The sequence below is a fragment of the Streptomyces sp. NPDC054975 genome (assembly GCF_053609105.1).
Genome location: NZ_JBSGWV010000004.1, coordinates 203,835 through 259,598, shown reverse-complemented (window position 1 = coordinate 259,598; position 55,764 = coordinate 203,835). Strand labels below are relative to the sequence as shown.

54 protein-coding genes (2 of these 54 running past the window's edge) are annotated in these 55,764 nt (G+C 71.7%); 31 read left to right on the top strand and 23 right to left on the bottom strand.

What is annotated here, in order from left to right:
• Both leuA and ACWF79_RS07685 read left to right on the top strand, forming a co-directional pair.
• Positions 1–289 carry the 3' portion of a 2-isopropylmalate synthase gene (leuA, locus tag ACWF79_RS07690; RefSeq protein WP_453727133.1) on the top strand. The gene continues 1,469 nt to the left of window position 1, outside the view, so the window shows 289 of its 1,758 coding nt (coding positions 1,470–1,758); its start codon lies beyond the left edge, outside the window; it ends in the stop codon at positions 287–289.
• 234 nt (positions 290–523) lie between these two features.
• A complete protein-coding gene (locus ACWF79_RS07685) occupies positions 524–1,216 on the top strand; it encodes a TerB family tellurite resistance protein (protein ID WP_453727132.1) in 693 nt (230 codons plus the stop codon).
• A gap of 1 nt (position 1,217) precedes the next feature.
• On the opposite strand, the gene ACWF79_RS07680 is transcribed toward ACWF79_RS07685, so the two are convergent.
• The 3 genes from ACWF79_RS07680 to ACWF79_RS07670 all read right to left on the bottom strand — a co-directional run bounded on the left by ACWF79_RS07680 (position 1,218) and on the right by ACWF79_RS07670 (position 6,079).
• A complete protein-coding gene (locus ACWF79_RS07680) occupies positions 1,218–2,597 on the bottom strand; it encodes an FAD-binding oxidoreductase (protein WP_453727131.1) in 1,380 nt (459 codons plus the stop codon).
• Between the two features lie 85 nt (positions 2,598–2,682).
• Positions 2,683–4,512 carry a LuxR C-terminal-related transcriptional regulator gene (locus tag ACWF79_RS07675; protein WP_453727130.1) on the bottom strand — a complete coding sequence of 610 codons (1,830 nt, stop codon included), beginning with the start codon at positions 4,510–4,512 and terminating at the stop codon, positions 2,683–2,685.
• 193 nt (positions 4,513–4,705) lie between these two features.
• Entirely contained in the window at positions 4,706–6,079 is a 1,374-nt protein-coding gene (locus ACWF79_RS07670; protein ID WP_453727129.1) for an FAD-dependent oxidoreductase, read from the bottom strand.
• A 433-nt stretch (positions 6,080–6,512) separates the two neighbouring features.
• On the opposite strand from ACWF79_RS07670, the gene ACWF79_RS07665 reads away from it, so the two are divergent.
• From ACWF79_RS07665 to ACWF79_RS07620, 10 genes are all read left to right on the top strand, one after another.
• Positions 6,513–7,343, top strand: a complete 831-nt coding sequence (locus ACWF79_RS07665; RefSeq protein ID WP_453727128.1) for a HalD/BesD family halogenase — start codon at positions 6,513–6,515, stop codon at positions 7,341–7,343.
• Positions 7,344–7,434: 91 nt separating this feature from the next.
• Positions 7,435–8,730, top strand: coding sequence for a cation:proton antiporter (locus ACWF79_RS07660; protein WP_453727127.1), 1,296 nt, complete (start codon positions 7,435–7,437; stop codon positions 8,728–8,730).
• Positions 8,731–8,735: 5 nt separating this feature from the next.
• On the top strand, positions 8,736–8,939 hold the full coding sequence (locus tag ACWF79_RS07655) for a hypothetical protein (protein WP_453727126.1): 204 nt from the start codon (positions 8,736–8,738) through the stop codon (positions 8,937–8,939).
• Positions 8,936–9,277 (top strand): hypothetical protein, encoded by a 342-nt coding sequence (locus tag ACWF79_RS07650; RefSeq protein ID WP_453727125.1) that lies wholly within the window; start codon positions 8,936–8,938, stop codon positions 9,275–9,277. The genes ACWF79_RS07655 and ACWF79_RS07650 overlap by 4 nt, the downstream gene beginning before the upstream one ends.
• A gap of 54 nt (positions 9,278–9,331) precedes the next feature.
• Positions 9,332–10,654, top strand: coding sequence for a hypothetical protein (locus ACWF79_RS07645; RefSeq protein WP_453727124.1), 1,323 nt, complete (start codon positions 9,332–9,334; stop codon positions 10,652–10,654).
• On the top strand, positions 10,654–11,868 hold the full coding sequence (locus ACWF79_RS07640) for an ATP-grasp domain-containing protein (RefSeq protein WP_453727123.1): 1,215 nt from the start codon (positions 10,654–10,656) through the stop codon (positions 11,866–11,868). Before ACWF79_RS07645 ends, ACWF79_RS07640 begins: the two co-directional genes overlap by 1 nt.
• Positions 11,865–13,211, top strand: a complete 1,347-nt coding sequence (locus ACWF79_RS07635) for an ATP-grasp domain-containing protein (RefSeq protein ID WP_453727122.1) — start codon at positions 11,865–11,867, stop codon at positions 13,209–13,211. Before ACWF79_RS07640 ends, ACWF79_RS07635 begins: the two co-directional genes overlap by 4 nt.
• 149 nt (positions 13,212–13,360) lie before the next feature.
• The gene (locus tag ACWF79_RS07630; protein ID WP_453727121.1) at positions 13,361–14,659 is read left to right on the top strand and encodes a hypothetical protein; all 1,299 of its coding nucleotides are present in this window, start codon (positions 13,361–13,363) and stop codon (positions 14,657–14,659) included.
• Positions 14,656–16,203, top strand: coding sequence for a peptide ABC transporter substrate-binding protein (locus ACWF79_RS07625; protein WP_453727120.1), 1,548 nt, complete (start codon positions 14,656–14,658; stop codon positions 16,201–16,203). Before ACWF79_RS07630 ends, ACWF79_RS07625 begins: the two co-directional genes overlap by 4 nt.
• An 8-nt stretch (positions 16,204–16,211) precedes the next feature.
• Positions 16,212–17,018: an aminoglycoside N(3)-acetyltransferase gene (locus tag ACWF79_RS07620; RefSeq protein ID WP_453727119.1), complete on the top strand. Its 807-nt coding sequence runs from the start codon at positions 16,212–16,214 to the stop codon at positions 17,016–17,018.
• 4 nt (positions 17,019–17,022) lie between these two features.
• On the opposite strand, the gene ACWF79_RS07615 is transcribed toward ACWF79_RS07620, so the two are convergent.
• The gene (locus ACWF79_RS07615) at positions 17,023–18,030 is read right to left on the bottom strand and encodes a LuxR C-terminal-related transcriptional regulator (protein WP_453727118.1); all 1,008 of its coding nucleotides are present in this window, start codon (positions 18,028–18,030) and stop codon (positions 17,023–17,025) included.
• Positions 18,031–18,176: 146 nt separating this feature from the next.
• Between ACWF79_RS07615 and ACWF79_RS07610 the strand changes: the two genes are divergently transcribed.
• The 7 genes from ACWF79_RS07610 to ACWF79_RS07580 all read left to right on the top strand — a co-directional run bounded on the left by ACWF79_RS07610 (position 18,177) and on the right by ACWF79_RS07580 (position 22,745).
• Entirely contained in the window at positions 18,177–18,476 is a 300-nt protein-coding gene (locus ACWF79_RS07610) for a hypothetical protein (protein WP_453727117.1), read from the top strand.
• 133 nt (positions 18,477–18,609) lie between these two features.
• A complete protein-coding gene (locus ACWF79_RS07605; protein ID WP_453727116.1) occupies positions 18,610–18,849 on the top strand; it encodes a hypothetical protein in 240 nt (79 codons plus the stop codon).
• A gap of 25 nt (positions 18,850–18,874) precedes the next feature.
• Positions 18,875–19,846, top strand: coding sequence for a winged helix-turn-helix transcriptional regulator (locus tag ACWF79_RS07600; RefSeq protein ID WP_453727115.1), 972 nt, complete (start codon positions 18,875–18,877; stop codon positions 19,844–19,846).
• A gap of 369 nt (positions 19,847–20,215) precedes the next feature.
• Positions 20,216–20,431 (top strand): hypothetical protein, encoded by a 216-nt coding sequence (locus ACWF79_RS07595; protein ID WP_453727114.1) that lies wholly within the window; start codon positions 20,216–20,218, stop codon positions 20,429–20,431.
• A gap of 76 nt (positions 20,432–20,507) precedes the next feature.
• A complete protein-coding gene (gene recO, locus ACWF79_RS07590; protein ID WP_361965624.1) occupies positions 20,508–21,257 on the top strand; it encodes a DNA repair protein RecO in 750 nt (249 codons plus the stop codon).
• A 19-nt stretch (positions 21,258–21,276) separates the two neighbouring features.
• Entirely contained in the window at positions 21,277–22,122 is an 846-nt protein-coding gene (locus ACWF79_RS07585) for an isoprenyl transferase (RefSeq protein ID WP_453727198.1), read from the top strand.
• 74 nt (positions 22,123–22,196) lie between these two features.
• Positions 22,197–22,745 (top strand): YcxB family protein, encoded by a 549-nt coding sequence (locus ACWF79_RS07580; RefSeq protein ID WP_453727113.1) that lies wholly within the window; start codon positions 22,197–22,199, stop codon positions 22,743–22,745.
• 145 nt (positions 22,746–22,890) lie between these two features.
• Here ACWF79_RS07580 and ACWF79_RS07575 read toward each other — a convergent pair whose 3' ends face one another.
• From ACWF79_RS07575 to ACWF79_RS07560, 4 genes are all read right to left on the bottom strand, one after another.
• Positions 22,891–23,301 carry a Fur family transcriptional regulator gene (locus ACWF79_RS07575; protein WP_453727112.1) on the bottom strand — a complete coding sequence of 137 codons (411 nt, stop codon included), beginning with the start codon at positions 23,299–23,301 and terminating at the stop codon, positions 22,891–22,893.
• 48 nt (positions 23,302–23,349) lie between these two features.
• Positions 23,350–24,240: a metal ABC transporter permease gene (locus ACWF79_RS07570; protein ID WP_453727111.1), complete on the bottom strand. Its 891-nt coding sequence runs from the start codon at positions 24,238–24,240 to the stop codon at positions 23,350–23,352.
• Between the two features lie 16 nt (positions 24,241–24,256).
• Positions 24,257–24,985, bottom strand: a complete 729-nt coding sequence (locus ACWF79_RS07565) for a metal ABC transporter ATP-binding protein (RefSeq protein WP_453727197.1) — start codon at positions 24,983–24,985, stop codon at positions 24,257–24,259.
• Positions 24,986–25,050: 65 nt separating this feature from the next.
• On the bottom strand, positions 25,051–26,037 hold the full coding sequence (locus tag ACWF79_RS07560) for a metal ABC transporter substrate-binding protein (RefSeq protein WP_453727110.1): 987 nt from the start codon (positions 26,035–26,037) through the stop codon (positions 25,051–25,053).
• Between the two features lie 165 nt (positions 26,038–26,202).
• On the opposite strand from ACWF79_RS07560, the gene ACWF79_RS07555 reads away from it, so the two are divergent.
• Complete coding sequence (locus ACWF79_RS07555; RefSeq protein WP_362366026.1) at positions 26,203–27,585, top strand: glycine--tRNA ligase; 1,383 nt, start codon at positions 26,203–26,205, stop codon at positions 27,583–27,585.
• Between the two features lie 72 nt (positions 27,586–27,657).
• Here the strand turns inward: ACWF79_RS07555 and ACWF79_RS07550 are convergent, their stop codons facing one another.
• Positions 27,658–28,242 carry a TetR family transcriptional regulator gene (locus ACWF79_RS07550; RefSeq protein WP_453727109.1) on the bottom strand — a complete coding sequence of 195 codons (585 nt, stop codon included), beginning with the start codon at positions 28,240–28,242 and terminating at the stop codon, positions 27,658–27,660.
• 31 nt (positions 28,243–28,273) lie between these two features.
• Positions 28,274–29,308: an aldo/keto reductase gene (locus ACWF79_RS07545; protein WP_453727108.1), complete on the bottom strand. Its 1,035-nt coding sequence runs from the start codon at positions 29,306–29,308 to the stop codon at positions 28,274–28,276.
• Between the two features lie 277 nt (positions 29,309–29,585).
• On the opposite strand from ACWF79_RS07545, the gene ACWF79_RS07540 reads away from it, so the two are divergent.
• Positions 29,586–29,807 (top strand): DUF6243 family protein, encoded by a 222-nt coding sequence (locus ACWF79_RS07540; protein WP_453727107.1) that lies wholly within the window; start codon positions 29,586–29,588, stop codon positions 29,805–29,807.
• A gap of 169 nt (positions 29,808–29,976) precedes the next feature.
• Here ACWF79_RS07540 and ACWF79_RS07535 read toward each other — a convergent pair whose 3' ends face one another.
• Complete coding sequence (locus ACWF79_RS07535; protein WP_453727196.1) at positions 29,977–31,407, bottom strand: MFS transporter; 1,431 nt, start codon at positions 31,405–31,407, stop codon at positions 29,977–29,979.
• A gap of 133 nt (positions 31,408–31,540) precedes the next feature.
• Here ACWF79_RS07535 and ACWF79_RS07530 point away from each other — a divergent pair, with 133 nt between their 5' ends.
• From ACWF79_RS07530 to ACWF79_RS07515, 4 genes are all read left to right on the top strand, one after another.
• Positions 31,541–32,434 (top strand): helix-turn-helix transcriptional regulator, encoded by an 894-nt coding sequence (locus ACWF79_RS07530; protein WP_453727106.1) that lies wholly within the window; start codon positions 31,541–31,543, stop codon positions 32,432–32,434.
• Between the two features lie 33 nt (positions 32,435–32,467).
• Positions 32,468–33,604 carry a tRNA dihydrouridine synthase DusB gene (gene dusB, locus ACWF79_RS07525; protein ID WP_453727105.1) on the top strand — a complete coding sequence of 379 codons (1,137 nt, stop codon included), beginning with the start codon at positions 32,468–32,470 and terminating at the stop codon, positions 33,602–33,604.
• Between the two features lie 376 nt (positions 33,605–33,980).
• The gene (gene ppdK, locus ACWF79_RS07520; RefSeq protein WP_453727104.1) at positions 33,981–36,692 is read left to right on the top strand and encodes a pyruvate, phosphate dikinase; all 2,712 of its coding nucleotides are present in this window, start codon (positions 33,981–33,983) and stop codon (positions 36,690–36,692) included.
• Positions 36,693–37,266: 574 nt separating this feature from the next.
• Complete coding sequence (locus ACWF79_RS07515) at positions 37,267–38,313, top strand: ArsR/SmtB family transcription factor (protein ID WP_453727103.1); 1,047 nt, start codon at positions 37,267–37,269, stop codon at positions 38,311–38,313.
• Here ACWF79_RS07515 and ACWF79_RS07510 read toward each other — a convergent pair.
• Both ACWF79_RS07510 and ACWF79_RS07505 read right to left on the bottom strand, forming a co-directional pair.
• Positions 38,283–39,443 (bottom strand): alkaline phosphatase PhoX, encoded by a 1,161-nt coding sequence (locus ACWF79_RS07510; RefSeq protein ID WP_453727102.1) that lies wholly within the window; start codon positions 39,441–39,443, stop codon positions 38,283–38,285. The genes ACWF79_RS07515 and ACWF79_RS07510 overlap by 31 nt on opposite strands.
• A gap of 256 nt (positions 39,444–39,699) precedes the next feature.
• A complete protein-coding gene (locus ACWF79_RS07505) occupies positions 39,700–40,269 on the bottom strand; it encodes a hypothetical protein (RefSeq protein ID WP_453727101.1) in 570 nt (189 codons plus the stop codon).
• Between the two features lie 132 nt (positions 40,270–40,401).
• Here ACWF79_RS07505 and ACWF79_RS07500 point away from each other — a divergent pair, with 132 nt between their 5' ends.
• A complete protein-coding gene (locus ACWF79_RS07500; RefSeq protein WP_453727100.1) occupies positions 40,402–40,812 on the top strand; it encodes a VOC family protein in 411 nt (136 codons plus the stop codon).
• A gap of 19 nt (positions 40,813–40,831) precedes the next feature.
• On the opposite strand, the gene ACWF79_RS07495 is transcribed toward ACWF79_RS07500, so the two are convergent.
• The 5 genes from ACWF79_RS07495 to ACWF79_RS07475 all read right to left on the bottom strand — a co-directional run bounded on the left by ACWF79_RS07495 (position 40,832) and on the right by ACWF79_RS07475 (position 46,470).
• On the bottom strand, positions 40,832–41,593 hold the full coding sequence (locus ACWF79_RS07495; protein WP_453727099.1) for an SDR family NAD(P)-dependent oxidoreductase: 762 nt from the start codon (positions 41,591–41,593) through the stop codon (positions 40,832–40,834).
• Between the two features lie 96 nt (positions 41,594–41,689).
• Positions 41,690–42,274 (bottom strand): TetR/AcrR family transcriptional regulator, encoded by a 585-nt coding sequence (locus tag ACWF79_RS07490; protein ID WP_453727098.1) that lies wholly within the window; start codon positions 42,272–42,274, stop codon positions 41,690–41,692.
• A gap of 46 nt (positions 42,275–42,320) precedes the next feature.
• Entirely contained in the window at positions 42,321–42,662 is a 342-nt protein-coding gene (gene nirD / locus ACWF79_RS07485) for a nitrite reductase small subunit NirD (RefSeq protein WP_453727097.1), read from the bottom strand.
• A 6-nt stretch (positions 42,663–42,668) separates the two neighbouring features.
• The gene (nirB, locus tag ACWF79_RS07480) at positions 42,669–45,215 is read right to left on the bottom strand and encodes a nitrite reductase large subunit NirB (protein ID WP_453727096.1); all 2,547 of its coding nucleotides are present in this window, start codon (positions 45,213–45,215) and stop codon (positions 42,669–42,671) included.
• 1 nt (position 45,216) lies between these two features.
• Entirely contained in the window at positions 45,217–46,470 is a 1,254-nt protein-coding gene (locus ACWF79_RS07475) for an NAD(P)/FAD-dependent oxidoreductase (RefSeq protein WP_453727095.1), read from the bottom strand.
• 197 nt (positions 46,471–46,667) lie between these two features.
• On the opposite strand from ACWF79_RS07475, the gene ACWF79_RS07470 reads away from it, so the two are divergent.
• Genes ACWF79_RS07470 through ACWF79_RS07460 form a run of 3 tightly spaced genes read left to right on the top strand, consistent with a single transcriptional unit; the run spans position 46,668 to position 49,039 of the window.
• Positions 46,668–48,035 (top strand): ferredoxin reductase family protein, encoded by a 1,368-nt coding sequence (locus ACWF79_RS07470; protein WP_453727094.1) that lies wholly within the window; start codon positions 46,668–46,670, stop codon positions 48,033–48,035.
• Positions 48,028–48,219, top strand: coding sequence for a hypothetical protein (locus ACWF79_RS07465; protein WP_453727093.1), 192 nt, complete (start codon positions 48,028–48,030; stop codon positions 48,217–48,219). The genes ACWF79_RS07470 and ACWF79_RS07465 overlap by 8 nt, the downstream gene beginning before the upstream one ends.
• 37 nt (positions 48,220–48,256) lie before the next feature.
• A complete protein-coding gene (locus ACWF79_RS07460) occupies positions 48,257–49,039 on the top strand; it encodes a sulfite exporter TauE/SafE family protein (protein ID WP_453727092.1) in 783 nt (260 codons plus the stop codon).
• A gap of 3 nt (positions 49,040–49,042) precedes the next feature.
• Here ACWF79_RS07460 and ACWF79_RS07455 read toward each other — a convergent pair whose 3' ends face one another.
• From ACWF79_RS07455 to ACWF79_RS07435, 5 genes are all read right to left on the bottom strand, one after another.
• On the bottom strand, positions 49,043–49,660 hold the full coding sequence (locus ACWF79_RS07455) for a class F sortase (RefSeq protein ID WP_453727091.1): 618 nt from the start codon (positions 49,658–49,660) through the stop codon (positions 49,043–49,045).
• Between the two features lie 122 nt (positions 49,661–49,782).
• On the bottom strand, positions 49,783–50,292 hold the full coding sequence (locus ACWF79_RS07450) for a hypothetical protein (protein WP_453727090.1): 510 nt from the start codon (positions 50,290–50,292) through the stop codon (positions 49,783–49,785).
• Between the two features lie 260 nt (positions 50,293–50,552).
• The gene (locus ACWF79_RS07445) at positions 50,553–50,954 is read right to left on the bottom strand and encodes a hypothetical protein (RefSeq protein WP_453727089.1); all 402 of its coding nucleotides are present in this window, start codon (positions 50,952–50,954) and stop codon (positions 50,553–50,555) included.
• Positions 50,951–52,687: a right-handed parallel beta-helix repeat-containing protein gene (locus ACWF79_RS07440; RefSeq protein ID WP_453727088.1), complete on the bottom strand. Its 1,737-nt coding sequence runs from the start codon at positions 52,685–52,687 to the stop codon at positions 50,951–50,953. The genes ACWF79_RS07445 and ACWF79_RS07440 overlap by 4 nt, the downstream gene beginning before the upstream one ends.
• 93 nt (positions 52,688–52,780) lie before the next feature.
• Positions 52,781–53,551: an aminotransferase class IV gene (locus ACWF79_RS07435; RefSeq protein WP_453727087.1), complete on the bottom strand. Its 771-nt coding sequence runs from the start codon at positions 53,549–53,551 to the stop codon at positions 52,781–52,783.
• A gap of 79 nt (positions 53,552–53,630) precedes the next feature.
• Here ACWF79_RS07435 and ACWF79_RS07430 point away from each other — a divergent pair, with 79 nt between their 5' ends.
• Positions 53,631–54,230, top strand: coding sequence for an NADPH-dependent FMN reductase (locus ACWF79_RS07430; RefSeq protein WP_453727086.1), 600 nt, complete (start codon positions 53,631–53,633; stop codon positions 54,228–54,230).
• Between the two features lie 15 nt (positions 54,231–54,245).
• Positions 54,246–55,764, top strand: the 5' portion of a protein-coding gene (locus ACWF79_RS07425) for an ABC transporter ATP-binding protein (RefSeq protein ID WP_453727085.1). It continues 215 nt past the right edge of the window; 1,519 of the gene's 1,734 nt are visible here — the first part of the coding sequence; the start codon lies at positions 54,246–54,248; its stop codon lies off the right edge, out of view.

Here is a 55,764-nt window from a genome sequence, read left to right as displayed (position 1 = left end):
CGACACCCTGACCGTCGAGGCGGTCGTGGACGGCGTCGAGACCGTCCTGAGCGGCTCCGGCAACGGTCCGATCTCCGCCTTCTTCGCCGCGCTGCAGGCGATCGGCGTGGACGCCCGGCTGCTGGACTACCAGGAGCACACGATGAGCGAGGGTGCCTCCGCGCAGGCCGCCTCGTACATCGAGTGCGCCATCGACGGGAAGGTCCTGTGGGGCATCGGCATCGACGCCAACACCACCCGCGCCTCGCTGAAGGCCGTCATCTCGGCGGTCAACCGCGCCTCGCGCTGACCGCGGCGACCGTGTGGCGGGCCGGCGGCCGCGGTCCCCGTCACCCTTTCAGGTCTAGTTGAGGAAGCCGCACCGGAAGGCGGGCCCGTCCACCAGGACAGGCCCGTTTTCCGGTGTCGCGTCTCGGCCAAGTCGATGGCGATCTGCTGACGGGGTGCTGACGCCACATCAAGGATGTGGCTAACATCACTCCCCACGTCGGCAAAGTCGCCGGTTCGTCAAGGGAGGTGCGGCGTGCTGTCTGCAGGGGAGTCACGCGGACGAAAAGTAACGCTCTGCGGCATTCGTACCTCCTGGAACACCGTCGGAGACGGCGAGTTCTTCTGCGAGGAGTGCGGCGGGGACCGCAACTACCGCCGCCGGACCGGACGTCGGCGGTTCGCCGTCCTCGGCGTGCCGCTGCTGCCCCGGGGCCACGCGGGCCCGGTCGTCGAATGCGCCGCCTGCCACACGCACTTCGGCACCGACGCGCTCGACCACCCCACGACGAGCCGCTTCGGCGCGATGCTGCGGGACGCCGTGCACACCGTCGCCCTCGCCGTCCTCGCGGCCGGCGGCACCTCGTCCCGTACGGCCGTGGACACCGCCGTCGCGGCGGTCCGCGCCGCCGGGTACGACGAGTGCACCGGCGTCCAGCTCACCGACCTGGTCGAGGCGCTCGCCGCCGACACCGGCCGGTTCCTGCCGGACGCGGACTGCGGGGGCGCGGCCCTCGCCATCGAGCTGCACGAGGCCCTTGAGCCGCTCGCCCCGCACCTGGCCGCCTCCGGGCGGGAGTCGATCCTGCTCCAGGGCGCCCGGATCGCACTCGCGGACGGGGCGTACAGCCCGGCCGAACGGGAGGTCCTGAACACCGTCGGCAACGCGCTCGCCCTCTGCGCCGACGACACGGCCCGCCTGCTCACCGAGGCACGGACCCTGCTCTGAGCTACGGCGCGATGTTGTGGTTGAGGCGGAAGAGGTTGTCGGGGTCGTAGCGGCGCTTGACCGCCCGCAGCCGGTCGTAGTTCTGCCGGTAGTTGGCCCGTACGCGGTCCTGGTCGTCGGTGTCCATGAAGTTGACGTAGCCGGCCTCCTGGGTGTGCGGCCGTAGCGCCTCGTCGTACGCCCGCGTCCAGGCGATGTTCGCCTCGTTGTCGGCGGGGTCGGTGTGCGTCGTGCCGAAGGCGGCCGAGAAGGAGGCGTCGCGGTAGGCGAACGCGGTGTCCTCGGGGCCGACCCGGTGGCAGGCACCGTCGATCGGGAAGAGGGCCGTGTCGCTCTCCATCGAGGGCATCGTCTCCCCGTAGCGGATGTGCACGTCGATGGCGCCGTCGCTGAGGTCGCGGCTGAAGTTCCCCTTCCAGTAGTGGTACAGCCCCGGCGGCAGGTCCTCGTCGAAGAGCGTGTTGACCACCGGGTACGGCATCCGCTCCACGAACCGGCCGACGACCGGGCCCAGGTCGTCGAGCACGCCCAGGACCTTCTCGTCCTCGGTGGCGGGACCGCTGAAGCACGTCAGCAGGGCGCACACCGGGCGGCCGTGCCAGCGCTCCGGCAGGAACGGCAGGTCGGGGCCGAGCACCATCACGAAGATCGCGTTGAGCTCCTCGGGAGCGGTGGTGATCATGTCGCGCCAGCGCCGGGCCACGTCGCCGTCGAGCGGATAGAAGGCGACGCCGCCCAGGATGTCCGACACGGGGTGCAGGCGGTAGACGAGTGAGGTGGCGACGCCGAAGTTGCCTCCTCCGCCGCGCAGCGCCCAGAAGAGGTCGGGGTGGCGTTCGGCGTCGCAGGTGAGGAGGGTGCCCTCGGCGGTCACGACGTCGGCCTCCACGAGGTTGTCGCAGCTCAGCCCGTAGCGGCGGGCCAGGTTGCCCATCCCGCCGCCGAGGGTGAGCCCGGCGATGCCGGTGCTGGAGACGACCCCGCCGGTGGTCGCCAGACCGAAGGCGTGCGTGGCGTGGTTGAAGTCGCCCCAGGTGCAGCCGCCTTCGGCCCGGGCCGTACGGGCCACGGGGTCGACGCGGACCGACCGCATCCGGGAGAGGTCGACGACGAGCCCGCCGTCGACGGTGCCGTACCCGGCGACGGCGTGGCCGCCGCCCCGGACCGCGAGCGTCAGCGCGTGGTCCCGGGCGAAGCAGACGCCGGCGATCACATCGCCCACGTCCACGGCCCGGACGACCACGGCGGGGCGGCGGTCGTGCATGGCGTTGTAGACCCGGCGGGCGTCGTCGTAGGCGGGGTCGCCGGGGACGATGACGTCACCTCGGACGGAGCCGCGCAGGATGTCGAGGGAGCCGGGGAGGGTCTGTGTGGTGTCCATGAGCCCGTTCTAGGCCTCGGGGAACGGCTCCGGCATCGCTCGAACCACCCACTTCCGGGCGTGGGCCGGGCATGGGTGAAACGGCCTATGTACGGGAGGGGGCCAGGCCGTGCGCGTAGGCGTAGGCCGTGGCGGCGGTGCGCGAGGTCACGTCCAGCTTGGCGAAGATGTTGTTCAGGTGGCGGGCGACCGTGTGCTCGCTGATCACCAGGGCCTGGGCGATGTCCCGGTTCGTGCCGCCCTCGGCGACCAGCCGCAGCACCTCCGCCTCCCGGGCGGTCAGACCACCGGGCAGCGCGTGGCGCCGCCGCTTCGCCAGCAGGGCCGCCGCGCGGCGGGCGTCGGGCAGCGCGCCGAGCCGCTCGAAGGCCGCCCGCGCCGCCGTCAGCTCCAGCCGGGCGGCCTCCTCGTCACCGGCGGCCCGGTCGGCGGCCGCGAGCAACATCCGTACCTGCGCGGCCTCGTACGGCACACGCAAGTCCAGCCAGCCCGCCAGCGCGCGGCTCAGCGGCAGCAGGGCCGGCTCGTGCCGCGCGAGCGCGAGGGCGCCGCGCGCGGTGTCGGCCATGGCGGCCAGGAGCGGGGCGCCCCCGCCATCGGCGAGCCCCTCCAGCTCCACGACCGCCGCCTCGGCCCCGTCCACGTCCCCGACGGCCAGGGCCACCTCCGTCTGCGCGGCGAGCAGTCGGGCCCGGCCCAGGAGGCCGTGGCGCGCGTCGCAGGCCAGGGCGAGGCGCAGACCGGTCACGGCCGCGTCGGCCTTGCCCTGCGCCAGCCGGAGCAGCGCGAGACCGGGCTGCGGGACCAGGCCCAGCTCATGGGCGTGCGCGTACGAGAGGGCGGCGGCGTCGAGGCGCCCCTGGCGACGGCGGATCTCCCCGGCCTCGTAGTACGCCTCGGCGGCGACGTCCAGGCTGTCCACCATCACCTCGGTGCACACCCGCCCGGCCTCGTCCTCGGCGAGCGTCCAGGCGCCGAGCAGATCGAGCACCTCGACGTGGTGGATCCGGCACAGCCCGCGGAAGGGGTTGTCGGTGAGGGCCGCGGCGGCGGTCGCCGCCGGTGGCCCGGGGTCCGCGACGGAGCCCCGGGACGGTGTCCCGGCGGCGTCGCCGTCGGAACCCGGGTGCCGCGTCCCGGCGTCCGCGGCGGTGGCCGGGCCGGTCGCCGGCGTTTCCGGTGGGCGGATGTGCTGGGACCACGGCGCCTCGCACCAGGCCATCGCCGCGTCCGTCCACTCCACGGCGCGGGCGAAGTCCGCCGCCTCCATGCACTGGGTGAGCGCCAGGCAGAAGACGAAGCCGGTGAACGTACCGCTCAACTCGCCTGCCAGGACCGCGACCATGGCGTCGTCCAGCAGGGCCATGCCCTCCGCCCTGCGGCCTTCCGCGAGGAGCACCGCCGCCCGGGCCTGGAGGCTCAGGGCCACGAGATCCGGGTCGCCCGACGCGGCGGCGATGCGGTACATGCGCTCCGTGGCGGCCAGCGCGGCGGCCGGGTCCCGGTGCTCCTGGGCCTCCTCCGCGTCCGTCCAGGCGAGGAAGCACTGCTCGGGGCAGTCAGGCACGTGCTCCAGGTGGTGCCGTGACCGGTGCAGCCAGCCCGCCGCGGCCGCCGGGCGGCCCAGGGAGCGGTACTCGAAGTGCAGCCACCACGCCACGTACCCCGCGCCCCGGTGGTCGCCCGCCGCCACGTACGCCGCGTGGGCCCGCAGCCGGGCGGCGACCGACTCGTCCACGTGGCCCGTCCACCACGCGGCGTCCGCGAGCAGGTCCAGGTCGCCCGGGGTCAGCGCGTCGAGGGGGTGAAGGTCGGCCTCGGACAGCAGGGCGTACGCCTCGGCCCACGATTCCCTGGCCGCCGCGGCCCGTGCCCGGCCGACGGCGGTGGCCTGTTCGACGGGGACGGCAGTCACGGCCGCTCACTTCCCTTCCCGGCCCTCCACGCCCCTCCGGTCCTTCCAGGGTAGGGCGGGTCGGGGCGACCCGCCCTGGCGCCGGGAACCGCCGTGAACGGCCGGCGACCGCCGTGAACGGCCAGGGACTGCCGGGGACCTCCGGCGACCGCCGTGAACGGCCGGAAACTGCCGGGACCTCCGGCGACCGCCGTCAGCCCAGTTCGACGCCGCTCGCGCGGAGCATGTCCTCGCGCTCGACGATCTTCACGCGCTCGCGGCCCTGGGGCTCGCCCAGCGCCTTCTCGGCGGCGTCGAGGGCGTACCAGCCCTCCCACGTCGTGTACGTGATGCCCTTGCCCTCCAGGAAGGCGACGACCGCGTCCGTCTCCGGGGTCTCGGGCGTGAGCAGCCGGCCGTTGGCGAAGTCGTCCAGCAGGTTCGCGACCGTCTCGTTGGCGTCGCCCTTGGTGTGGCCGATGAGGCCGACCGGGCCGCGCCGGATCCAGCCGGTGACGTACGTCGACGCCAGGTGCCGGCCGCCCTCCTCGATGACCCGGCCGCCCTCGTCGGGGACGGTGCCGCTGGCGATGTCCCAGGGCAGCTTGGGCAGTTCGTCGGAGAGGTAGCCGACGGCGCGGTACACGGCCTGCACGTCCCAGTCCGTGGTGGTGCCGGTGCCCTTGACGTTGCCGGTGCCGTCCAGCTCCGTGCGCTCGGTGCGCAGGCCGACGACCTGGCCGTCCTCGCCGAGGATCTCGACGGGCGACTCGAAGAAGTGCAGGAAGAGCTTGTGCGGGCGGTCGCCGACGTCGCGGATCGCCCAGTTCTCCAGGGTCTTGGCGACCATGTCGGTCTGCTTGTTCTTACGGCGCTCGGCGATCGAGCCGTCGTCGTAGTCGATGTCCTCGGGGTTGACGATGACCTCGATGTTCGGCGAGTGGTCCAGCTCGCGCAGCTCCATCGGGCTGAACTTCGCCTGCGCGGGGCCACGGCGGCCGAAGACGTGGATCTCGACGGCCTTGTTGGCCTTCAGCCCGTCGTAGACGTTCGGCGGGATCTCCGTCGGCAGCAGCTCGTCCGCCGTCTTGGCGAGGATGCGCGCGATGTCGAGGGCCACGTTGCCGACGCCGAGGACGGCGACCTTCTCGGCCGAGAGCTCCCAGGTGCGGGGGACGTCCGGGTGGCCGTCGTACCAGGAGGCGAAGTCGGCGGCGCCGAAGGAGCCGTCGAGCTCCACGCCGGGGATCTTCAGCTCGCGGTCGGCCATGGCGCCGGTCGAGAAGACCACGGCGTCGTAGAACGAACGCAGGTCGTCCAGGTGCACGTCGGTGCCGTAGTCGACGTTGCCGAAGAGGCGGACCTGCGGCTTGTCGAGCACCTGGTGCAGGGCCGTGATGATGCCCTTGATGCGGGGGTGGTCGGGCGCGACGCCGTACCGGATCAGACCGAAGGGGGCCGGCATCCGCTCGAAGATGTCGATCGACACGCCCGGCTCGGCGGCGGCCTCGGACTTCAGCAGCGCGTCAGCGGCGTAGATCCCGGCGGGGCCGGCGCCGACGATCGCGACCCGGAGGGGGCGGGGCATGTCAGGTTCCCTTCGCAAAACGACGTGACGACGAGGGGTGTCGTCACTTAGGTCACCCTAAATAACGCCTGAAGCGTGGTGGTACCCGCCCCCGGTCTATGACCTCATAAGGCTGGCTTATGGGTGGTCAAAGGCTGTCTAACCGGGTGGTGGTCCGCGGGGAGCCGCCCTTCCGGGGTGCTCAACTGCCGACCGGTCCGCAGTTGAGCATTCCGAGGCGCGCCCGTTCCCGCCTGTTCAGCAGTGCGGCACCTTTTCGTTGACCCCCCGCGAGTGTCGCCCGCACTATTCCATTCGTCGCCGCGAAGACATCGAATTCCGGTGAGGAGTCGAGGCTTGTGCACCCTTCTCCTGAACGGACTTGACAATTCTGTCGAATTTCGCAAGGCGCGGACTTCACCCTCATTTCTGAAAGGCCATTCCTGTGACGATCATGGACGCTCCCGTGGACAGCATCACCGCGACCCGCTCCGCCGCCCAGCAGCTTCTCGAGGCGGGCAACATCCCGGGCTCCTACGTGGACCGCGAGAGGATCGCGGAGATCGACGCGACCCTCGCGCGCAACAAGGGCCAGGTGGCCGAGGCGCTCGCGGCCGCGAAGAAGCAGTACTCCATGGAGCACTACGCCCGCACGACCGCCCTCCTTCCGGCCGACCTCGTCACCGCGCTGCGTGCCGAGGCCCGCAAACTGGCCGACACCAACACCCGTCGTATCGACATCAAGGTGCCGGTCACCGGAAACACCCCGCGCCGCCTCGGCAGCCTGCCCAATTCGCTCTTCCAGGAGCACAGCGAGCTCTTCGCCGCCCTCTACAATTCCTCGGAATTCCGCTCGCTTCTCTCCTCCGTCGTCCAGACCCCGATCCTGGACGCCACCTTCGAGGACGAGAAGATCACCGGCACGCACCAGAACCGCGTCGGCGACACCCACGGCTGGCACTGGGGCGACCACGAGTTCGCCTTCATCTTCATCGCCGAGGCCCCCTCCATCGAGCACGGCGGCATGCTCCAGTCCTGCCCGCACACCGCCTGGGACAAGGCCGACCCGGCCGTCCACGAGCGGCTCGCCGAGGGCACGATCCGCACGTACCACCACGGCGCCGGCGAGTCCTACATCTTCAAGACGGACACCAGCCTGCACCGCACGGTCCCGATCGAGACCGAGGGCGTCGAGCGCATCATCATCAACCTCACCTTCGCCAGCTTCCGCGACTGGCTGGAGGAGAAGTCCTACGAGACCACCAACGCCGTCTACACGGACTGAGCGCGCACCGCGCCTCCTCCCGGCGGGCCGTCCGGACGCATCCGGGTGGCCCGCCGGTCTCCCCCCAGCCCTTCATGAAGGAGAGATGGCAATGGCCGACGCCCTGCCGCTCGACGCGATCGTCCTGGCCGACATCGCGATCGTCCTGGTGGCCGGCGCCGCGATGGTGCGGCTGAGCCGGCGCCTGCACCAACCGCCCGTCGTCGCGGAGATCGCCGGGGGCATCATGCTCGGGCCGAGCCTGCTCGGGCTGCTCCCCGGCGATCTTCCCCGGCTTCTCTTCCCGCCGGAGGCGCGCCCGCTTCTGTCCGTCGTCGCCCAGGTCGGCCTGGTGCTGTTCATGTTCCTCGCCGGCTGGGAGCTGGACCTGAGCCGGCTGCGCGGCCGGGGCGCGGCCCTGACCTCGATGGCGGGGGCGGCCATGGTGGTCCCGTTCGCCCTGGGGGCCTGCGCGGCCGCCGTCCTGTACGGCTCCGCCGCCCCCGCGGGAGTGAGCGCCGGCACCTTCACGCTCTACCTCGCCACGGCCTTCTCCATCACCGCCTTCCCGGTCCTCGCGCGCGTCATCCGTGACCGTGGTCTGTCCCGGACCAGGGTGGGCGCCCTGGCCATGGCCTGCGCCGCCATCGGCGACGTGGTGGCCTGGTGCGTCCTGGTGCTCGTCGTGGCCCTCGCGGGCGCCGGCGGCACGGGGGAGTTCGGCACCGTGGTCGCGCTCACCGTGGCGTACGGCCTTGCCATGGCCTTCCTCGTCCGTCCGCTGCTCGGCCGGGTCCTGGCGGGCTCCTACGGCCGGGCGGACGGCGCCGTCCTGCTCGCCGTGATCAGCTCCGGGGCGCTGCTGTCCTCGGTGGTCACGACCTGGATCGGCATCCACGCCATCTTCGGGGCGTTCGCCTTCGGCCTCGCCATGCCCCGGCGGTCGGCCCCGCGCCTGCACGAACAGGTCGCCGTCCCGCTGGAGAAGGTGACCGGGCTGCTCCTGCCCGTCTTCTTCGTCGTCACCGGTCTCTCCGTCGACGTCACCGGACTCGGCTGGTCCGGACTGCTCGTCCTGCTGGCCGTCCTGGCGGCCGCGGTCGTCGGGAAGTTCGCCGGCGCCTCGATCCCCGCCCGGCTGTGGGGGATGAGCTGGCGGGAGGCCGGTGCCTTCGGTGCCCTGATGAACACCCGCGGCCTCACCGAGATCGTGATCCTCGGGATCGGCCTCGAACTGGGGCTCATCGGGCCCGACCTGTTCACCGTCATGGTGCTGATGGCGCTCGTCACCACCGCCATGGCCGGTCCGCTGCTGCGCGTACTGCGCGCCGACGGGCCCGCGCGGGCCACCACCTCCGTACCCCTGAAGGAAGAGCCGAGGGCCGTCGAACCGGCCCTCGGCAGGTGATCACCATGCCCACTCCACGATTCCTCGGCTACCACCGGCGTCAGGACGGCGCCGTCCACATCACGTACGGCTGCCGCACCCTCGACGTCGTCCGCGACGAAGGGCAGGTCTCCGCACTCCTCGCCGCCCTCGCCGCGGGAAACCCGCAGAAGGTACTGGCCCACTGGGCGGCGGCCGGCCTGCGGCACCGGGGCGGAGCCGCCTCGTGAAGCCGAGAGCCACGACGGCCAACAGCCAGGGCTACCGGATCGAGGGCAACGCCCCCCAGCTGGCAGGCCACTTCGCGAACGCCCGGATCGAGGGGCTCGTCGGCTGGACCTGCCTGGGCGACGACGTCCACGTCCGGCTCGCCCGGATCTCCCTCCGCGTCAACCTGCACGACCTGCGGCACTCCGGCCGCCTCCACTTCCGGGCCGTGCACGACGGACCCGGCAAGGACCGCACCTGGACGCGGCGCGTCCCGGGCGAGGCGACCCCGAAGGACGTCGTCGCGCTGATCGTCTCCGACATCGACGCCATCCGCGGGGAGTTCCGCCGACTGGAGTGACGGCCCCCGCCGCGTCCCGACCCTTCCTCTCCCACAGACAGGACTCCTCCACCCATGACCACCCTTCTTTTCGGCCGAGAAAGCGCCTGCACCGAGGACCCGGCCGGCCAGGACCGCCGTACCGTCCTCGTCCCGGCCCACGTCCGCGGCTACCTGGACGCCGGCTTCGAGGTCGTCGTCCAGAGCGGCCTCGGCGAAGGCATCGGCTACCTCGACAACCAGTACGAGATGGAGGGCGCCCGGGTCGAGCAGGGCCCCGCCTGCTACGCCGACAAGGACCTGATCGTCAAGCTGAAGGGCGCCACCGCCGAGGAGATCGGCCACATGTCCCCCGGCACGATCATGCTCACGATGGCGCACCTGTACTGCTTCCCCGAGCGCACCGCGCAGCTGGCCGAGCGCCAGGTCACGGTCATCGCCATGGAAGGCGTACGCAAGACGCAGGAGCCCTCCGAACGCTTCCTCGCCGGCATCCGGGCGGGCGCCCGCGTCAAGCAGGGCGCTCTGGGCCCCCACCCGCGCGTCCACGTCCTCGACGCCGCCGACCAGGACTACGTCAACGGCCTGCTGCGCGTCCTGATGCGCCGCGGACACGGGCCCCTGCACGTCGGCGCCCTCCGGGAGGGCCTGGAGGACGCCTCGCGGACCGGCGACCTGGACGCCACCTCCCACCTGTGCGTCACCCGCTCCGGTTCCTACGTGCGGACGGCCGACGGAGAGCTGTGCCACCTCGACACGCCCTCCGACACGGTCGCCGACGACGCCCTGGTCACCGAGGAGCTGACCCGGTCCACCCGGGCCGTCGGCCAGACCCGGGAGGTCGGCATCGGCGCCACCCGCTACGGCGTCGGCCTGTTCCGCGCCCAGCACGGCCGCAACCCCAGGGCCGTCGTCCTCGGCTACGGCAACGTCTCCATGGGCGCCTTCGAGCAACTGCGCACGGCGGGCGTCGAGTTCACCGTCCTCGGCCGTGAGCAGACCGCCCCCGAGGCCCTCGGCGCGTGGCTGGACTCCGCGGACCTGGTCATCAACGGCGCCGAGACCCCCGGCGAGACCGCGTTCATCCTGACCGACCGGCACGTCGAGAACCACGTCCGGCGCGGCTCGGTGGTCGTCGACCTCATCGGCGGCTCCCCCTTCCGGCGCTCGCCCGTCGAGGCGTTCGAGTGGACCACCTTCCTCCCCGAGATCCACTTCGAGCGCGACGGCCGCTTCTTCGCCGGCCTGTGGGCCTGGGACATGTACTACTCGATGCACGACACGACGGTGAACTACAGCCGCATGATCAAGGACCTGTTCACCGGGTCCGACCGCTACGTGAAGCAGCCCGAGGCGTTCGTCGCCGACCACGCCTACGCCCAGCAGCTGGGGGCGTGATGGCCACCGGTATCGCTTTCGTCCGGCACCCGCTGACCCAGTTCTCGTACGAGACGCTCCCCGCCGGGCTCGACATGCGGCTGCTCTGCCACGAGTCCAAGAGCCAGCTGCGGCGGACCACCGGCGGCGTCGCCCCCGACCGCGTGCGCGCGTACGCCCACTACGAGACCAACGAACTCGTCGAGTTCGACGCGGCACGGATCATCGAGTCGACCGACTGCCGTGGGATCGTCGCGCTCTCCGAGGTCGACATGGAGCGCGCCGCGCGGCTGCGCACCCGGTACGGGATACCGGGGATCACGTACCCGACCGCGCGCCTCTTCCGCGACAAGGTGCTCATGAAGGAGGCGGTGGGCCGGGCGGGATTCCGGGTGCCCCGGTTCCTGCCCGTCGACAGCGCCCTCGACCTGATGGAGGCGGCCTCCACGTTCGGCTACCCGTTCGTGGTCAAGCCGCGCATGGGCGGCGGCTCGATCGGCGCCATGGTCGTACGGGACGAGGAGGCCCTGCGCGCGCTGCTCGCGAAGGGGCTGCGGACCACGTTCTACACCCCGGCCCATCTGGAGGCGGAGGAGTTCGTGGCCGGCGACCTCTACCACGTCGACGGCCTGGTCCTGGACGGTGTGATCCGGCTGCGGACGGTCAGCAAGTACCGCTCGGACATCCTCGAGTTCTCGACGGCCGTCTCCACCCGCATGGTCGACCCGGCATCCCCGCTCGCCGAGCGGCTCGACGGATTCACCTGCGGAGTCCTGGCCGAACTGGGGCTCCTCGAACCCGGCATCCACAGCTACTTCCACTGCGAGGCCTTCGACACGCCCGAGGGCCCGGTGCTGTGCGAGGTGGCGGCCAGGCCCGGCGGCCTGGGCATCGTGGACCAGGTCGACGCCCACTTCGGCGTCAGGACCTTCGAGCTGCTGCTGGCGGCCACGTTCGGCGGTGACGTCCCCGACCCCACCCCGGCGGTCGACCCCGCCCGCCCGCTGGTCGGCTGGGTGGGCGTGCCGAAGGCCTGCGACCCCCTCACCGTCCGGGCGGGCATCCCCGACGCCAACCTCGTCGGCGAGCGCATGCACCGCACGGCGGCGGCCGGGCGGCAGATGTCCTCCGTGGACCTCGACGGCTTCGTCCTGGTACGCGGCGCTTCGGAGCAGGAGCTCGACTCCCTGCTCGGTGCCGCCGTCACCCGCGCCGCCGAGGCGGTGGCGGCATGACGACGACCACGAACGGCGTGTCCGCGACGGGCGCGTTCGCGGAGAGCACGGCCACGAACGACGCGACCACGAACGGCGCGTCCGACTCCCGCGAGACCGTTCTCGTCCTCACGGGCTACGACCTGAAGAGCGTTCCGGTGGTCTCCTGGCTCTCCGACCGCTTCCGGGTGCTGCTGATCGCCTCCCGCAACGCCACCAACCTCCTCCACCACGCGGCCTTCGCGGCGGCCGTGGCCGAGGCCGAGGAGTGGCGCTGGATCGACGACGTCTTCGACGACTACGCCACCGTCGAGCAGGCGTTGGCCTGGCACGAGCGGTACGGCGTCCAACACGTCGTCTGCCTCGACGAGTTCGGGCTGATCTGCGCCGCGCGGATCCGGGAGCTCCTCGGCGTCCGGTCCGGCCAGAGCGTCGAGTCGGCCCTCGCGTACCGCGTCAAGAGCCGGATGTACGAGCGGGTCGCGGACAGCGTCCACGTGCCCGCCCACGCGGTGGCGTCCACCTCCTTCGAGGTGGCGGCCGCGGTCCGCGAGCTCGGACTGCCCGTGGTCGTCAAGCCCGTGGACGGCGCCGCGTCCGTCGACACCCTCGTCCTGCGCGACCAGGAGGACGTCGACCGCTGGCTGCGCTCCCACCCACTGACCTGGGCGCGCCCGGTGCTGGTGCAGAAGTACGTCGACGGCGCGATGTACCACGTCGACGGGCTCACCGTCGGGGGCGCGATCCACGGCGTCACCGTCTCCGCCTACGGCTCCAACGCCCTGGCCCACCAGAGCTCGCGCTCGATGACCTCGACGATGGTCGAGCCGGGCAGCGAGCGGTACGAGCTGCTCGTCGACCAGGCGCGCAGGGCCGTCGCCGCTCTGCCGGACACCGGAGGCAGCTCCTTCCACGCCGAGTTCTTCGTGACCGATGCCGGTGACGTGTACTTCTGCGAGGTGGGCAGCCGCACCGGCGGCGGAGGGGTCCGCAAGTGCTCCGAGCGCGCGATCGGCGTCCACCTGACGAAGGCGCACGCGCTTCTGCAGTGCGGCCTTGCGGACGAGGTGCTGGCGGACGTCCGTGAGCCCGAGCCGTCGGCGCGGTTCGGCTGGTACTTCGAGTACGCCCCCAAGGGTCGCCTCCTCACGGTGCCCGAGCGGTGCGCCCTGCCCGGTGTCGTCGGCTACGACGTGCTCGGCGGCATCGGCAGGTCCCGGGAGGGCGCCAGCTCCAGCGTCGACGCCGTCCAGCTGTTCGTCGTCGAGGCCCAGGACGACGCGGGGTTCGCGGAGACCTACCGGGCCATCGGCGAGTGGTGCCTCACCCACCGCGCGGTCGCCGAGGCGCCCTCCGCCCACTGACGCCCTCACGGGCGCGCCCCCACAGGCCCCGGCTCCCGCCACCGGGGGGCGGCGGGAGCCGGCCCACAGCCGCGCACCGGACCCTCCGACCCACGTCACCCCCACCTCAGCCCCCCGACCCACCCCAACCCCCCGAACGAGGCAGCGACATGACCCAGGTCCTAGAGAAGCCCGAGACCACGGAAGCGGGCCCGCCGAGGCCCGCCGGCCTGGCCGCGTACTACACCGCCGCCCTGGCCATCCGTACCTCCGACGCCGGCACGGCCGCCGCCGTCGTCCTGCTGGCCCTGAGCGCGTCCGGCACGGGCGGCGGGGGAGTGGCCGCCTCCGCCGGTCTGCTGGCCGCCTGCCTGACCGTCCCGCACATGCTCGGCCCGCTCTCGGCCCGGTTCCTGTCGCTGATGCCCTCCGCCCGCAGCGGCCTGTGCGTGTCCTTCGCCCTCTTCGCCGTGGCCTTCGGCGCCGCGGGCGTGCTCATCGACCGGGGCAGCACACTGCTCGCGGCCGGCGCGCTGGCCGTCACCGGATTCCTCGGACCCATCGTCACCGGCGGCCTCAGCAGTCACCTCAGCGCCCTCGTGCCCGCCCGGCAACGCGCCCAACGGCGGGCCCAGTCGGCCGACTCCCTCACCTACGCGATCAGCAACAGCGTGGGGAACTCCCTGGTCGGCGCCGTGGCCGCCGTGGTCTCCCCGCTCGCCACCGTCTACGCCCTCTGTGCGCTGGCCGCCGTCGCGGCCGCGCTGACCGCCGCGCTGCCGCTCCAGGAGACGGAGCGGGCGTCGAGGGCGCGCGCGTCCATGCGGAACGTGCTCCTGGCCATGGTCAGGATCAAGCAGCTGCGGGACATCGTCGTCATCACCTACGGCAACGTGATCGGCTACGGCAGCCTCATCGTGCTCTCCACCACCTTCGCCCGCCGCGAGGACCTGCCCGCCTCGGTCGGCGCGCTGCTGCTCTCCGTCATGGGGCTCGGCTCGCTGCTCGTCGCCGCGTGGCTGATCGCCCGGCCGCTGGCCTTCGACGTCGTCAGGACGGCGAAGTGGTCCGCGGTGGTCAGCGGCGTCTTCATGGTGGTTCCCGCCTTCACCGGGGTCTGGGAAGCAGGGGTCGCCTTCCTCGTCGTCGGCGGCTGCCAGTCCCTCCTGAACACCGCCGCCCTCGCCGTCCGGCGCGAGGCCTCCCCGCCGGACCTGCGCGAGTCCGTCTTCGTCACGATGGCCGGCATCAAGGTCGGCGTCGGCACCCTGGGGCTCGCCCTGGCGGGCCTGGTCCCGGTGGCGTACACGGCGTACGGCTTCCTCGCCGCCGGTCTGCTCAGCCTGGCGGCCGGCCTGCTCCCGAGGACGGCGAAGTCCCCGGAGGCGGCGGATTCTCCGAACACGGCGGATTCTCCGAACATGGCGGATTCTCCGAATGCGGCCGCGTCTTCGAAGGCGGCGGAGTGAGGGCGCGTTCCGGCGGAGCGGGGCCGGTCCGGGTCAACGGGGCCGAGCCGCAGAACGGTCTCGTCCCCTGCGACACCGTGGAGGGCCACGGCAGTCGCATCGTGGACCAGCTCTTCACCGGGCTGTACCGCTACGACGCCGACGGTGAGCTGCGCCCCGCGATGCTGGACACCCTGCGGACCGACGACCACCGCCACTACACGATCACCCTCCGGGCCGGCTGGACCTTCACCGACGGCACGCCGGTCACCGCCCACAGCTACGTCGACGCCTGGAACCACGCGGCCCTTTCCACTCACCGGCAGGCGCAGCGCGGCTTCTTCGCCGCCGTCGAGGGGTACGCCGACGTGGCCGCGGACCCGCCCCGGGCCCGCACCCTCACGGGGCTGGCCGTACGGGACGACCTGACGTTCACCGTCACCCTCGGCCGGCCGGACCACGACTTCCCGCGCAGCCTCGGCTGCCTGCCCGCGCGCCCGCTGCCACGGGTGTTCTTCGAGCGGGGCGCCGAGGCGTTCGGGGAGAACCCGGTGGGCAACGGGCCGTACATGATGGCGGGGGAGGGCGCCTGGCGGCATCACGACGGCGTCGACCTGGTCCCGAACCCCGCGTACCGGGGCCCGGACGCGCCCCGCAACGAGGGGATCTCCTTCGTCTTCTACGACCGTCTCACCGACGCCTACGCCGACCTGCTGGCCGGCCGCCTCGACGTCCTGGACAGCGTCCCGGACAGTGTGCTGCCGACGTACCACCAGGACCTCGGGCCGCGGGCGGTGTCCCGGCCGATTGCGCTCAACAACCACCTCGCCGTCCCCCTGGACCTGCCCCACTTCGGCGGAGCGGAAGGGGCGCTGCGGCGCGCCGCGATCTCGCGGGCCGTCGACCGTGCGCGGATCACCGAAGGGGTGCTGCACTCCACCCGGTCGCCCGCGGCGGACTTCACCGCCCGGGCCCTGCCCGGCTCCGGCCGGCCCCTGCCCGGCGCGGAGGTGCTGACCCACGACCCGGACGCGGCCAGGGCGCTGTGGGCCGAGGCCGACGCCCTGTCCGCGTGGGAGGGCGTGTTCCGCATCGCGTACAACGAGAGCGGCGGCTACGACCTCTGGATCGACGCGGTCGCCGAGCAGCTGCGCGACGTGCTCGGCATCGAGGTCGCGACGGTGCGGCACCCGACGTTCAAGAGCATCCGCGACCGCATCGCCGACGGAACGCTGCGGTCGGCGTTCCGTACCGGCTGGCGCGGCGACTACCCGTCGCCGGTCAACTTCCTCGCCCCGCTCTTCTGCGCCGGTGCGCCGGCCAACGAGGTCGGCTACCGGTCGGCGGAGTTCGAGGCGGAGATGGCGGGGGCCAAGGCGGCCGCGAGCCTTGAGGAGGCCGACGCCCACGTCCGGCGCGCGCAGAGCGTCCTGCTGCGCGACCTGCCGGTGATCCCGCTGTGGGACTACGTCCACGCGGGCGGCCGGGGCGAGGACGTGTCGGTGACCTTCACATGGAACGGTATGCCCGACTACCCGGGCATCGAGAAGCAGGCACAGAAATGAGGAGGACCATGCCGTACGCGAGCGAGGGACCCGTCGACGAGGGGTACCTGCGGCGGGAGTTCGAGGCCTTGGGGCTGCGCGAGGGCGCCGTCGTCGTGGTGCACTCCGCGCTGTCCGCCCTGGGGTCGGTGCAGGGCGGGGCGCGGGCCGTGGTGGACGCGCTGCGCGCGGCCGTGGGGGAGAGCGGCACGGTGGTCGTGCCGACGTTCACCCCGCAGGTCGGCGACCCGCATCCGGACGTGCTCCCCTTCGAGGATCCACGGGCCGACGAGGCGCGCCGGACCGTCCCGCTCTTCCACGACGCCCTGCCCACCCCGATGGGAGCGATTCCAAACGCGGTCCTCGCGACGCCCGGCCGGCTCCGCGGCCGCCATCCGCAGGCCTCCGTCGCGGCCCTGGGGGCCCGGGCCGAGGAGGTCACGGCGAACCAGCCGATCGCCTACGCCCTCGGCAAGGACTCGCCCTTCGACCGCATGTACGGCATGGAAGCCCAGATCCTGCTGCTCGGGGTCGGCCACAACCGCAACTCCTTCCTCCACTACGCCGAATCGCGCGTCCCCGGCCACCGCACGAAGCTGCGGCGCTTCCCGTACGAGATCGAGGGCGAGCGCGTCTGGGTGGAGACCCCGGACCTCGGCGACGACAACGGCCGCTTCTTCCCGCGGCTCGGCGCCGAGGCCGACGCGGCAGGGCTGATCCGCCGCCGCACGATCGGGTCGGCGCCGTGCGAGCTGATGGGAAGCGTCCCGTTCACCGACTTCACCGCCGCGCGCCTGGCCGAACTGCTCGCCGAGGCGGACGTACGGGACGCGTAGCGGCTCAGTCCGGGGTGGCCGGCAGATGGCCGCGCTGGACGGCGCGGACACCGGCCTGGAAGCGGCTGCGTGCGTTCAGGTCGGTGAGCAGACCGGTGGCGATCCGCCGCACCGTACGGGTGGAGACGCCGAGACTGTTGGCGATGGACTCGTCGGTGCGGCCGTCGGCCATCAGCCGCAACACCGCCAGCTGCTGCTTCGTCAGGGAGTCGGGCTCGGAGCGGACCACCGCGCCCAGCGGCTCGGCCGAGTCCCAGACGTGCTCGAACAGCGAGCAGAGCAGGGTGATCATCCCCGGGCTGGTGACCAGTGTGGCGCCCGCTCCCGTGTTGTCGGTGTCGGCGGCGATCAGCGCCGCGCGGCGGTCGACGACGATCACACGGTTGGGCAGCGTGGGGACCGTCCGCACCTGGGCGCCCAGGCTCTCCAGCCATTCGGCGTGCTCGTACGTGGGCTGGTCGCGGCGGATGCTGTCCAGGTAGATCGTGCGCATCGCGACCCCGCGCTCCAGGAGCCGGCGGTTGAGCGGGCGGGAGGCCCGCATGTTCTCCGGCGTCTGCGGCCCGCCCGGCGCGAAGGTCAGAAACTCCTCCTGCACCTCGTCGTTGAGGAGTTCGAGCTGGTCGCGGATGGCGTCGATGCCGTGGAGGTACCGCAGCCCGGCGTGCGAGGCGGGCGCGGCGCTCTCGGCGTACTCGGCGATGAGTTCGGCGGCGGCCGCGCGCGTGGCCTCGATGCGCTGCTGCTGCGCGGTCAGCTCCGCCTGCTGCCGGGCGAGGAGGATCTCCATGCCGAGCCGGGGATCGACGGCGCGGACCTGTGTCCGGTCCTCGCCGGACATCCGTACCAGCGCCATCTCGCTCAGCCGGACCAGCGCCCCGCGCACCTCCTGCTCGTCCATGTCCAGACGCGAGGCCAGCTCGGCGATGCCGTCCTGCGGGTGGGCCAGCTTGGCGCGGTAGACGGCCTCGGTGACGCCGTCGAGGCCCACCAGTCCCAGTCTCGTCGGCATGGACCTTCTTTCTCCCTCACTCGTCGGTCGACCGAACACGCACCGGTCGACCCGAAAACATCATAAAAGACCTTTCTGTCTGGTCTGTCCCTTTCGTTGCCCCGTCAACTTCGTCCCGTCAGCTTTCGACCTCACCGGGGTGTGCCATGTACCTCGTCCACATCCATCTGCGCCCGCCTGCCGACGGTCCCCCGCTGCCCCGTGACACGGACCGCCTGGTGGCCGGCTCCGCCGTGGCGGCGGACGGCTTCGAGCTCGCCGTCGCGCATCCGCGGGTCCGGCCCCATCCCGTGGTGGGCGTGTATCTGCGGGCCCGGAGCCTGGAGGCGGCGGAGGAGTGCGCGGGCTCGATCTGGCGCCGCGCCGTCGCGCGCCACCCGCAGCTTCGCGCGTGGATCCCGGTACGGGCGGAGGTCCCGCTGCTGATGCCGGGCGCCGACGGGTGACCGCTGGGCGGACGGGCCGTGTCCCTTTCCGGACATGGCCAGGTTGCCTGCACCGTTCCCCCTTCAGTCGCGCGCGGAGCCTCCGTAAAACTGAGCGCGTCAACAAAGTGTTGAAGAACTTGGGGGTAGAACCATGAAGTACCGCACCAAACTGGTCAAGATCGTCGTCGCCTGCGTCGCAGCCGTCACGCTCGCCACGTCCGCGCAGCCCGCGCTCGCCGACTCGGGGTGGCAGCGCGGCGGGACGGTCACCGCGTCCACCGACGACTCGGGGTGGCAGCGCACCGGGCAGGAGCCGCAGGGCGCCGACGACTCGGGGTGGCAGCGCAGCGGGCCCGGGACCCGGGGCGGCGACGACTCCGGCTGGCAGTAGGCCGGGACCCGGGAGGCCGACGATCATGCGTCACGACACCCGGAGCGCCGACTCCGACCAGGTCCTGAGGCTCCGCGACGAACTCCTCGCCGCACCGGCGCACACCCTCGCCCTCGCGGACGTCCGCATCGGCGACTCGCCGCGCGTCGAGGGCGAGGACTCCGACCACATCCGCACCCTCGCGGAATCCGACGCGGAGTTCCCGCCGATCCTCGTCCACGGCCCGACGATGCGCGTCATAGACGGAATCCACCGTCTGCGGGCGGCGGCGGCGCGCGGACGCACCCACATCAGGGCCCGGCTCTTCGAAGGGTCGGAGGCGGACTGCCGCCTGCTCGCGGTCGCGGTCAACGTCGCCCACGGCCTCCCGCTCTCCCCGGCCGACCGCCGTGCCGCCGCGGCGCGGATCCTGGCCGCGCACCGCGACTGGTCCGACCGGGCCGTCGCCGCGGTCGCCGGGATCTCGGCGAAGACGGTCGCCGAGATCCGCCGCCAGGAGGCGTCCGGGGCCGTCGATGTCCCCGGCGTACGGATCGGCCGCGACGGCCGCGCGCGGCCGGTCGACGCCGCCCGGGGCCGCGAGCTGGCGGGGGAGCTGATCCGTCGGAACCCCGGCGCCTCGCTGCGCCAGATCGCCCGGCAGGCCGGGATCTCCCCGGCCACCGTGGCGGACGTGCGGAACCGTCTGGCGCGCGGCGAGAGTCCCGTACGGCAACAGGGGCGCGCGGACCTTCCGGAGCCGGCTCCCGTCGACGCGGCGGAGTTGACGGCCCTCGTCGCGTCCCTGCGCCGCGACCCCTCGATGCGTCTCACGGAGCGCGGCCGCAGCGTCCTGAGGATGCTCGACACATGGGCCGTGCTCACCCGGGACCGCGAGGAGATCGCGGCCGGCCTCCCGCCCCACTGCCGCGGCACATTCGCCGAACTCCTCCAGGGCTATGCCCGGACGTGCCAGCTCTTCGCGGACGACCTACGCGAGCGGGTGGCGGTTTCGTAGGACGCGGCAATCCTCCCCGCCGCACTCAACGGCGCTTTTCTGATCGCCCGTTCGAACCGGTCGGGTATCCGCCGTTCGGCTCGCGCCATTTCCCCGTCCTTTGGCCATGGATTAACTCCTCGGCCATGCACCGCAGTTGCGGGACCTGCGCATCTATCGATTCTAGGGACCCGGAACCACCCCGCGTGCGGTAAGCGGGAAATGGATTCGGAAAGGGATGCGTTGGTGAAGGAACAAGGCACGCGGTCGATCATGGTGGCCGTCGAAGAAGCGAGCGAGAAGCCGGCGGAATGGTGCGAGGCACTCGTACGCGCGGGAATCGGCCACGGCCGTCGCCGTACGCCCGCCGGGGGAAGAAGGGGGCCGGTCATGACACTGCCCATCGGGTCGTACGTCATCGAGATCCGCACCGGACGTGTGGGCACGGTCATGGGGCATGTGGGCCCGTACATCCAGCTTCGGCCGCTCGGCGGCGGACGGGAGTGGGACGTCGACCCGGACGGGGTCCGCGAGGCCACCGCGGCGGAGCGGCTCCGCGCGGCGACCGCCCACGCGAACGCGCGCAGCCGCGGCGAGGTGCCATGACCGCGCCGGCGCGGCGGTTCCAGGTGATGTCGCGGACGTAGGCAGGGCGCCCCCTTCCGTACGGGAGAATGGGCCCATGAGTCTGTTCCGCGACGACGGCATCGTGCTGCGCACCCAGAAGCTGGGTGAGGCGGACCGGATCATCACGCTGCTCACGCGCGGTCACGGGCGCGTACGCGCCGTGGCGCGTGGGGTGCGGCGGACCAAGTCGAAGTTCGGGGCCCGGCTGGAGCCGTTCTCCCACGTCGACGTGCAGTTCTTCGCGCGCGGGAGCGACCTGGTCGGGCGCGGGCTGCCGCTCTGCACGCAGAGCGAGACCATCGCCCCGTACGGCGGTGGGATCGTCACCGACTACGCCCGCTACACCGCCGGGACGGCGATGCTGGAGACGGCGGAGCGCTTCACGGACCACGAGGGCGAACCGGCCGTGCAGCAGTACCTGCTGCTCGTCGGCGGGCTGCGCACGCTCGCCCGGGGCGAGCACGCGCCGCACCTCATCCTCGACGCCTTCCTCCTGCGCTCCCTCGCCGTCAACGGCTACGCGCCCAGCTTCGAGGACTGCGCCAAGTGCGGCCTGCACGGACCGAACCGGTTCTTCTCGGTCGCGGCGGGCGGCGTCATATGCGGCGACTGCCGGGTGCCCGGCAGCGTCGTACCCTCTCCGGAGGCCATCGGCCTGCTCAGCGCGCTGCTCACCGGCGACTGGGCGACGGCGGACGCGTGTGAGCCGCGTCATGTCAGGGAGGGCAGCGGGCTGGTGTCCGCCTATCTGCACTGGCACCTGGAGCGCGGCCTGCGCTCGCTGCGGTACGTAGAGAAGAGCTAGGGAGACCCATCGCATGGCCATCGCACGACGCGGAATCCTCGGACGGAAGATCCGGGAGTACAAGACCCCGGAGCCGCACCCGTCCGGCGCGCGCCCGCCGAAGCTCCCCGCCGAGCTGGTGCCGAACCACGTCGCGTGTGTGATGGACGGCAACGGCCGCTGGGCCCAGGAGCGCGGGCTGCCGCGCACCGAGGGGCACAAGGTCGGCGAGGGCGTCGTCCTGGACGTCCTGAAGGGCTGTCTGGAGCTCGGGGTGAAGAACCTCTCGCTCTACGCCTTCTCCACGGAGAACTGGAAGCGCTCGCCCGAGGAGGTCCGCTTCCTGATGAACTTCAACCGGGACGTGATCCGGCGCCGGCGCGACGAGATGGACGAGCTGGGCATCCGCATCCGCTGGGTCGGCCGCATGCCGAAGATGTGGAAGTCGGTCGTCCAGGAGCTCCAGGTCGCGCAGGAGCAGACCGTCGACAACGACGCGATGACGCTGTACTTCTGCGTCAACTACGGCGGCCGCGCCGAGGTCGCGGACGCAGCGCAGGCGATCGCCCGCGACGTCGCGGCGGGCAAGCTCGACCCGTCGAAGGTCAATGAGAAGACCTTCCAGAAGTACCTGTACTACCCGGACATGCCGGACGTCGACCTCTTCCTCCGCCCGAGCGGCGAGCAGCGCACCTCGAACTACCTGATCTGGCAGAGCAGCTACGCCGAGATGGTCTTCCAGGACGTCCTCTGGCCGGACTTCGACCGCCGTGACCTGTGGCGCGCGTGCGTCGAGTACGCCTCGCGCGACCGCCGCTTCGGCGCGATCCCGGCGGCGGACCGTGCGGCGATGGGCACGGTCCCGCAGCAGGGTCCGGCGGTCTGACCCCTCCCGGACCGACCTCCTGCCCGGCCGCTACGATCGCGGCTTGTCGTCGAGGCACCGGGGAGGGGCCGACCATGGCCGAGGGGCAGAATCCGACAGCGCAGGGGGCCGTGGAGCTGGCCTACGTGCCGACCGATGTCGACGTGGCCGACGCGCTGCGCGCGCGGATGCGCAAGACACGGGGCGGGCGCAGCCTGCGGCTCGCGCTGCTGGCCCTGGGGGCCTTGGGCGTCTTCCTCCTGGTGCTCTCCATCATCCGGCCGGTGACGGGAAATCCCGTCGCGGATTCGGCCGGCGCGCTCTTCCTCACCTTGTTCTCCTTCGGTCTGCTCGTGCTCTACCCGGTCCTCACGGCCCGGCAGGTCCACAGGATGGTGGCCTCGCAGGGGGAGTTCCGGGCCTTCGTGGACGAGCAGGGGATGCGCTGGACCTCGCGGGACACCGACATGAAGGCCGGGTGGGAGATGTTCCCCCGGTACGTCGAGACGGCCGAGCTGTTCGTCCTGTTCTCCGGCGACAGGAACGGCGTCGGGGTCGGCACGCTGCCCAAGCGCGGTCTGGCCGGTCCCGAGGAGGTCGACCGGCTCCGCGCCATCCTGGACCGGCACATCACTCGGCTCTGAGCCGCGCGCGTACGTGCAGGGCGAGCCGCGCGCGTACGGGCAGGGCGAGCCGCGCGCGTACGGGCAGGGCGAGCCGCGTGTGTACGTGAAAGGGCCCGCACCGGATCGCTCCGGTGCGGGCCCTTTTCGTGGGTCGGCTGCCTGGCTACTTCGCCGCGCACTCCGCGCACGTGCCGAAGATCTCGACCGTGTGCGCCACGTTCACGTACCCGTGCTGGGCCGCGATCGTCTCTGCCCACTGCTCCACCGCCGGGCCCTCCACCTCGACCGCCTTGCCGCAGACACGGCAGACGAGATGGTGATGGTGGTCGCCCGTGGAACAGCGGCGGTAGACGGTCTCGCCGTCGTTGGTGCGCAGCGCGTCGACCTCGCCCGCGTCCGCCAGGGACTGGAGCGTGCGGTAGACCGTCGTGAGGCCCACCGAGTCGCCGCGGTGCTTGAGCATGTCGTGCAGCTCCTGGGCGCTGCGGAACTCGTCCACTTCGTTCAGTGCCGCCGCGACAGCGGCCCGCTGCTTGGTCGAGCGGCCGCGTACGGGGGGTCCTGCCGTCGCCACAGGGGCCTCCTTGTTCGTTCCGTTGCCCCCGCCATTCTGCCAGGCGGTTCAGACGGTGACGTCGTCCGTGGGGCGGCGCGTGAGCGGCACCTGTGCGTCGCAGGCCGCCGAGGCGGCCTCCGCCGCCCGTGCGCGGCGTCTGGCCAGGGGCGCGGAGAGCGCCGTCAGGACGATGAAGACACCGATCGCGAGCAGCACGATGAGGGAGCCGGGCGGCAGGTCCTGGTAGTAGGTGGTGACGGTGCCGGTCAGGGTGACGGCCGTGCCGATGACCACCGAGAGGACGAACGTCGCCCGGAAGGACCGGGTCAGCTGCTGGGCCGCCGCGACCGGGACCACCATCAGGGCGCTCACGAGGAGCAGGCCGACGACCCGCATCGCGACGGTGACGGTCACGGCGGCCGTCACGGCGACGAGCAGGTTCATGGCGCGGACCGGGAGGCCGGTGACGCGGGCGAACTCCTCGTCCTGGCTGACGGCGAAGAGCTGGCGGCGCAGGCCGATGGTGACGAGGACGACGAAGGCGGCGAGGACGCCGATCGCCGTCACGTCCTCGTCCGACACCGTGGAGAGCGAGCCGAAGAGGTAGGAGAGCAGGTTGGCGTTGGAGCCGCCGCCGACCTGGATCAGCATGACGCCGCCCGCCATGCCTCCGTAGAAGAGCAGCGCGAGCGCGAGGTCGCCGCGGGTGCGTCCGTAGGTTCGGATCAGCTCCATCAGCACGGCGCCGGCGATGGCGACCAGCGTGGCCATCCACACCGGGCTGCTGTTGAGCAGGAAGCCGAGGCCGACACCGGTCATGGCGACGTGGCCGATGCCGTCGCCCATCAGAGCCTGGCGGCGCTGGACGAGGAAGATGCCGACGGCGGGCGCGGTGATGCCGACGAGGACGGCCGCGAGGAGCGCCCGCTGCATGAAGGCGGGTTCGAGGAATTCCATGATCCGGTCAGCTTCCTCAGGTCAGCAGACCCGTGCGGAGCGGCTCGTCGGCCGCGTGCGGGTGGACGTGGTCGTGGCCGGGCAGGGCATGCTGGCCGACCGCCTTCGGCGGCGGGCCGTCGTGGACGACGCAGCCGTCGCGGAGGACCACGGCCCGGTCGATCAGCGGTTCCAGGGGGCCGAGTTCGTGCAGGACGAGCAGGACGCTCGTGCCGCCGGCGACCTGCTCGCGCAGGGTGCCGGCGAGGATCTCCTGGCTCGCGAGGTCGACGCCCGCCATCGGCTCGTCCATGATCAGCAGCTCGGGCTCGGAGGCGAGCGCGCGGGCGATCAGGACGCGCTGGTGCTGACCGCCGGAGAGGGCGCTCACCGAGTCCTTGGCGCGGTCGGTGAGGCCGACGAGCGCGATGGCGCGGTCGACGGCGGCCTTGTCGGCCTTGGTGAGCGGGCCGAACCTCCGACGGGAGAGCCGGCCGGAGGTGACGACCTCCCGGATCGTGGCCGGGACGCCGCTGGCGGCGGTGGTGCGCTGCGGGACGTAGCCGACGCGCGCCCACTCGCGAAAACGCTTCTGCTCGGTGCCGAAGAGTGAGATCGAACCGCCGGTCAGCGGCACCTGGCCGATGACGGCGCGGACGGCCGTCGACTTGCCGGAGCCGTTGGCGCCGAGCAGCGCGACGACCTCACCGGGGTTCACGGTGAGGTCGACGCCGCGCAGGACCGGGCGCGCACCGAGGGACGCCATGGCTCCGCGGACGGATATGACGGGTGTGACGGGCGCGCTCACGGTCGCCTCCTGCTGTGGGTGGGTCACTTCGCGCCGAGGGCCTTCTTCAGCGCGGCGAGGTTGGACTGCATGACCTCGATGTAGTCATCGCCCTGGGACCTGTCCGTGATTCCCTCCAGCGGGTCCAGGACGTCGGTCTTCAGGCCGGCGTCCTTCGCGAGGGTCTTCGCGGTCTTGTCGCTGGCGAGGGTCTCGAAGAAGACGGTGGAGACCTTGTCCTTCTTCGCGATCGTCTGGAGCTCCTGCATCCGGGCGGGGCTCGGCTCGGACTCGGGGTCGAGGCCGGTGATGCCCTCCTGGTCCAGGCCGTACCGCTCGGCGAGGTAGCCGAAGGCGGAGTGGGTGGTGATGAAGGTCTTGGTGGTGGTGTTCTTCAGGCCCGTCTCGTACGCCGTGTTCAGCGCACCGAGCTTCTTGACCAGGGCCTCGGTGTTCTTCTTGTAGTCGGCCGCGTGGTCCGGGTCGGCCTTCTCCAGGGAGGCGCCGACGCCCTTGGCGACCTCGGTGTACTTCACCGGGTCGAGCCAGATGTGCGGGTCGGCACCGGCCTCGGACTCGTGGCCGTGCTCGTGGCCCTCTTCCTCGTGGCCGTGCTCCTCGGCGCCGTGGTCGTGGCCGACCGCCGTGCCGTGGTCCTCCAGCGACGTGAGGGTCGCGGCGTCGACGGTGTTCTTCACGCCGGCCTGCTTGATCGCCTCGTCGACGGCGGGCTGGACGCCCTTGAGGTAGAGGATGTAGTCGGCCTCGCCGAGCGCGCCGATCTGCCTCGGCTTGAGCTCCAGGTCGTGCGGCTCGACGCCCGGCGCGGTGAGCGTGTCGACGGAGACGCGGTCGCCGCCTATCTGCTCGACCAGGTACTGCATGGGGTAGAACGACGCCACCACGCTGAGCTTGCCGTCGGCGGCCTTGTCGGACGCGTCGGACCCTCCGCCGCAGGCGGACAGGGTCAGGAGCCCGAGGGTGACGGCTCCGGCGACGGCGGTGGTGGGTATCAGACGGCGTACGTTCATGACAGTCATTTTCAACAAAGATGGAAACGATTGTCAATTGTCCCGATTGTGTTCCCGGACACGCGCGCGGACGCGGCGGAAGTGCCCGGACCGATTTGATACGGGGGGTGCGGGCGCCGGTAACCTGAAGCATTCGCACTTCGTCGTCGTAATGAAGAGAGCACCGTGGCCGCCGACAAGATCGACACCATCGTCAGCCTGAGCAAGCGCCGTGGCTTCGTCTACCCGTGCAGTGAGATCTACGGCGGCCAGCGCGCCGCCTGGGACTACGGGCCGCTGGGTGTCGAACTCAAGGAGAACATCAAGCGTCAGTGGTGGCGTTACATGGTCACCGCGCGCGAGGACGTCGTCGGCATCGACTCGTCGGTGATCCTGGCCACCGAGGTCTGGGAGGCCTCCGGTCACGTCGCCACCTTCACCGACCCGCTGACCGAGTGCACCTCCTGCCACAAGCGCTACCGCGCCGACCACCTGGAGGAGGCGTACGAGGAGAAGCACGGCCGTCTCCCCGAGAACGGCCTCACCGACCTGAACTGCCCCAACTGCGGCAACAAGGGCACGTTCACCGAGCCCAAGCAGTTCTCCGGTCTGCTCTCCACCCACCTCGGCCCGACCCAGGACTCCGGCTCCGTCGCCTACCTGCGTCCCGAGACCGCGCAGGGCATCTTCACCAACTTCGGCCAGGTGCAGCAGACCTCGCGCAAGAAGCCCCCGTTCGGCATCGCGCAGATGGGCAAGTCCTTCCGGAACGAGATCACTCCGGGCAACTTCATCTTCCGGACGCGTGAGTTCGAGCAGATGGAGATGGAGTTCTTCGTCAAGCCGGGCGAGGACGAGCAGTGGCACGAGTACTGGATGGAGCAGCGCTGGAACTGGTACACGGGCCTGGGTCTCCGTGAGGAGAACATGCGCTGGTTCGAGCACCCGAAGGAGAAGCTCTCCCACTACTCCAAGCGCACCGCCGACATCGAGTACCGCTTCCAGTTCGGCGGCAGCGAGTGGGGCGAGCTGGAGGGTGTCGCCAACCGCACCGACTACGACCTGAACGCGCACTCCAAGGCGTCCGGCAACGACCTGTCCTTCTTCGACCAGGAGGCCGGCGAGCGCTGGACCCCGTACGTCATCGAGCCGGCGGCCGGTGTCGGCCGGACGATGCTGGCGTTCATGCTCGACGCCTTCAACGAGGACGAGGCCCCGAACGCCAAGGGCGTCATGGAGAAGCGCACCGTGATGCGCTTCGACCCGCGCATCGCGCCGATCAAGGTCGCCGTCCTGCCGCTCTCCCGTAACCCGCAGCTGTCGCCGAAGGCCAAGGGCCTCGCCGCCGACCTGCGGCAGAACTGGAACATCGAGTTCGACGACGCGGGCGCCATCGGCCGCCGCTACCGCCGCCAGGACGAGATCGGCACGCCGTTCTGCGTCACCGTCGACTTCGACACCCTGGACGACAACGCGGTGACCGTGCGCGAGCGCGACACCATGAAGCAGGAGCGCGTCTCCCTCGACCAGATCCAGGGCTACCTGGGCAGCCGCCTGCTCGGCTGCTGACGCCGTCGGTACGACGAAGCCCCCGGTTCCGCATACGGAACCGGGGGCTTCCTCGTGTCCTGGGTGGTGTGCCTAGGGGCGCAGTCCGCGCAGCAGCAGGTCCACCACCGCGTCGAACTCCGCCTGGATCGTGGGGCGCTGCCACTCCGGGGCGTAGGCCGGGTCGTGGAAGCGGGCCGTGGCGTCGAAGAGCGCGCGGGCCGTCGCGTCGGCGTCGGGGGTGGTGAACTCGGCGCCCCGGACGCCCTCTTCGACGATCTCGCGGACCTGGCCGACCAGGACGTCGAGGTGCTCCTCGACCACTCCGCTGTTCTCCCCGAGCAGGACCTCGTACGTGGCGAACAGCTCCGGGTCGTCACCGGCCTTGTGCCGCTTGGCCTCGAAGAGCTCGACGAACCAGGCACGGAGCTTCTCCGGGGCCGGGCGGTCGGGGGACCCGGTCAGCTCGGCGAGCACGGCCTCCGTACGGGAGAGCCAGCGGCCGGTCACCGCCTCCCGCAGCGCCGCCTTCGTCCGGAAGTGGCGGTAGACGCTGCCGTGGCTGACGCCGAGGACGCGGGCCACGTCCACCACGGTCGCCTTCGCGGGGCCGTACCGGCGGAGCACCTCCTCGGTGGCTTCGAGGATGCGCTCTGCTGTCAGGGTCTCGGTGGCCATGGGGTGACAGTACCTGTCAGTCGACCCCGGGTCAGTGCTCGCTGTCCAGGTGGGCCATCTGCGCCGCCGGGTAGCGCTCGCCGGCCGCCGCGCCCGCCGGGACGGCCCGCTCGATCGCGGCCAGGTCGGCGGCGTCCAGCGTCACGTCCAGGGCGCCGAGGGCCTCCGTCAGCCGGTCCCGACGGCGGGCGCCGACCAGCGGCACGATGTCCACGCCCTGGCGGGAGCCCTGCGCCAGGACCCAGGCGATGGCGGTCTGCGCGACCGTCACACCCTTGGCCTCGGCGAGCGCCCGCAGGTGGTCCACCAGGTCCAGGTTCCGGTGGAGGTTCTCGCCCTGGAAGCGCGGGCTCATGCCTCGGAAGTCGCCCGGGGCGAGCTCGCGGTCGCGGGCGAAGTGGCCGCTGATCAGGCCGCGTGACAGCACGCCGTACGCCGTGATCCCTATGCCCAGCTCGCGGGCGGTCGGCAGGATCTTTTCCTCGATGCCGCGCGAGATCAGGGAGTACTCGATCTGGAGGTCGGCGATCGGGGCGACGGCCGCCGCCCGGCGCAGGGTGTCCGCACCGACCTCGGAGAGGCCGATGTGCCGGACGTGTCCCGCCTCGACCAGCTCGGCGATCGCGCCCACGGTCTCCTCGATCGGTACGTCCGGGTCGACGCGGGCGATCCGGTAGATGTCGATGTGGTCCGTGCCGAGGCGCTGGAGGCTGTACGCCGCGAAGTTCTTCACGGCGGCCGGCCGGCCGTCATAGCCGGTGAAGCCGCCTTCGACCGTGCGCAGGGCGCCGAACTTCACGCTGGTCAGCGCCTGCTCCCGGGCGGCGGCGGGGGCCGTGCGCAGCGCTTCGTTGATCAGCAGTTCGTTGTGCCCCATGCCGTAGAAATCGCCGGTGTCCAGGAGGGTGACGCCGGCGTCGAGCGCGGCGTGGAGGGTCGCGATCGACTCGGCGCGGTCGCTCTCGCCGTACAGCGCGGACATGCCCATGCAGCCGAGGCCGAGGGCGGAGACCTGAGGGCCGGTGGCGCCGAGGCGGCGGGTGGGGAGGGTGTGGGCGGAGGTCATGGAGGTCTCCTCGGGAGGTGGATCGGGAGGGTGACGCATGACAACCATGGCATGACGACTGACAGATTTCAATGTTTGTCATTCACTCAATGGGGTGGCGGGCGTCGGGCGCGCCACCACGCCGGAAAATCGACGTGCCGGGCAGCGGGCCGCCGAGGTACCGTCTGCCGCATGTCTTCGTTCTTCCAGATCTACGAGTGAGAGCGCCGCGGGCGACGAACTCCCCGCAGCGCCGGCCGATTGACCACCGCATTTCTCACTGATGGGAGAACCACCCATGGCCAAGGGCCGCAACAACCTCCTCGGCGTCGGCGGACAGCGCAAGAAGCTGTCACGCGGCGAACAGCACGGCGCCGGACAGGCCCGCGACGCCGACCGCAAGGCCGCCGCCGACCAGAAGGCCGAGCTGCTGAAGAAGATGCGCGAGAAGGCGGAGGGCGCCACCGGCGCCGAGACCGCCGAAGCGACGGGGGCCGCAGCCTCGGGCACCCAGCAGTAGCCACAGCCCGTACGACGACGTGGGCCCGGGTCGCGAACCGTGACCCGGGCCCACGTGCGTCCGGCACACGGCGACGGCGCCGTGCCGGCGCCCTGCGCGGGGCGGCCGGGCCCCCGCTCCCCTCAGCCGCCTCAGCTCACGCCCTGCCCCTCAGCCCCCGACGCGCCCCTCAGCTCACCACGCGCGGCAGTCGCAGGCTCATCAGGACCGTCAGGAGGACGGCCGCCAGCTGGACGACGAGCGTCACCGTCAGCGCCGTGCCCATCGAGCCGGTCGCCGCCAGGGACAGGAAGAGCGAGCCGAGCGTTGCCACGCCGAGCGCGAGGGCCGACTGCTGGGCGGTCACCATCACCCCGCTGCCGACGCCCGCCCGGTCGGCCGGGACCTCGGAGAGGACGACCCGGAACAGGACCGGGAGCTGGAGGCCCTGGCCGAGACCCGCGACGGCCATGCCCGGCAGCAGGCTCCAGGCGGAGAGATCGGGCCACGCGCGCCAGGCTTCCAGGGCGAGCAGGGCGATGCCGAGCCCCTGTACGACGCCGCCCGCCGTGACGACCCGCGTGCCCCAGCGCCGTACGAGCCGGGGGCCCGCGAGCGACGCCCCGAAGAAGGCCACCGCCATCGGGACCAGGGCCAGGCCCGAGACCACCGCGCTCATGTGCAGCCCCTGCTGGAGCGCGACCGCGATCACGAACATGAAGCCGCCGAAGCCGACCGAGAACGGCAGGACCAGCGCGAGCCCGCGGCGCAGGGAGACCAGCGCGAGCAGGCTCGGCGGCACCAGCGGCGTGCGGCCCCGGCGGTCGGCCCTCAGCTCCACCCACCAGAACGCGCCCGCGGCGAGCGGGAAGATCCCGAGCGCGACCCAGGTCCACAGCGGCCAGCCCGCCGCCCTCCCCTCTGTAAGAGGGGCGAGGAGCGTGAGCAGCGCGAGGCCGAGGAGCAGGGTGCCCGGGACGTCGACCGGCGCAGGGCGCTCGGAGCGGGTCTCCGGGACGGTCCGTACGGCGAGCAGCAGGCCCGCGACCGCCACGGGCACGTTGACCAGGAAGATCGCCCGCCAGCCGCTGCCCCAGAGGTCCGCCGCGACGAGGACCCCGCCCAGGATCTGGCCGGCGACCATCGCGAGCCCGGCGGTCGCCCCGTAGAGGCTCAAGGCCTTCGCGCGGCGGGCGCCCGCCGTCGAGGCGTGGATGGTGGCGAGGACCTGCGGCAGCATCAGCGCGGCCGAGGCACCCTGTGCCACGCGGGCCCCCACCAGCGTCCAGGCGTCCGGGGCGAGCCCGCAGGCCAGCGAGGTCACGCCGAAGGCGGCCATGCCCGCGAGGAAGAGCCGGCGGCGGCCGAACAGGTCCCCGAGCCGTCCGCCGAGGACCAGCAGCACGGCGTACGAGAGCCCGTACCCGGCGACGACCAGCTCCAGCATGGCCGGTCCTGCGGCCAGGTCGTGATCGATGGTCGGCAGGGCGACATTGACGATGAAGAAGTCGATCAGTGGCAGAGCGGCGCCGAGGAGGACGGTGAACAGTCCGAGGGGGCCAAGGACGGGCGCCCGGGGGGCGACGACGGTGCCGGAGGCGGAGCCGGCGCCGGTCTTCAGGGCGGAAGCGATGGGAGAGGCTGAAGTAGGCACGTATCGACCATCGGCCCTTCCTCAGCCTGGTACCAGAGTGTCTTTATCCTGGTACCAGCACTACCTGGCAACGGGCTGAGCGCCCCGGCACCCTGGGAGCATGACGACGATGGTGGCACCCACCGCCCCCGCACCCACCGCCCCGGCCACCGACGCGCCCGCCGACGTCCGGCGCCACGAGCTGGCCGCCTTCCTGCGCAGCCGCCGTGAGCGGATCACCCCCGAGCAGGTCGGTCTGCCGCGCGGCCGCCGCCGGCGCACCCCGGGCCTGCGCCGCGAGGAGGTCGCACACCTCTCCGCCGTCGGCGTCACCTGGTACACCTGGCTGGAGCAGGCACGCGACATCCACGTCTCCCCGCAGGTCCTCGACGCCCTCTCCCGCGCCCTCCAGCTCGACCCGACCGAGCGCACCCACCTCTTCGCCCTCGCCGGAGAGACCGACCCGAACCCGGAGTCGCCCTGCCCGACCGTGACGCCCGCCCTGCGCGCGATGCTCGACCAGCTGGAGCCGGTGCCCGCCTGCATCCAGAACAGCCGCTACGACATCCTGGCCTACAACCGCACGTACGGCAGGCTGCTCTGCGACCTCGACGCGCTGCCGCGCGAGGACCGCAACTGCATCTGGCTGGCCTTCACCAACGACGAGTGGCGCGCCGCCGTCGCCGAGCTGCCGGACGTCACGCGCGCGATGGCCGGCAAGTTCCGGGCCTCGATGGCCGAGCACCTGGCCGAGCCCGCCTGGAAGGCGATGCTGCAGCGCCTGGAGTCGGCCTCCCCGGAGTTCCGGGAGATCTGGGCGCGCCACGAGGTGGTCGCCCAGGGCGGCCGTACGAAGGTCATCCGCAACGCCCACGTCGGCACGCTCCACCTGGAGCACACCAACCTCTGGCTCGGACCGACCTCGGGGCCGCGTCTGGTGACGTACGTGCCGGTGGACGAGGAGTCCCGCCAGGCGCTCGAACGGCTGCGCGAGATGTGTGGGCGAAACGACTGACGGATCACGGCGGCGGTGCGGGACAATGGCGTAATGACCGCGTTCTCCCCTCTCGCCATCGGGCCGCACATCGTGCAGCCGCCGGTGGTGCTCGCGCCGATGGCCGGCATCACCAACGCCCCCTTCCGCACCCTCTGCCGTGAGTACTCCGGCGGCAAGGGGCTCTTCGTGAGCGAGATGATCACGACGAGGGCGCTGGTCGAGCGCAACGAGAAGACGATGCAGCTCATCCGCTTCGACGCGAGCGAGAAGCCGCGGTCGATCCAGCTCTACGGCGTCGACCCCGTCACGGTCGGCAAGGCCGTGCGGATGATCGCGGACGAGGACCTGGCCGACCACATCGACCTGAACTTCGGCTGCCCGGTCCCCAAGGTGACCCGAAAGGGCGGTGGCTCGGCCCTCCCGTACAAGCGGCCGCTGCTGCGCGCGATCCTGAACGAGGCCGTCTCCAACGCGGGCGCCCTGCCGGTCACGATGAAGATGCGCAAGGGCATCGACGACGACCACATCACGTACCTCGACGCGGGCAGGATCGCGGTCGAGGAGGGCGTCACGGCGATCGCCCTGCACGGCCGGACGGCGGCGCAGCACTACGGCGGAACCGCCGACTGGGACGCCATCGCGCGGCTCAAGGAGCACGTGCCGGAGATCCCGGTGCTCGGCAACGGCGACATCTGGTCGGCGGACGACGCGCTGCGCATGATGCGCGAGACCGGCTGCGACGGCGTGGTCGTCGGGCGCGGCTGCCTGGGGCGGCCCTGGCTCTTCGGCGACCTGGTGGCGGGCTTCGAGGGCACGGGCTCCTACGCCCAGCCGGGGCTGCGCGAGGTCGCGGACGCGATGGTGAAGCACGCCCGGCTGCTCGGCGAGTGGCTCGGGGACGAGTCGCGCGGTGTCATCGACTTCCGCAAGCACGTGGCCTGGTACCTGAAGGGCTTCGCGGTCGGTTCCGAGATGCGTAAGAAGCTGGCGATCACCTCGTCCCTGGACGAGCTGAGCGCTCAGTTGAGCGAGCTGGACCTGGACCAGCCCTGGCCGACCGGCGCGGACGGCCCCCGGGGCCGTACCTCGGGCAACAACCGCGTCGTCCTGCCGGACGGCTGGTTGAAGGACCCTTACGACTGTGCGGGCGTCAGCGAGGACGCCGAGTTGGACACGTCCGGGGGCTGATCCCGGACGTCCGAATCGTGGGAATCAGGCCGTTCGGGCGGCGTGATCCTCGCCACCCTTGATAGGGGTGGTGCTCAGATGAGCAGATTACGAGGCGTTGTACTTATGGAGGGGTGGCACTGGGTGCCACCCCTCTCGCGTTCAAGAGTTGAACGCGAGTGCTGTGGAAGGCGCTCATGTGAGCGTGTAATCCCAGGTTTGAGTCAAGGGAGCTTCGGAGCCTGAAAGCGGAAGCTACTCCTCAGTTACTTTCGATGTACTGGCGGACGGGTGGTTAAGACCACGTGTCCGGTAGGCGTACCTCCACATGAGCCTTCGATCTGGGTATGTTCCTCGCCGTCAGGGCAGCCACCGAGTCCTCGAGGAGTCGAGACACGTGTCGGAAAACAAAGATCAGAAGTTCGTGTACGACTTCACCGAGGGCAACAGGGACCTGAAGGACCTGCTCGGTGGCAAGGGTGCGAACCTCGCCGAGATGACCAACCTCGGCCTCCCGGTTCCCCCCGGCTTCACGATCACCACCGAGGCGTGCAAGGTCTACCTCGACAGCGGCTCCGAGCCCGTCGCGCTCCGCGACGAGGTCAGCGCCCACCTGGACGCCCTTGAGCAGAAGATGGGCAAGAAGCTCGGCCAGGCCGACAACCCGCTGCTCGTCTCCGTCCGCTCGGGCGCCAAGTTCTCCATGCCCGGCATGATGGACACCGTCCTGAACATCGGCCTCTCCGACGAGTCCGTCGCGGGCCTGGCCGCCCAGGCCGACAACGAGCGCTTCGCGTGGGACTCGTACCGCCGGCTCATTCAGATGTTCGGCAAGACCGTCCTCGGCGTCGACGGCGAGCTCTTCGAGGAGGCCCTCGACGAGGCCAAGGCCGCCAAGAAGGTCACCGTCGACACCGACCTCGACGCCGCCGACCTGAAGAAGGTCGTCAAGCACTTCAAGAAGATCGTCAAGGCCGAGGCCGGGCGCGACTTCCCCCAGGACCCGCGTGAGCAGATGGACCTCGCCATCGAGGCCGTCTTCAACTCCTGGAACACCGACCGCGCCAAGCTCTACCGTCGCCAGGAGCGCATCCCGCACGACCTGGGCACCGCCGTCAACGTCTGCTCCATGGTCTTCGGCAACCTCGGCCCGGACTCCGGCACCGGTGTCGCCTTCACCCGTGACCCCGCCTCCGGCCACCAGGGCGTCTACGGCGACTACCTGCAGAACGCGCAGGGCGAGGACGTCGTCGCCGGTATCCGCAACACCGTGCCGCTGGCCGAGCTGGAGTCGATCGACAAGGCGTCGTACGACCAGCTGATGCAGATCATGGAGACGCTGGAGACCCACTACAAGGATCTCTGCGACATCGAGTTCACCATCGAGCGCGGCCAGCTCTGGATGCTGCAGACCCGTGTCGGCAAGCGCACCGCCGGTGCCGCCTTCCGGATCGCCACCCAGCTCGTCGACCAGGGCCTGATCGACGAGGCCGAGGCGCTCCAGCGCGTCAACGGCGCCCAGCTCGCGCAGCTGATGTTCCCCAAGTTCGACGAGAACGCCAAGGTCGAGCAGATCGGCCGCGGTATCGCCGCCTCCCCGGGCGCGGCCGTCGGCAAGGCCGTCTTCGACTCGTACACGGCCGTCAAGTGGTCCCGCTCCGGCGAGAAGGTCATCCTGATCCGCCGCGAGACCAACCCCGACGACCTGGACGGCATGATCGCCTCCGAGGGCATCCTGACCTCGCGCGGCGGCAAGACCTCGCACGCCGCCGTCGTCGCCCGCGGCATGGGCAAGACCTGTGTCTGCGGCGCCGAGGAGCTCGAGGTCGACACCAAGCGCCGCCGGATGACCACCACCTCGGGCCAGGTCATCGAGGAGGGCGACGTCGTCTCCATCGACGGCTCCACCGGCAAGGTGTACCTCGGCGAGGTACCCGTCGTACCGTCGCCGGTCGTCGAGTACTTCGAGGGCCGGATGCACGCCGGTGCCGACGACGCCGACGAGCTGGTCGCCGCGGTCCACCGGATCATGGCCTACGCCGACCGCGTCCGCCGCCTGCGCGTCCGCGCCAACGCCGACAACGCCGAGGACGCCTCGCGCGCCCGCCGCTTCGGCGCCCAGGGCATCGGCCTGTGCCGCACCGAGCACATGTTCCTCGGCGAGCGCCGCGAGATGGTCGAGAAGCTGATCCTCGCCGACACCGACGAGGAGCGGACCGAGGCCCTGGACGCCCTGCTCCCGCTGCAGAAGAAGGACTTCGTCGAGCTCTTCGAGGCCATGGACGGGCTGCCCGTCACGGTCCGGCTGCTCGACCCGCCGCTGCACGAGTTCCTGCCCGACATCACCGAGCTGTCGGTGCGTGTCGCCCTCGCCGAGGCCCGCAAGGAGCCGCACGAGAACGAGCTGCGGCTGCTCCAGGCAGTCCACCGGCTGCACGAGCAGAACCCGATGCTGGGTCTGCGCGGTGTCCGGCTGGGCCTGGTCATCCCCGGCCTGTTCACCATGCAGGTCCGCGCGATCGCCGAGGCGGCGGCCCAGCGCATCGAGGCCAAGGGCGACCCGCGCGCCGAGATCATGATCCCGCTCGTCGGCACCGTCCAGGAGCTGGAGCTCGTCCGCGACGAGGCCGAGCAGGTCATCGCCGAGGTCCAGGCGAAGACGGGTGTGGAGCTGAAGCTCGCGCTCGGCACCATGATCGAGCTGCCGCGCGCCGCCGTGACCGCCGGTCAGATCGCCGAGGCCGCCGAGTTCTTCTCCTTCGGTACGAACGACCTCACCCAGACCGTGTGGGGCTTCTCCCGGGACGACGTGGAGGCCAGCTTCTTCACCGCGTACCTGGAGAAGGGCATCTTCGGTGTCTCGCCGTTCGAGACCATCGACAAGGACGGCGTCGGCGCGCTGGTCCGCAGCGCCGTCGAGGCCGGCCGGGCCACCCGCCCGGACATCAAGCTCGGCGTCTGCGGCGAGCACGGCGGCGACCCGGAGTCGGTGCACTTCTTCCACGAGGTCGGCCTCGACTACGTCTCCTGCTCGCCGTTCCGGATCCCGGTGGCGCGCCTGGAGGCCGGTCGCGCGGCGGCGGAGTCGAAGGGCTCCGACAGCCGCTGAGGCACCTGCTGAGGGCTCGCTGACCGAGCGTTCAGTAGCAAAGATCACCGGAGTCGCCGCTCGTCCCCGACCCTCAACCGATGGGCGGCGACTCCGGGTCGCAAGAGAGACGGGGCGGACACCTTGTGCGGAGGTGTCCGCCCCGTCGTATTTCGTCCACCCCGGGAAGCCTCGTGGAAGCCCCCGGGATGTTCGCCGGATGTGAGTTTGTGTTCAATTGAGGCCGATTGAAATATTGGCCATTGAACTTTCGGTATTGAACTTTCCACGATTCGTCCAGCAAAGAACAGGGCGGGCGCGGCCCCCGGATCCCCACCCGGTGGCCGCGCCCATTACCCATGCCGGGCAGGTGAGCCGCAACCCTCGCCGACCGCCGCCGGACGTGTGAAGCCCCCCACGGTCTTCGTCACGCCACCTCGGTCCTGAAGGTTTCCTGCCCGACACCCACAGCTTTTCCGTTTGCCCCCGGTCCCCGCGATGCTTTTCAAGTGTGGCTGAAACACCCTGGTAACGTGCAGTGATGATGTGCATACTCATCGACGGGGGTGGTTGCGAGTGCACAGGTGGGGGTTCAATGCTGCGGATTCATTTCACCGCAAGCGACGTGGCGGGCGTGCGGATGGCGGCCCGGCCCGACGTTCTGTGGGAAACGATTCTCAGCTTTCATCGGCTTAGAGACCGGCGCGGCCCGGTCGTCTACGGAGAATGGCGTTCCCAGACCCGTCCGAGGCTCAACGGGGAGACGCGGCTGCTCGCCGCGCTCGTTCCCAGTCGCGGTTACTTCCCCGACTTCCTGACCCCTCCCGAGGGGCTGCAGGGGCTCGACGAAGGCCTCCAGGCGGTCCGCGCGACCCCCGGGGACCGGCTCCGGGCGGAACTGGCCCTCCTCGGCGCCGACCGGGCCGGGGGCAGGACCGTGCCGCACTCGCTGCGCGCCCTCGCCGAGGGCGGCGAGGAGCCGTTCGGCCGGCTCGTGGGGGCCCTGCGGAGCTACCACCGGGCGGCGATCGAGCCGTTCTGGCCGCACATCCGCGCCCGGGTGGAGGCGGACCGGGCGGTACGCGGCCGGGCCCTGCTCGACGGCGGCGCGGACGAGCTCCTCGCCTCGCTGCCACCGATGTTCCGCTGGCGCGCACCCGTCCTGGAGGCCGACTATCCGGTCGCCCGCGACCTGCACCTCGACGGCAGGGGCCTGCTGCTCCAGCCCTCGTACTTCTGCCGGGGCACGCCCGTCGTCCTGCGCGACCCGACGCTGCCCCCGGTGCTCGTCTACCCGACGACGCACTGCGAGGCGCCGACGGTGCACGAGCCGGGCGGCTCCTCGCTGGCCAAGCTGGTCGGCAACACCCGCTCGGCGGTCCTGCACGCGATCGGCGACGGGGGCACCACCAGCGAACTCGCCCGCAGGGCGGGGGTGTCGCTCGCCTCGGCCAGCCAGCACGCGGGCGTCCTGCGCGAGGCGGGGCTCGTGGCGACGCTGCGGCACGGCAACGCGGTCCTGCACACCCTGACGCCGCTGGGCGCCGCCCTGCTCGGCGGCGGGCGGAGGGTCGCGGGGACCGTCACGACGACGGCCCCCGCGGAGCGTCTCTACGCGCGGAACGGGCCGGTCACCTCGTAGGTGATGCCGCCCGAGGAGCTGCCGCTGGTGCCGCGCTGGCTGGAGAAGTACAGCCGCTTGCCGTCGGGGGAGAAGGCCGGTCCGCAGATCTCGGAGCTGGACTGGCCGGTGATCCGCAGGAACGGGGCCACGACGTCGTCCGGCGTGATGATGCAGATCTCCATGTTGCCGCCGTCCTCGGCGATGAACAGGTCGCCGGAGGAGGAGCCGGTGACGTTGTCGACACCGGTCAGCGGGGCGCCGCCGCCGGACACCAGCGAGTCGTCGTAGGCGAGTTCGTAGGTGTTGTTGGTGAGGTTGAGCTGCCAGAGGCGGTTGTCGCCCTTGGTGGTGAACCAGACGGTGTCGTTGGCGTAGTGGCAGCCCTCGCCGCCGTTGAACTTCTTCGAGGCGGCGACCTGGCTGCGCGTCGCGGTCGGCGAGCCGTCCGGGTCCGGCACGTTCTGCCAGGTGAAGGAGCCCGAGGTGGCGGTGCCGGCCACCATGACCTGGAGCGTGCCCGACGAGAGGTTGCCCCAGGTGGTGGGGATGAACCGGTAGAAGCAGCCGCTGGACTCGTCCTCGGTCAGGTAGATCACCTTGCGGACGGGATCGGCGGCGGCGGCCTCGTGGTTGAACCGGCCCATCGCCGACCGGCGGACCGCCGCGTTCACGCCCCAGGGGTCGGTCTCGTAGACGTAGCCGAGGCTGACCTCCTCGCAGGACAGCCAGGTGTTCCACGGGGTCTTGCCGCCCGCGCAGTTGCGGTTGGTGTTGGACAGGATGCGGTACGCGCCGGTGATGGAACCCGACGAGTTGAACTTCACCGCGCTCGCGCCGCCGGTGGACGAGATCTCCGAGTTGGACACGTAGATCCAGCCGGTCCCGTCGGCGAAACAGGCGCCGCCGTCGGGGGCGTTGTGCCAGGTGTACGAGGTGCCGGGGACGGTCTGTCCCGACCGGGCGATGATCCGGCTGCTGAATCCGCTCGGCAGCTGGATGCCGTTGGCGTTCGCTGCGCCGAGGGCCCCGTAGGGGCCGGCGCCGGGCTGAGCGGGGGCCGCGTAGGCCGCCCCGCGCATCAGGGTGCCGCCGAAGGCGGCGGCCGACGTGCCGATGACCGCTCCGCGCAGGAAACTGCGTCGCTCCACGTCTCACTCCAGAGGATGGTGTGTGAACCCGCCACACCGGTCGGCGGCGGGGTCGCGCGCTTCGGGAACCTAGGAGTACGGAGTTGGTACGGAGTTGACGGTGCAGCAACAATCGATGAAGGGGAAGCGTCGGTCGGAAGGTCGGCGCGCGGACCGGGGGGAGAACGGGTGCTTACGTCCCGGATTGGAGCGGGCTCACATGCGTACGTCCCGGATGGGAGCGGGCTCACTGCTCACGTCCCGGATGGGAGCGGGCTCACGTCTCCGATTCCAGGAGCGCCTTGAGCTCCGTGAGACGTTCGCGCCAGAAGTCCTTGTAGGCGGCCACGGCGTCCGCGTCCGGGAGTCCGGTGTGGCCGAGGCCGATCCGGGTCTTCGTCTCGCCCTTCGGCGTCAGATAGACCTCGATCCGGCTCGTCCCGCCGTCCCAGGCCGCCGTCACCGACTTCCCCGGCCGGTGGGTGCGCACCTCCAGCTCTCCCTCCGGCAGCCAGCGGCGGCGCGGCTCCTCGTCGGCGAAGGCGGCCGTGCAGCGCTCGGCCGGGGCGTTCACCGTCTTGCTCGCGCTCACCTGCCAGCGGCCGTCGGAGGCCTGGCCGACCTGGCGCAGCCCGCGCTCCTGCTCGTAGCCGACCGTGATCGACTGGGCGTGCCAGCCGCTGACGCCGTGCGCGTCGACCAGGTGGCGGGCGATCGTGGCGTGCCCCTGTCCGATGGCGCCCCAGGCGTCGAGCAGCGCGAACCAGCCCGCCCAGTCCCGCCCGGTGGCGGTGGCAAGGGCGTCGTCCGACAATCGTTCGGTGATCTTCCTGCCTGCGGGGCTCATACCCCGACGCTAGCCCCGTCCGAAAAAAACTTCCCGCGTGCCGATGAGTTCCGCCCCGGCCTGCCGTCTTACCTCTCGAAAGCGCACACGAAGCGCCCCAGGCATCAACCGTCACGGAAGAGAGAACGCACCATGAGCCAGATGATCTTCGTCAACCTGCCGGTCAAGGACCTGGAGACCACCAAGGCCTTCTGGGGCAAGCTCGGCTACTCCTTCAACCCGCAGTTCAGCGACGACACGACCGCCTGCATGATCATCAGTGACACGATCTTCGCGATGCTGCTGACCGAGCCGAAGTTCAAGGAGTTCACCAAGCCGGGCAAGGAGCTCGTCGACGCGACGAAGTCGACCGAGGTCCTCCTCACGCTGAGCGCCGAGAGCCGCGAGAAGGTCGATGAGCTCGCGGAAGGCGCCCTCGCCGCCGGTGGTTCCGCGGCGAAGGAGCCCATCGACTTCGGCTCGATGTACGGCCGCTCGTTCACGGACCCCGACGGCCACCACTGGGAGGTCATGTGGATGGACCCGGCCGCCATCGAGGGCTGAGCGGCGGCCGGTCGCATCTTCAGGCCGAAACGCCGCCGTCGATCACCAGATCGGTGCCGACGACCGAACCGGCGTCGTCCGAGGCGAGGTACAGCACCGCCGCCGCGACCTCGGAGGCCGTCGAGATCCGGCCGAGCGGCGACTCGTCCTTCATCCGTACCGCCCGCTCGGCCTCCGTCTCCCCGGGCCGCAGCGACATCGTGGACTCCGAGGCGCCCGGGCTGACCGCGTTGATCCGGACCCCCTCGGCGACGTGGTCCAGGGCGGCGGCGCGGGTCATCGCGGAGACCGCCGCCTTGGAGACCTGGTAGCCGAAGACGCCCGGGATGCGCACGTGCGGGCCCAGGTTCGAGGAGATGTTGACGATGGCGCCGCCGCCGTTGGCCCGCATGTGGGCGATCTCGGCCTGGAGCGAGTGCAGGACGCCGGTGACGTTGATGTCGAGCAGGGTCTGCCACTCCTCCAGGGGGAAGTCGGCGGCGGACGCGCCGCCCCGGAAGACGCCGGCGTTGTTCACGGCGACGTCGAGGCCGCCGAAGGTCTCCACGGTCTTCTGGACGAGGCGGCGGGTGTCCTCGGCGCGGGACACGTCGGCGAGGACGGCGGCCGCCGTGCCGCCGGCGGCCTCGATCAGGGAGACCGTCTCTTCGAGCGTGGCCGCGGTGCGGCCGGAGGCGACGACCTTCGCGCCCTCGGCGGCGAAGGCGAGCGCGATGGCCCGGCCGAGGCCGGTGCCGGCGCCCGTGACGAGGACGCGCTTGTCGGTGAAGCGTGCGGGCATGGCGATGGCTCCTTGTTTCTTGACCGTACGTTCCAATAAGAAGGCCGAGGAAAAGGGGCGCCGTGGGGCGCCCCTTCCCGAGAAGGCCTCGGTTTCTCAGTCGAGCAGGGTCAGGGCCTGCTCCGCCGCGTCACGGACCCGGGCCGGGTCGCTCGACGCCTTGCCGACGACCCGGAGGCCCTGGGCCAGGACGAGGAGCATCCGCGCCAGGGCCTGCGGATCGCGCTCGGGCGGCAGCTCGCCCTGGGCGCGGGCGCGGACCAGCGAGGAGTGGAGCAGGGTCTCGATCTGCTCCCAGCTCAGCTCCACCCGCCGCGCCACCGCCCCGTCACGAGGCCCCAGTTCGGCCGCCGAGTTGGTGACGAAACACCCGTTCAGGCGTGTCGCTTCGGCCCCCGCCTCCGCGGCGAAGCGCCTGATCAGGTCTCGTACCGGCGGGAGTGCGGGGCCCGGCGCGGACAGCTCCTCCAGCATCGCCGGCTCGCGCGACCGGAGGTAGCGGTCCAGCGCCTTCATGTAGAGGGCGTGCTTGTTGCCGAAGGTCGCGTAGATGCTGGCGCGGCCGATCCCGAGGTGCTCGACGAGATCCGCCATCGTCGTCGCCTCGTAACCGCGCGCCCAGAACAGCTCGAGGGCTGCCTGGAGCGCGGCGTCGGGGTCGAATTCCTTGGTCCTGGCCACGCGTTGACTCTAGGAGTATCTGGAACGGTCGGTCAAGATGGAATGATCAAGAAGCTGCCACCGCGCGGACCGGGAAGACCGTCACCGACACGCTCTCGTCGTCCAGGCACCGCCCCGTTTCCAGGTCGAAGCGCTGCTTCAGCAGCGGCGACGCCACGAACGTCCGCCCGCCCGCGGAGCCGAGGAGCCCCCGGGACAGCACCTGCGCCCCGGTGAACGGATCGCGGTTCTCGATCGCGTACGCCCGCCCCGCCCGGTCCAGGAAGAGCGCCGCCTGCCGGCCGTCGGGGAGCAGCGCGGCCACGCCCCGGCCCGGCGTCAGCCGTGAGGTCTCGCAGACCGGCGTCCAGGCGTCGGCCTCGATGTCGTGGGAGAGTTCGAGATGCATCGGGCTTCAGACCCCTTCCAGAGTTCCGATGGTGAGGACCGTCAGGTCCGGCTTGATCTGGTCCCGCTCCGGCACGAACCGCACCGACGGGTCCGGCGCCTCCGGCGCGTTCACGAACGACACGAAACGGCGCAGCCGCTCGGGGTCGTCCAGGGTCGCCGCCCACTCGTCCTGGTAGTCCGCGACATGGGCCGCCATCAGCGCCTCCAGCTCGTCGCAGAGCCCCAGTGAGTCGTGCACGACCACGTCCCGCAGATGGTCGAGCCCGCCCTCGAGGCGCTCCAGCCAGGTCGAGGTGCGCTCCAGACGATCGGCGGTACGGATGTAGAACATCAGGAACCGGTCGATCAGCCGCACCAGTTCGGCGTCCGACAGGTCCTGGGCGAGCAGGTCCGCGTGGCGCGGGGTGGCGCCGCCGTTGCCGCCCACGTACAGGTTCCAGCCGTTGGCCGTCGCGATGACACCGAAGTCCTTCGACTGCGCCTCCGCGCACTCCCGCGCACAGCCGGAGACCGCCGACTTGAGCTTGTGCGGGGAGCGCAGCCCCCGGTAGCGCAGCTCCAGCTGGATCGCCATCTTCACCGAGTCCTGGACGCCGTAGCGGCACCAGGTCTGCCCCACGCAGGACTTCACCGTGCGCAGCGACTTGCCGTAGGCGTGCCCCGACTCGAAGCCCGCGTCGACGAGCCGGGTCCAGATCGCCGGCAGCTGCTCGACGCGCGCGCCGAACATGTCGATCCGCTGACCGCCCGTGATCTTGGTGTAGAGCCCGAAGTCGCGGGCCACCTCGCCGATCACGATCAGCTTCTCCGGGGTGACCTCGCCGCCGGGGATGCGGGGGACCACCGAGTACGAGCCGTTGCGCTGCAGGTTGGCGAGGAAGTGGTCGTTGGTGTCCTGGAGGGAGGCCTGCTCGCCGTCGAGGATGTACCCGCCCACACCGATCGTCGGGGCGAGGCTCGCCAGGATCGAGGCGATCGTCGGCTTGCAGACCTCGCAGCCCTCGCCGCCGCGCGCCTCCGGCCGGCCGTGCGAGTCGAGCAGCTCGGCGAAGGAGGTGAGCCGCAGCGTACGGGCGATCTCGTACAGTTCACCGCGGGTGTACGAGAAGCAGCCGCAGAGCCCCTTGTCGGCGGGCTCCGGCAGCAGCTGCCCGATGAGCTTCACACAACTGCCGCAGCCCGTCCCCGCCTTGGTGCACTTCTTCACCTCCGGCAGCGTCGCGCACTGGGTGATCGCGTGCTTGGTGACGTTGTGGCAGGAGCAGATGACGGCGTCGTCCGGCAGCGCCGACGGGCCGAGCGCGACCGGCGCACCCGCGCCCGCCGGGAGGACCAGCTGCTCGGGGGAGACCGGCGGCACGGAGCCGGTGAGCGGCCGCAGCATCCCGTACGAGTCGGCGTCACCGACCAGGACGCCGCCGAGCAGCACACCCTCGCCGTCGACCACGAGCTTCTTGTAGACGCCCGAACGGGAGTCGGAGTAGACGACGTCGAGGCAGCCCTCGGTCGTGCCGTGCGCGTCGCCGAAGGAGGCCACGTCCACACCGAGCAGCTTCAGCTTCGTCGACATGTCGGCACCGGTGAACCCCGGGACGTCCTCGTCCGCGATCGTCGCCGCCGCCGTCAGTGCCATCTCGTAGCCCGGCGCCACCAGGCCGTACACCCGGCCGTCCGAGGCGAGCGCGCACTCGCCGATCGCGTACACGGCCGGGTCGGACGTCCGGCACCGCTCGTCCACCGCGATCCCGCCGCGCTCGCCCACGGTCAGGCCGCAGGCGCGCGCCAGCTGGTCCCGGGGCCGTACGCCCGCCGAGAACACCACCATGTCCGTGGCCAGTTCGGACCCGTCCGACAGCTTCATCCCGACGACCGAGCCGTCCTCGGTCATGACCTCCTGCGTACCGATGCCGGTGTGGACCGTCAGGCCCATCCGCTCGATCGTGCGCAGCAGCGCCGCGCCGCCGCCCTCGTCCACCTGCACCGGCATCAGCCGGGGCGCGAACTCCACGACGTGCGTGGCAAGGCCCAGGCCCTTGAGCGCGCCGGCCGCCTCCAGGCCCAGCAGGCCGCCGCCGACCACGGCGCCGGTCGTGGACGTCTTGGCGTACTCCTCGATCGCCAGCAGGTCCTCGATCGTCCGGTACACGAAACAGCCGCGCGCGTCCTTGCCCGGGACGGGCGGCACGAAGGGGTACGAACCGGTGGCCAGGACGAGCGTGTCGTACGCGAAGACCTGCCCGGAGCGCGCGGTGACCGTGCGGGCGGCGCGGTCGACGGACTCGGCCGGGTCACCGACGTACAGCTCGATGCCGTGCCGCGCCATGAAGCCGTCCTCGACCATCGACAGCTCGTCGGGTGTGCGGCCGCTGAAGTACGAGGTCAACTGGACGCGGTCGTAGGCGGGGCGCGGCTCCTCGCAGAGCACGACGACCCGCGCCCGCTCGGTGACGCCCCGGTCCGCGAGCGTCTCCAGGAACCGCTGGCCGACCATGCCGTGGCCGACCAGGACGATGGTGGGCACGGTGGGGGTGTTCAGGGGCGTGGTCGCCATCTCAGGAGCCTCCGTCATGGGTGAGCAGATGAAGCAGGGGGGCGTCGGGCAGGGCTTCGTCGCCCTCCCACGCCCGGGCGAGCGTCCCGACGGCGGCGAGGTCGCCGAGCAGCACGCCGCCCACGAGCCGGTCGCCGCGGACGACGACCTTGCGGTAGGCGCGCCGGGTGGCGTCGGTCAGCTGGACGACGTCGTCCCCCGGCAGGGGAGTGGCCTCGCCGAACGCGGCGAGGTCGAGACCCTCGGGACCGTTCAGCGTGAGCCGGGTGAGCGCGCGGGTGCCGGTGTAGCGGGGCGCGGTGGGTTCGTGCGGCGCGGTCGTGGCGGAGGTCGGGGCGGAGGCGCCCGCAAGGACGCCGTCGGCCGACTCCGCCAGGAGGACGTCCGCCAGGACGTCCGCCTGTTCCAGCGCCGGGCCCGCCAGCCCGTACGACCGCCCGGCGTGCTCCGCGCAGTCGCCGATGGCGTGGATGTACGGGTCGGAGGTGCGCAGCTCGTCGTCGACGACGATGCCCTGACGGACGTCGAGGCCGGCGTCCCGGGCGAGACCGACACGCGGCCTGACCCCGCACGCGAGGACCACGACCTGCGCGTCGAGCACGAACCCGTCCGCCAGCTCGACGGCCGTCACCGCGTCGTCCCGCTGCCGCAGCCCGCTGACCCGGCACTCGGTGTGGACCTCGACACCGAGCGACTCCACGTGGTCCCGGAGCAACGCCGAGGCCTGGGCGTCGAGGTGACGCTCCATGAGCCGCTCGCCCTGCTGGGTCAGCACCACCTCCGCGCCGAGCGCGGCCAGCGCGCGAGCCGCCGAGACCCCGAGCAGACCGCCGCCGATCACGACCGCCCGCACGCCCGGGCGGACGACGGCCCGCAGCTCCAGGCAGTCGTCGAGCGTCCGGAACGGGTGCACGCCCGTGGGCAGCCGGCCACCGCGGAGGCCACGCAGCGGCGGGAGCACCGGGTTGGAGCCCGTCGCCAGGACCAGCCGGTCGTAGCCGACGGCCGTCCCGTCCTCGCACTCCACGACCCGGGCGGCCCGGTCGATCCGCACCGCCCGCACCCCGCGCCGTACCGGCTCGCGGGGGTCGGGCAGCGCGATCACCTCGGGCGCGTACCGCCCGGCGAGGACGTCCGCGAGCAGCACCCTGTTGTACGGTGCGTGCGGCTCCTCGCCGAGGAGGGTGACGGGCAGGCGCTGGGCGAGCCGGACGCCCGCCGTTCCGCCGCCCACCACCACGATGCGTGTACTCATGTGTCGAAGCGTGCGGCTTGGGTGTTACCCAGGGGGGACCCGACTGTTTCGCCTGGGGAACGCTGATCTCCGCTCCCCGGGGTTCGCCGTGTGAGGGTTAACCGGCGGTGAGGCGGTCCTCAAGGGGGCCTTAAGGATCCCGCGTACCGGGCTGAGCTGGGGTTTCGTATACCTCCGGGACCCTAGGGTCGGGTCTCGTGACGACTGAGGTGCAGGAACGGGTGGGGGGCCGGGTGCGGCCCGGTGGTGGGCACAACGTCCGGGTGGAGCCCGACCTGCTCCGTAACGCCGTCCTCGGCGGGGCCGGGAGTGTCGCCCTCCTCTGGGGCGTGCAGGTCCACCCCTCCGCCCGGCTCGACGCCGTGTTCGCCGCCGGGGCCCATCTCACCGGGCTGCTCGCCGGGTACGGCGTCCTGGTCATGTTGCTCCTGATGGCGCGGGTGCCCGCCGTCGAGCACGGGGTCGGGGCCGACCGGCTCGCACGGTGGCACGCGGCCGGTGGGCGGTACGTACTCGGGCTCGTCGGGGCGCACGCGGTGCTCGCGCTCTGCGGCTACGCCGTGCACACCCGTACCGACCTCGTCACCGCCGCCGGCGGCCTCCTCTCCTACCCCGCGCTCGCCGCCGCCACCGCCGGTACCGCGCTCTTCGTCGCCGTCGGGGTGACCTCGGCCCGGGCCGCCCGGCGGCGGCTGCGGCACGAGACGTGGCGGGCGCTCCACCTGCTCAGCCATCTCGCCGCCGCCCTCGGCTTCGTGCACCAGCTCGCGGGGCCCGACCTCACCGGAAGCGTGCTCGCGCTCTGGGCCTGGTCCATGGCGCACGCGACCGTCGCCGTGGTCCTCGTCTGGTACCGGATCGTCGTCCCCGTCCGGCAGGCCCTCCGCCACACCCTCCGGGTCGCCGAGGTACGCGACGAGGGGCCGGGCGTCGTCTCGGTGATCGTCAAGGGCACCGGGCTCGCCCTGCTGTGCGCCGAACCGGGGCAGTTCTTCCGCTGGCGGTTCCTGACCCGCAGGCTCTGGCGGACCGCGCTGCCGTTCTCCCTCTCCGCGCCCGTCCACGACGACACCCTGCGCATCACCGTCAAGGCGCTGGGCGACCACACCCGCCGGATCCGGCGCCTGCGCCCCGGCACCCGGGTCCTCGCCACCGGACCGTTCGGCGCGCTCACCGCGCACCGCCGCACCCGCCGGAAGGTCCTGCTGCTCGCCGGGGGCGTGGGCATCACCCCGCTGCGGGCCCTGTTCGAGACCCTGCCCGGCGGCCCCGGAGACGTCACGCTGCTGTACCGGGCCTCCGACGCGGACGGGCTCGTCCTGCGCGAGGAGCTGGAGCGCATCGCCCACGCGCGGCAGGCCGCCCTCCACTACCTCCTCGGCCCGTCCGACGCCTCCTTCGACCCCCTCGCCCCGCAGGCTCTGCGCAATCTCGTCCCCGGCCTCGCCGGCCACGACGTCTACCTCTGCGGACCGCCCGCCATGGCCAGGGCCGCCACCGACTCGCTCGTCCGGGCCGGGGTGCCGGCCCGCCGCATCCACACCGAGGACTTCAGCCATGAGTAAGCACCGCGCCCGGCGCGTCACCCCCGCCGACCGTGCCCGCAGACAGCTCGCCGTCGGGATCCTCGGTGTCGGGGCCCTCGCCGCGACCTTCCTCACGGTCGCCGTCGACCCGGCCGCGCCGCCCGCGCCCGACCGGGAGCCGGTCCACACAACCTCAGACGTAGCTCAACTCTCCAGAGATTGATGGACGGCACACCCATCGTCTCCCTAGGCTCGCGAACATGCCTGACATATCCCTGACCACGCTCGTCCTGCTCTGCGCCGCCGCTCTCGTGGCCGGCTGGATCGACGCCGTGGTCGGCGGGGGAGGGCTGTTGCTGCTGCCCGCGCTGCTGCTCGGGCTGCCGCACGTCCCGGCCGCGCAGATCCTCGGCACCAACAAGGCCGTGGCGATCGTCGGCACGACCGGCGCCGCCGTCACGTACGTCCGCAAGGCGCCCGTGCAGGTGAGGACGGCGGTACGGATCGGTCTTGCGGCCCTGGCGGGATCCATGGGCGGCGCGTTCTTCGCGGCCGGGATCAGCAGCGACGTGCTGCGTCCGGTGATCATGGTGGTGCTGCTCGGTGTCGCCGCGTTCGTGATGCTGCGGCCGTCCTTCGGCACGCAGGGCGAGGGGGAGAAGGCGCCCGTCGGCCGGGCGCGGATCGTCACCGCGATCGTGCTGGTCGGCGGCGGGATCGGGTTCTACGACGGCCTGTTCGGGCCGGGCACCGGCACGTTCCTCGTCCTCGCGCTGACCGCCGTCCTCCATCTCGACCTGGTGACCGCCTCAGCCACCGCCAAGATCGTCAACGTCTGCACCAACGCGGGGGCGCTCGCGATGTTCGCGTACCAGGGCAGCGTGCTCTGGCAGCTCGCGGCGGTCATGGCGGTCTTCAACCTCGCGGGCGGGATGATCGGGGCGCGGATGGCGCTGAGCAAGGGCGCCGAGTTCGTCCGGGGCGTGCTGCTGTTCGTCGTCTTCTCGCTGGTCGCCAAGCTCGCCTTCGACCAGTGGTCGTAGGGGCTACCGCACCCCGATGAGGTGGCCGAAGGCGACCACGTTCCCCTGGTAGCCGGACTTCTTGGAGAAGCTTCCGCCGCACGTGATGACCCGGATCTCGGCCCGGTCCGTCTCCCCGTAGACCTTCTCGTCGGGGAAGTCCTCGTTCTCGTACACCTCGACGGCGTCGATCGTGAACACGGCGGTCCGGCCGTCCTGCCGGTCCACCTCGATCCGGTTGCCCTTCTTGAGCGCGCCGAGCGCGTAGAAGACGGCCGGGCCCCGCGCGTTGTCGACATGGCCGGCGACGATCGCGGTGCCCTCGGCGCCGGGAGGGGTGCCGTCCTCGTACCAGCCGGCCAGGTTGCGGTCGTCCGCGGGCGGGACGTCGAGGGCGCCGTCCGGGCCGATGCCGAGCCCCGTCATCGGCGTGTCGACGTCGATCTCGGGGATGCGGAGCCGGACGGGCGCGGACGGCGGCAGCGGGTCGGCGGCGGCGGTCGTGTGCTCGTTCGGGCCTGCCGCGAACGCCTGCGCGGCGGTCGGGACCGGCGGGGTGACGTGCTCCGAGCCGTTCTGGACGAGCCAGATCCCGACGCACGCGGCGGCGGCCACGCCCCACCCCTTGCTCCTGCTGCTCACGGTGCGTTCCTCCGAGGTGTGGCCCCCAGGGTGTGGCCCTGAGGGGCGGCCCTGAGGGTGTGGCCCTGCCCCCGCCGGGCCGCGTACGGGCGCGCCGGCGGGGGCAGGACGTGCGGTACGTCTCAGCCGTCCTGCGCGCCGCTCGCCCGGCGGCGCAGGAGCCACGTACCGCCGACGGCAGCCGCGGCCAGCACCGCCGCGCCCGCCGCGATCTGGGTGGTGTCGGGGCCGACGCTGCCTCCGACACCCGTGCGGACATGGCCGCTCGGGCGGTCCTTGTGCTTGACGACGAGCTCGCCGCGAGCGGTCTTGCCGTTGTCGCAGGCGACGCTGATCCAGTACGTACCGGGCTTCGCGTGCTCAGGGACCGTGAACTGGCCGACCACGACCTCCTTGTGCGTGCTCGGGTTCAGGTGGAACTCGCCCGCGCCGAGGGACTGCGCGTCACCGACGCCGCGGCCGTGCTTGCCGCACGCGAGGGTGTTGACGGTGATGGTCGTACCGGGGGTCGCGGAGGAGGGGTAGACCTCGAGGGCCTCGGATTGCCCGGCGTACGCGGCGGGGGCGCCGAGTGCGCCGATCGCGGCGACCGTCAGCGCGGTACCGGTGAGCAGGCGGGCAGTGGTGCGCATGGGGATCCTCCGGGGCGCGCGAGCGGTCATGCCGGGGAGGCTCAGGCCTGCCGGGAGGGACTTCCCGGGACCTGCCTCCTAGGACCGAGATAAGGCCCCGCGCGCCCCGCGCGCCTGCTGATGGAGGGTCAGAATTACTCCGTCCGGTGCGGTGTGTCGCCTTGCGTGAAGGGTGTTTACGCAGGTCAGGCCGGGTTACGGAGAGTCAGCTGACGGCCCGTGTCGAACGGGTGACCCACCCGGCCGCCCTCCACCCGGTTTCAGGCGATCAGGCCCTCGATCGCCGCCACGGCCCACGCCTGAGCCCCCACCGTCGCACCGGCCGCGACGCCGGTCGCGACCGGCTCCAGGGCGCCCCTGAGCATGGTGAGCGCGCGGCGCAGGCGTCCCTCCTCCGGCGGGTCGGAGCGGGTGATCGTCGTCAGGACCTCGCCGGCCGCCACCTCCGCGTCCTCACGGTTCTCGTCGGGCAGGCCCGCCTGGGGCAGCTGCCGGAGCAGCTCGGTGACGCGCGCGGCGAGCTGCTCGTAGCCCTCGGCGACCGTGGTGTTGACCTGCTGGTTCTGGGTGACCGTCTCGTTGCCCCAGGCGAACTGGTTGTGGGAGGCCGCGCCGTGGAACACGGGCCCCTCGTGGTGGCGTTCGTCGCGTGGATCGCTCATGTGCGTGGACCGTCCTTGGTCGTCTGGTGCTGGATGACGTGGTTGTTGCCCCACGCGAAGTTGTTGTTGCTGGCGTCGCCGTGGATGGTCGGGCCGGTGATGATCTTCTGGTTGATGATGTTGATGACGTTGATGATCGTCGGGGGCAGCGGGACGGGCTCCCGGTTGCGGACCACGGCCAGCGACGTGGTCAGCGAGGTCAGGTCGACCAGGCCGTTGTGGCGTACGGCCATGTCTCCCGTTCCGCCCACGGAGCACTCCACGAGCCGCCCGGTGCACTCGTCGTCGAAGGCCGCGCCGACCTGCGCGCAGTCGGTGAACTCGCCGTGCGTGACGTCCAGGAGGGCGGCGTTCCGCCCGCACAGCCCGAGGGCCTCCGAGCCGGTGACGGCCAGGTTCTTCGCGATCAGCCGCGCGCTGCCGAAGACGACGGCGCCCCCGCTGCTCACCCGTGTGACGCGGCAGTCGAACGCGCGCAGCTGGGCCTCCTCTCCGACGCCGAGGCCCAGCATCCCCCGGTCCGCCGTGACACCCGTGAGGGTGACCCGGCACTGGCCGCCGAGGGCCACCGCGGCCTGGCCGAAGTCGTGGAACTCCGCCCGGGTGACCTCGGCGGTGGTGCCTCCGTTGCCCCGGACCTCCAGGCCTGCCGGGCAGCGGTCCACCCGGACGTCCTCGAAGACGGCCGTGGAGTCGGGGTCGAAGACCCGTAGCGCGGTGTTGGTCAGGTCCTCGATCCGGATGCGGGTGAAGCGGCCCCGGGCGCCTTCCGTGACGGCGATGCCGACGTTGCCGCCCGAGACGCGGCAGCCGTGGACCTCCGGCGCGCCGCCCTTGGTCGAGAACACCCCGATGTTGCGCGCGCCGAGGACCTGGCAGTCCTCGAACCTGCCCCGCGCGTCGGTCTGTACGTTGATGCCGGTGTCCCGGCAGGCGGTGAACACGGAGTCGCGCACCATCGGGTCGGCGCCGCTCGCCGCCCCCACGCCGTGGCGCGCGTCGGTGACGCGGGTACGGTCCACGGAGCCCCGGGACTGCTCGATGAACATGATCCCCTCGGCGTGCACGGCGGTGATCACGCAGTCCGCCACGGCCAGCTCCGCGCGGGTGTCCGCCATGAGGGCCGTGTTCCCGGTGCCGGTCAGCTCGCAGCCGACGACCTCGGCGCGCGCGTCGCAGACCCGCACGCCGTGGATCCGGCTGCCCTCGATCCGGCTGCCGCGGACGGAGACCTGGGCGCCTTCGATGACCGCGACCGCGTTGTCGGCGGCGTCGGTGAACCGGCACCGCTCGATCGCCCCGGCCGAGGCGGTGAAGAGCGTCCGGCCGTGCAGGAACACGCTGTCCCGCAGGGTCACCCGGGTGTTCGGCCGCGCGTGCGTGCCGACGCCGCCCGGCGTGCGGACCTCCACGTGGTCGAGCGTGAGGGTGCCCTGCGCGCAGGCGACGACGTCGTGGTCGACGTCCCGGCTGGTCAGCACGAGCCCGTCGACCTGGACCGAGCCGTACGTCTCCAGGACGGTCCCGCGCAGCTGGTTCACCACGACGGAACCCGGGCCGTCGGCCGCGACCAGGCTGACGTCGCCCTGGGCGACGAGGCTCTCCTCGTAGCGCCCGGCCGCGATCTCGATGCGCGCGGGGCGGCCCCGGGCGGCGACGGCGCGCAGCGCGGACGCGATGTTCGGGTACGCGCGACGGCCGCCGCGAGGCGAGACGACGTACCGCGCGACCATGCCCGGACCCCCCATGTCGGTCGCCCACCAGGATCATCGATCGTACCGGAGGGCCCCCAACCCGCGTCGCCGCGCAGAGAGTTGCTCGTGCCCCTACAGACTCTCCCACGGCACCGACGCGTACGCCTCGTACACCCGCCCCATCAGCTTCTCGTCCACCGCGAACTCCACGTCATCGATCCCGCCCACCGGCGAGACCCCACGGGAGTTGGTCACGAACGCGGCCCGCATGTCCGGGAGATCCGCCAAGGTCACCCGGCGGCGCGTGGAGCCGAGGAGGGGTTCGAGGAGGGCCATGGTGACGCCGGTGAGGGCGGGCGCGGAGGGCCAGATCACCGAAGTGCCGTCCCAGAAGGCGATGTTGGTGACCGCGCCCTCCGCGATCTCGCCGTCCCGGGACGTCAGCAGGGCGTCGTCGTAGCCCGCGCGGCGGGCCGCCTCGCCGTAGTAGGACTGGCCGAAGCCGCCCAGGTGCTTGATGTGGGGCGCGGGGCGCCAGTAGTCGACGGACCTCAGGCGCCGCGGTGTCCCCGGCGCGGACGCCGGTTCGCGCACGGTGACCACGAGACGCACGCCCCCCGAGTCACCCTCGAAGACGTACACCCGCGCCGTGGCGTCCTGTCGACCCGCCGTCCGCAGGGCGCCTGCCAACAGGTGGCGGACGTGCTCGCCGTCGATCCCCGATCCGAACAGCTCCCGCGTGGCGCGGTCGAGGCGGTCGACGTGCAGGCCGTAGCCGAGCACCCGCCCGTCCCGTACCTGCATCGCCGTGAAGTGGCCGAAGCCGCTCATCAGGGTGGCGAGAAGCCCGGGATCGGCCGCCGGGACGCCGTCGATCTCGATGTGCGGAGGAGGTGTCGTCATGTTCCTCACCGTATGCCGGGCAGGACCGAAAAAATCGGCGCTTGACCTCAATCAAGGTTGAGGTATCAGGATCCTCGGCATGGACATCACACGTACGAACTCCACGCCCCTCAAGCTCGCCGTCATCGTCGCCAGCAACCGCGCCGGCCGGTTCGCCCCCGTCATCGCCGACTGGTTCCGCGCCCGCCTCGCCGAACGCGCCGACTTCACCGTCGACGTCGTGGACCTCGCCGACGTCGACCTGCCCACCGCCCTCTCCTTCGAGCCCGACGCCACCGTCCGCGCCGAACTGGCCAAGGTCTCCCCGGTCCTCGACGCCGCCGACGCCTTCGTCGTCATCACCCCCGAGTTCAACCACTCCTTCCCCGCCTCCCTCAAGGCCCTCATCGACTGGCACTTCGGCGAGTGGCAGGCCAAGCCCGTCGGCTTCGTCTCGTACGGCGGGATCTCCGGCGGCCTGCGCGCCGTGGAGCAGCTGCGCCAGGTCTTCGCCGAACTGCACGCCGTGACCATCCGCGACACCGTCTCCTTCGCCAACGCCCACGGGGACTTCGACGAGACCGGCCGCCACAAGGACTCCACCGGCCCGGACGCCGCCGCCAAGACGATGCTCGACCAGCTCGCCTGGTGGGCGCACACCCTCCGGGACGCCAAGGCCGTCCGCCCCTTCGGCGCCTGACGGGAGGTCGGAACCATGCTGCTCCGGCTCATCGCCGGCCGGCTCCGGCCCTACCGGCGGACCCTGGCCCTCGTCGTCCTCCTCCAACTCGTCCAGTCCCTCGCCTCCCTCACCCTGCCCACCCTCAACGCCGACGTCATCGACAACGGAGTGCTGCGCGGCGACACCGGCCATGTCCTCCGCGGCGGTGGCCTGATGGCAGGGGTCACTCTGCTCCAGGCCACCGCCGCGGCGGCGGCCGTCTACTTCGGCGCGAAGATCGCCATGGGCGTCGCCCGTGACGTGCGCGCCGCCGCCTTCCGCCGGGTCCAGGACTTCTCCGCCCAGGAGATGGGCCGCTTCGGCACCGCCTCCCTCATCACCCGCACCACCAACGACGTCCAGCAGGTCCAGACGTTCGCCGTCCTCGTCCTGACGATGCTGGTCGCGGCGCCCCTGATGTGCGTCGGCGGCATCGTGATGGCCCTCGACCAGGACGTCCCGCTCGCCCTGCTGCTCCTGCTCTTCGTCCCGCTGATGGCCGGGGGCGTCGGCAGCGTCGTCCTGCGCATGCGTCCCCTCTTCCGAGGCATGCAGGAACGGGTCGACCGGGTCAACCGGGTGATGCGCGAGCAGATCACCGGCATCCGCGTCGTCCGCGCCTTCGTCCGCGACCGTCACGAGCAGCGCCGCTTCGGCGAGGCCAACGACGAACTCCGCTCGGTCGGCACCCGGGTCGGCCGGCTGCAGGCCCTGATGTTCCCGATCGTGCTGATCGTCTGGGAGCTGTCGACCGTCGCCATCATCTGGGCCGGTGCCCACCGGATCGAGTCCGGTGCGCTGCAGGCCGGTTCGCTGATCGCGTTCCTCGGCTATCTGCTCCAGATCATGATGTCCGTGATGATGGTCCTCTTCCTGCTGATGCACATGCCGCGGGCCGAGGTCAGCGCCGAACGCATCCAGGAGATCCTCGACACCGAACCCTCCGTCTCCGCCCCCGCCGCGCCCGTCCACACCCTGCTCGGCCCCGGCCTGCTCGACATCCAGGGCGCCCACTTCAGCTACCCCGGCGCCGAGGAACCCGTCCTGCGCGCCGTGGACCTCACCGCCCGCCCCGGCCGCACCACGGCCGTCATCGGCTCCACCGGCAGCGGCAAGACCACGCTCCTGGGCCTCGCCGCGCGCCTCTTCGACGCCACCGACGGCCAGGTCACGGTCGGCGGCGTCGACGTCCGCGCCATGGACCCCGCCCTGCGCGCCCGTACCGTCGGACTCGTCCCGCAGAAGCCGTACCTCTTCTCCGGCACGATCGCGAGCAACCTGCGGTACGGCAGGCCCGAGGCGAGCGACGACGAGCTGTGGCACGCCCTGGAAGTCGCCCAGGCCGCCGACTTCGTGGCCGATCTGCCCGAGGGGCTCGACGCGCCGGTCGCGCAGGGCGGCACCAACTTCTCCGGCGGCCAGCGCCAGCGCCTCGCCATCGCCCGGGTCCTCGTCCACCGCCCCCAGGTGTACCTCTTCGACGACTCCTTCTCCGCCCTCGACCCCCGTACCG

Coding starts and splice junctions, on each gene's coding strand:
- ACWF79_RS07515 (WP_453727103.1), top strand. CDS start 37,267: ATGCTGCGGATTCATTTCACCGCAAGCGACGTGGCGGGCGTGCGGATG.
- ACWF79_RS07495 (WP_453727099.1), bottom strand. CDS start 41,593: ATGCCCGCACGCTTCACCGACAAGCGCGTCCTCGTCACGGGCGCCGGC.
- ACWF79_RS07550 (WP_453727109.1), bottom strand. CDS start 28,242: ATGGCCACCGAGACCCTGACAGCAGAGCGCATCCTCGAAGCCACCGAG.
- ACWF79_RS07570 (WP_453727111.1), bottom strand. CDS start 24,240: ATGGAATTCCTCGAACCCGCCTTCATGCAGCGGGCGCTCCTCGCGGCC.
- ACWF79_RS07655 (WP_453727126.1), top strand. CDS start 8,736: ATGCCCACTCCACGATTCCTCGGCTACCACCGGCGTCAGGACGGCGCC.
- ACWF79_RS07615 (WP_453727118.1), bottom strand. CDS start 18,030: ATGCCGACGAGACTGGGACTGGTGGGCCTCGACGGCGTCACCGAGGCC.
- ACWF79_RS07580 (WP_453727113.1), top strand. CDS start 22,197: ATGGCCGAGGGGCAGAATCCGACAGCGCAGGGGGCCGTGGAGCTGGCC.
- ACWF79_RS07565 (WP_453727197.1), bottom strand. CDS start 24,985: ATGGCGTCCCTCGGTGCGCGCCCGGTCCTGCGCGGCGTCGACCTCACC.
- nirB (WP_453727096.1), bottom strand. CDS start 45,215: ATGGCGACCACGCCCCTGAACACCCCCACCGTGCCCACCATCGTCCTG.
- ACWF79_RS07505 (WP_453727101.1), bottom strand. CDS start 40,269: ATGAGCCCCGCAGGCAGGAAGATCACCGAACGATTGTCGGACGACGCC.
- ACWF79_RS07445 (WP_453727089.1), bottom strand. CDS start 50,954: ATGAGCGATCCACGCGACGAACGCCACCACGAGGGGCCCGTGTTCCAC.
- dusB (WP_453727105.1), top strand. CDS start 32,468: ATGACCGCGTTCTCCCCTCTCGCCATCGGGCCGCACATCGTGCAGCCG.
- ACWF79_RS07460 (WP_453727092.1), top strand. CDS start 48,257: ATGCCTGACATATCCCTGACCACGCTCGTCCTGCTCTGCGCCGCCGCT.
- ACWF79_RS07560 (WP_453727110.1), bottom strand. CDS start 26,037: ATGAACGTACGCCGTCTGATACCCACCACCGCCGTCGCCGGAGCCGTC.
- ACWF79_RS07645 (WP_453727124.1), top strand. CDS start 9,332: ATGACCACCCTTCTTTTCGGCCGAGAAAGCGCCTGCACCGAGGACCCG.
- ACWF79_RS07660 (WP_453727127.1), top strand. CDS start 7,435: ATGGCCGACGCCCTGCCGCTCGACGCGATCGTCCTGGCCGACATCGCG.
- ACWF79_RS07475 (WP_453727095.1), bottom strand. CDS start 46,470: ATGAGTACACGCATCGTGGTGGTGGGCGGCGGAACGGCGGGCGTCCGG.
- recO (WP_361965624.1), top strand. CDS start 20,508: ATGAGTCTGTTCCGCGACGACGGCATCGTGCTGCGCACCCAGAAGCTG.
- ACWF79_RS07500 (WP_453727100.1), top strand. CDS start 40,402: ATGAGCCAGATGATCTTCGTCAACCTGCCGGTCAAGGACCTGGAGACC.
- ACWF79_RS07620 (WP_453727119.1), top strand. CDS start 16,212: ATGCCGTACGCGAGCGAGGGACCCGTCGACGAGGGGTACCTGCGGCGG.
- ACWF79_RS07635 (WP_453727122.1), top strand. CDS start 11,865: ATGACGACGACCACGAACGGCGTGTCCGCGACGGGCGCGTTCGCGGAG.
- ACWF79_RS07595 (WP_453727114.1), top strand. CDS start 20,216: ATGACACTGCCCATCGGGTCGTACGTCATCGAGATCCGCACCGGACGT.
- nirD (WP_453727097.1), bottom strand. CDS start 42,662: ATGCATCTCGAACTCTCCCACGACATCGAGGCCGACGCCTGGACGCCG.
- ACWF79_RS07605 (WP_453727116.1), top strand. CDS start 18,610: ATGAAGTACCGCACCAAACTGGTCAAGATCGTCGTCGCCTGCGTCGCA.
- ACWF79_RS07680 (WP_453727131.1), bottom strand. CDS start 2,597: ATGGACACCACACAGACCCTCCCCGGCTCCCTCGACATCCTGCGCGGC.
- ACWF79_RS07435 (WP_453727087.1), bottom strand. CDS start 53,551: ATGACGACACCTCCTCCGCACATCGAGATCGACGGCGTCCCGGCGGCC.
- ACWF79_RS07465 (WP_453727093.1), top strand. CDS start 48,028: ATGAGTAAGCACCGCGCCCGGCGCGTCACCCCCGCCGACCGTGCCCGC.
- ACWF79_RS07640 (WP_453727123.1), top strand. CDS start 10,654: ATGGCCACCGGTATCGCTTTCGTCCGGCACCCGCTGACCCAGTTCTCG.
- ACWF79_RS07530 (WP_453727106.1), top strand. CDS start 31,541: ATGACGACGATGGTGGCACCCACCGCCCCCGCACCCACCGCCCCGGCC.
- ACWF79_RS07665 (WP_453727128.1), top strand. CDS start 6,513: ATGGACGCTCCCGTGGACAGCATCACCGCGACCCGCTCCGCCGCCCAG.
- ACWF79_RS07430 (WP_453727086.1), top strand. CDS start 53,631: ATGGACATCACACGTACGAACTCCACGCCCCTCAAGCTCGCCGTCATC.
- ACWF79_RS07450 (WP_453727090.1), bottom strand. CDS start 50,292: ATGCGCACCACTGCCCGCCTGCTCACCGGTACCGCGCTGACGGTCGCC.
- ACWF79_RS07670 (WP_453727129.1), bottom strand. CDS start 6,079: ATGCCCCGCCCCCTCCGGGTCGCGATCGTCGGCGCCGGCCCCGCCGGG.
- ACWF79_RS07630 (WP_453727121.1), top strand. CDS start 13,361: ATGACCCAGGTCCTAGAGAAGCCCGAGACCACGGAAGCGGGCCCGCCG.
- ACWF79_RS07610 (WP_453727117.1), top strand. CDS start 18,177: ATGTACCTCGTCCACATCCATCTGCGCCCGCCTGCCGACGGTCCCCCG.
- ACWF79_RS07600 (WP_453727115.1), top strand. CDS start 18,875: ATGCGTCACGACACCCGGAGCGCCGACTCCGACCAGGTCCTGAGGCTC.
- ACWF79_RS07440 (WP_453727088.1), bottom strand. CDS start 52,687: ATGGTCGCGCGGTACGTCGTCTCGCCTCGCGGCGGCCGTCGCGCGTAC.
- ACWF79_RS07540 (WP_453727107.1), top strand. CDS start 29,586: ATGGCCAAGGGCCGCAACAACCTCCTCGGCGTCGGCGGACAGCGCAAG.
- ACWF79_RS07545 (WP_453727108.1), bottom strand. CDS start 29,308: ATGACCTCCGCCCACACCCTCCCCACCCGCCGCCTCGGCGCCACCGGC.